This window comes from Pelotomaculum schinkii, from assembly GCF_004369205.1.
In the GTDB taxonomy this organism is placed as follows: Bacteria; Bacillota; Desulfotomaculia; order Desulfotomaculales; family Pelotomaculaceae; genus Pelotomaculum_C; species Pelotomaculum_C schinkii.
Window position 1 is genome coordinate 230687 of sequence record NZ_QFGA01000001.1, and the last position, 57671, is coordinate 288357.

Genomic DNA, 57671 nt, shown 5'->3' on the forward strand with positions numbered 1-57671 from the left:
GCCGGCCTGGGCCTGGGAAATATTATTCATATAGCGGGGGTTCCTCCGGCAAAAAAACCGGCAGCGTCTTTCGGCCGGATGGCCGAGTTGTCACCGGGCAAAGATACCACGACAGGCCACTGGGAACTATCCGGTTTAATCCTGGAGCGGCCATTTCCTGTTTACCCTGACGGTTTTCCCCCTGAGCTGATTAGAGCTTACGAGGAACGCATAGGACGCAAAGTCCTTGGCAACAAGGTTGCCTCCGGCACAGCGATCATCGAAGAACTTGGTGAACAGCACATGGCGACAGGTTTACCCATCGTCTATACCTCAGCCGACAGCGTATTCCAGATAGCCGCACACGAGGAGATCATACCGCTGGAAGAATTGTACCGGATTTGCCGTATTGCGCGGGAGCTGCTAACCGGGGAGCATGCCGTGGGCAGGGTGATCGCCAGGCCTTTCACCGGTGGACCGGGGAATTTTAAAAGGACGATGAACCGGCATGACTTTTCATTAAAACCACCGGGCCAAACAGTGCTGAACCTGCTTAAAAATAACGGCATCCCCGTCATTGCTATCGGTAAAATCCGTGACATTTTCGATGGAGAGGGGATTACCGATTCCATTCCGACCAAAGGAAACACGGATGGCATGGAGCAGATCATAAATATGCTTAAATCGGTTACTGGTGGGCTGATTTTTGCCAACCTGGTTGACTTTGATATGCTTTACGGCCATCGCAATAACCCGCGGGGCTACGCTGAGGCACTGGAAGAACTGGACCTGCGTTTACCGGAACTGCTCAAGCTGCTGCGGGAAGAGGATGTGCTGATTATTACAGCGGACCACGGTTGTGACCCAACCACCCCGTCCACGGATCATTCCAGGGAGTACGTACCCCTCCTCGTTTACGGCAAAACGCTGCGCGGCGGGATAGATCTCGGGGTAAGGGAAACCTTCGCGGATGTGGCGGCCACCATAGCCGACAGCTTTGGCCTGAAATATTCTGCCGGCACAAGCTTTTGGCCGCAAATAAGCGCGCCTTGAAAAAGCTGGCCGTCAAAGGAGAGCAGTAATATGGGGGTAATGCGATGAGGATGGTTGACCTGATCCAAAAAAAGAAGCAGGGTGGAAAATTAACCAGGGATGAAATTAACTTCATCATTTCCGGCTACACTTCCGGAGAAGTGCCTGACTATCAGATGTCAGCCTTACTCATGGCGATATACTTCAAGGGTATGGATAAAGAAGAAATCGCCAACCTGACCCTTGCTTATGTTGATTCGGGAGATAAGCTTGATTTGACGGCAATCAAAGGAATAAAAGTTGATAAACATTCGACCGGCGGCGTTGGCGACAAGGTCAGCCTGGTCATTATCCCCCTGGTCGCAGCCGCGGGAATACCGGTTGCAAAAATGTCCGGCAGGGGTTTGGGTCACACAGGGGGGACTATTGACAAGCTGGAGGCAATTGCCGGATTTAACACCAACCTGCCGGGCGACAAATTCATTTCAAATGTGAATGCCTACAAAATGGCTATTGCCGGTCAAAGCGCCAACTTGACTCCTGCTGACAAGAAGATATATGCCTTGCGGGACGTTACCGCGACAGTGGACAGTATTCCTTTGATCGCGAGTTCGGTAATGAGTAAGAAGATAGCATCCGGCGCCGACGCCATTGTCCTGGACGTTAAGGTCGGGTCCGGAGCTTTTATGAAGTCAATCGATGAAGCTAAGGAACTCGCCCTGACTATGGTTGAAATAGGCAAATCGCTTAACAGAAAAACAATAGCTGTTATTACGGATATGAGCCAGCCTTTAGGCAATGAGGTCGGTAACGCCAGTGAAGTTAAGGAAGCTATAGAAGCGCTGGCGGGTAAAGGCGCAAAGGATTTAACCGCTGTAGCGCTTACCATAGCCGCTCACATGACTGTGTTGGGTGGCGCTTTTCCTGATTTTGAACATGCTTATAATGAGCTGGAACGATATATTATGTCCGGTAAGGCTATTGAAAAGTTCAAACAGTTTGTTGAAATCCAAGGGGGCAATCCCGGATTTATAGATAACCCTGCTAGTCTTCCCAAAGCGAAGAAGCATATCGAAGTGAAAGCTTTAAAATCAGGTTATGTGGCGGCAATCAACGCTGAAGCCATAGGAGTTGCGGCGATGCTCCTTGGAGCAGGCCGGAAAAAAAAGGATGACCGCATTGATTACTCCGCCGGATTGACCATGGTTAAAAAAATAGGTGAGTATGTCAGAGCCGGTGATACAATCTGTATATTGCACTCTAACCTTGATGAGCATGAAGAAGCCGAAGCTATGGTAATGAACGCATATTCATTCAGTGATAGTCAGCCAAGCCCGATTCATTTTGTATATGATGTGGTGCAATAAAATTGCCTGTCTAGAACGAGTCGCCTCGCATATGCGCGGGGTGTTTTTTTATTTGTTGATGAGTTACCACGCATAACTTTAAAACAAGGAAACATAATACAAACAACCCCGGTACAAGCGAAGATGATAGCGTTTCCATAGAACCACCTGGAAGAATTTGGAGAAACTGAAATATCGATTGGGGGTAAGCTTTTATGTCCTGGCAAAAAACCAAGTTAATCCTGCTGTTTGCATTGCTTCTTGCCGTTTTTACTGGTTGTCAGTTTGCTTTTGCCGCCGAACTGGCAGCAAAAGCCAATGAACCCGCTAAAGGAACCCTGGAAACAACAGCCGAAGCGGCCGTGCTGCTTGAGCCCTATTCCAATAAAATTATCTATGAAAAGGAGCCGGACAAGCGGCTGCCCATGGCCAGCGTCACAAAGTTGATGACCCTGCTGCTGGCGACGGAAGCAGTGGAAGCGGGTGAGTTTAAGTTGACCGACCAGGTTGTGGCCAGTGAAAACGCCTGGGAAATGGGCGGGTCGCAGATTTATCTCGAACCTGGTGAGGAAATGAGCCTGTGGGACCTGCTCACAGCAGTAGGGCTGCAATCGGCTAACGACGCCAGCGTGGCTGTCGCTGAACACATTGCAGGGAGCGAAGACGCTTTCGTAGAGGCCATGAACGATAAGGCCAAGTCCCTCGGACTGGAAAACACCCATTTCGTCAACTGCCACGGCCTTACCGCGGATGACCACTATACCAGCGCTCATGACCTGGCCGTGATCTTAAAAGCAGGGCTGGAAAACCCGCTTTTTAAAAAAATAACCGCGATGAAGGAACATGAACTGCGCGGCGGCGCCTTTAAATTGTGGAACACCAACAAGATGCTCTGGTGGTACGATGGAGCCGACGCCGGCAAGACCGGTTGGACTGAGGCGGCAAAATACTGTCTGGCTTCCTCGGCGGAAAGAGACGGCCTCAGGCTGATCTGCGTTGTCCTAGGAACGGCTGAACCAAAAAGTCATTTCAATGAATCAACCAAAATTCTGGACTATGGATTTGCCCGTTATAAAGCGGTTAATATGGCCGAAAAGGGAACCAGCGTGGGCACTGTCAAGGTAAGTAAGGGGCAGTCCGCCAGTGTGGATGTCCTGACCTCGGAAAGGGCCGGCGTAGTAGTGCCAAAGGGTGAAGAAAAGGGGTTTGAGTCAAAGGTTGAACTGCCCGGATATATTAGCGCTCCGGTCTTGAAGGGCCAGGAAGTGGGGTCGTATGTCGTTACCAAGAAAGGCCAGGAAGTCTTGCGGGTTAAACTCATAGCCAAAGATGATGTCCCCAAAGCCTCAATATTCCTTCAAATGAAAAGAGTAATCGACAGCGTTTATTAAAAGCAGCGGATATAGAACATCATAATCCACAGGTGATGTGTTAAATGAGCGGGAAAAAGCCTGCTCATTTTTCTTATCATGAATCACAGCTTGCCTTTTGGTGATACATTTGGTAAGATTTAGCAGAAGGGTATATGCAATTAACTATTGAGAAAGGATTGGCGCCCGTGCTCTTGGATATTGAGTTTAAACAGGATACCCTGCTTGTCCGCCCGGGTGGGGAACTTGACCTTAGCGTAGCTGACTTTCTCCGAAATAACCTTGAAGAGTCTCTCGACCGGGAACCCGCCAGAAATATAGTTTTGAATCTATCGAAAGTATCATTTGTGGACAGTTCGGTACTGGGAGTATTTCTGGGCCGTTACAAGCGGGTTTCAAAAAACGGGGGTAGAGTTATCATTGTTTCACCTCAGCCTCAGGTTCGTAGAATCCTTGAATTGTCCGGTCTCTTCAGGATTATGGGCGAGTCTGACAGTGAAGCCGAGGCCCTGCGGAAACTAGGTTAGAGGAGGATTGAAACCATGCCGTTAAATAACCAGATGAAACTGGAATTTCTTAGCATACCGGCGAATATATCCTTTGCCAGGGCAACTGTTGCCGCTTTTGCCTCCCAGCTTGAATTTACCTTGAGCGACCTTGAGGAAGTTAAGGTTGCCGTATCAGAAGCGGTAAGCAATTCTATCATCCACGGCTACAGGAATGCCCCGGACCGTTTTATAAAGATCTATGCCGGACTGACGGAAAACACGCTTGAACTAAGCATAGAGGACGATGGCAGGGGAATAGAAGACATTGACAGGGCCCTGCAGCCGGCGTTTACCACAGACCCTGAACGACTGGGCCTCGGGTTTGTTTTTATGCAGTCTTTCATGGAGAACTTACAGGTCGATTCACTGCCAGGGCGTGGAACCATGGTCCGCATGAGTAGAAGAGTTGGCGCCGGGGCTGTCCAAAACAGCCGGGAACACTAAGCAGGAGTTGAACAAATAATGAGCAGCAGGTTGGTGGAAATGAACCTGCCACGCTTTCCTCTGTTGAAAGACAAGGAAATGAAAGAATTACTCCAGAAAGCCAAAAATGGTGACAGTTATGCCCGCGACAAGCTGGTCAACTGTAACCTCAAATTGGTATTTAACCTGGTCAAACGATTTCAGAACAGGGGCTATGAACTGGAAGACCTTTTTCAAATCGGTTGCATCGGGCTGATGAAGGCTATTGATAAATTTGACCTGGGGTATGACGTTAAATTCTCAACTTATGCGGTACCTATGATAGTTGGAGAAATCAGGCGATTCTTAAGAGATGACAACCCGGTCAAGGTTAGCCGCTCGGTCAAAGAAACAGCTTATAAAATACAGCAAACAAGGGAACTGCTTACGGCCAGGCTGGGCAGGGAACCAACAATTGGCGAGATCGCAGGTGAACTGAGTCTTTCCAGAGAAGAAATTGTCAATGCCCTGGAAGCTGCGCAGACACCCGCTTCCATTTATGAGACCCTGCATCAGGATGACGGTGACCCGATCTACCTGCTTGACCAGTTGAAGGACAGTGAAGACGGGGAAACACCCTGGCTTGAGAGCCTTTCGGTAAGCGAGCTTTTAGATAAACTGCCGGAAAGAGACAGGCAGATCATAACCTGGCGTTTTTTTGAGGATAAAACCCAGTCTGACATTGCCAGGCGGCTGAGTCTTTCACAGGTCCAGGTCTCAAGGCTGGAAAGACAGGCCTTGAAAAAAATTAAGGACCTGATGGATGACAGTGGTGAATAGTCTCTCACAAGCGCCAAGGACGGGAACAGTTCCAAGGAAAGGTTTGTAGATATTCTGAGGCTCCGTAAAGGGCCTTTTTATTTTGCTCCTAAAAATTGTATAGATATCCGGTTGCTACACATAATATTACCGCTATAGAAAAAACTTAAGGAGGAATAAACCATGCATGTTATAGTTTCAGAGTTGGTGGGGGAATCCCCCGATAGTTGGAAAGGCGCCGTCCAGTCTGCTATCAGCGAAGCGTCACGTACAGTGAAGAATATCGTAGCTGTTGAAATCGTGAACTTCACCGCCAATGTTGAGAACGGCCGTCTTGTTGAATACAAAGCCAATGTAAAAATAGCGCATACCGAATAGGTACATTATTGAAGAACTAATATGAAACACATCTTGACGCGGGTGTGGAATGCTGCCATTAACTTAAATTGTTACGCAATGCAAATTCGAATGAAATCGAACCAGATTAAAACAGCGCAAGGGTTTTACGTGTGAGTGAGATGTATTGACAAAGAAGGGTTCGGGTATATCCCCGAACTCTTCTTAAATTATCAATCAGGCCTCCCCAGTCTGTTCTCAATGACCAACTAAAGGAGGCTTATTATGGAGGGACAAGGTACCTGTCCCTGTGTCCCTGAGTTCTGTTGTCTGCATAAGGTTTAACCTGCAGGGAAGTATAACGAAAGGTCATATATTAGGAAAAATCACCAGCGACATTGGCCATGTTGTTGCCATTAAAAAGAGGTATTCGGCTATCCGGCGCTGACTTTTTAAGACCGAGAGGACATATGGACAATCTTTCTGAGTGCAAGAGAAAAGTCATCCTTGTTACCGATGGAGACCGCATCGCCAAGAGGGCGGTGGAAGTGGCGGCTAAAAACATCGGCGCCCGCTGCATTTCAGCCTCAGCCGGGAATCCGACCAGGCGGTCCGGAAAGGAACTGGTGGAAATGATTAAACAGGCCCCCAATGACCCGGTCGTGGTTATGCTTGATGACCGCGGGTTCAACGGCGCGGGGCGTGGCGAGGAGGCACTGGCTTTTATCACTGCTCATCCTGAGATACAGGTGCTTGGGGTGTTGGCGGTCGCCTCCAACACGGAAAACGTATCCGGCTGTACGGTAGACGCTTCTATAACCAACTCCGGAAAGGTTATTGAAGGCGCAGTCGATAAAAGTGGGAAACCTAAACATGATCCGCAGGAAGGTGATACTGTGGAAATAATCGATAAGCTTAACCTGCCCCTGGTGATCGGCATCGGCGATATAGGCAAAATGGACGGCGCTGATGAGGCAGGAAAGGGCGCGCCGCTAACAACAAGGGCTTTTCAAACTATAATCGAGAAAAGCGGTTTTGCACAAGACCTTGCTGTACTACAACCGGACGGCGCCTTGTAATAAAATCCCTGCAAATGGGGATACTTCACACCAGGCTGGTTATTTTTTTTGCCCAAAACACACTGGACGGAGGAATATACCGTGCCTTTAAAGGTTGGTATTCCAAGGGCTCTTCTTTATTATTACTACTACCCGATGTGGCGGGTCTTTTTTCAAGAACTGGGGGCCGAGGTAGTGCTCTCACAACCTTCCAACAAGGGGCTCCTGGCAAACGGGCTGAAAAACGCCGTTGATGAAGTATGCCTGCCGGTTAAACTGGCCTACGGTCATGTCCTGGACCTCGCAGGTAAGTCGGACCTCCTTTTTTTGCCCCGGATGGTCAGCATCGGGAGGCGTGAGTACATTTGCCCGAAATTCCTGGGGTTCCCGGATATGATCAGGCGGATCAAGGGACTTCCAAAATTGATTGACACCAATATCAATCTTTATAAAAGCAGTATGGAAATCTATCGGGCGGCACATGAGGTGGGGAAATTATTCAGCGGCAGCAGCTACAAAATATGGATGGCTTTCTTACGGTCGGTCAAGGTACATAATCAGTACTTTAAGCTGCTGCAAATGGGGTTAATGCCAACCGAGGCCATGGCTATTCTGGAAGACCGGGTTGAAAATTTACCCCTTCCTGAACCGGAGGATTCCTTTAAAGTAGCTTTAATCGGTCACCCCTACAATATCTATGACACCTACATCAACATGAACATTATCAAGAGACTGAAAGAAATGGGGGCAAGCATCGTAACAGCGGAGTTTCTGCCGGACCACGCCGTTAACTGCGCTTCCCGCTGTCTGCCCAAAAAACTGTTCTGGACGCTGGGCCAGCGCATGGCGGGAGCGGCCTTTAATTACATGAAACGTCCGGATGTGGCAGGGCTTGTGCATATAGCGGCGTTCGGTTGCGGCCCCGATTCTATGACGGGAGAATTAATTGAACGGAGCGCTCGCTCAAATGGTGTTCCTTTTTTAAATATTACTCTGGATGAACATACCGGAGAAGCCGGTCTCTTAACCAGGCTGGAAGCATTTATGGACATGTTGCGCTGGAGGAAAGCCGGAGCAATCTCTATGTAAAAGGAAAAAGATATTCGGGAGGGCGTAAGTTATGAAGGGTTTTTTGGGTATAGACGTCGGCTCGGTTAGTACCAATATTGTCTTTTTAGACGAGGGAGGCATGGTTGTCGAGGATATCTATCTAAGAACCCAGGGGCAGCCTATCGCCACCGTTCAGGCAGGTTTAAAAAAACTTGGCGCCCGGCTTCCCTCCGGTACAATTGTCAGGGGGGTTGGCACAACCGGCAGTGGAAGGCATCTGGCAGGCCTTATCGTAGGCGCCGACGCCGTAAAGAACGAAATCACCGCCCACGCTGTGGCAGCCTCCTCACTGACGCCTGGCGTTCAGACCATACTGGAAATCGGCGGACAGGACTCCAAAATTATTATCCTGCGCAATGGAGTCGTCAATGACTTTGCCATGAATACTGTATGTGCCGCCGGTACCGGTTCTTTTCTCGACCAGCAGGCGGCGCGTCTGAACATACCGATTGAGAAGTTTGGGGAGTACGCCTTGCTGGCCAGGGCTCCTGTGCGTATCGCCGGCAGGTGCGCGGTGTTTGCCGAGTCCGACATGATTCACAAACAGCAGATGGGCTGCAGCTTGCCGGATATTTTAGCCGGTCTCTGCGAGGCTCTGGTCAGAAACTACCTCAACAACCTGGGAAAAGGCAAAGAAATCCTGGCGCCGGTAGTATTCCAGGGAGGGGTAGCCGCCAATGTCGGGATGGTAAGGGCTTTTGAGAAAGCCCTGGACCTTTCAGTCCAGGTGCCGCCTTATTTTAACGTTATGGGCGCGGTTGGCGCCGCCATACTTGCCAGGGAAGCTGTAGCCAGGAAAGGTACCAGCCTTTTTAAAGGCTTTGGGGTGGCTGATACCAGTTTTCGCGCCGGTAGTTTTGAGTGCTCCGGTTGCGCCAACTTGTGCGAAGTGGTGGAGATATCGGAAAACAATAATATTTTAGCGCGCTGGGGCGACCGCTGTGGTAAGTGGAGCAGTACGGCCGGCCGGGAGGAAAAAATTAGCTAGAACAACCATGTTAATTATGCGCCGGCAGAAATGAAAATGTATTTTCATGGTAACATACCCTTGCGCCGGTACAGCCCAATACGATAAAATGGTTTTGGCTGTCGCCATAAATATTTCAAGAGATGAGAGGAGAGCAAGAAGAGATGAGTGAAACCAAAGTGCTGTTAACCGAGAAAGAGATGCCCAGAGCCTGGTACAATATTCTGGCGGATATGCCAAATAAGCCCAAACCGCCGTTGAACCCGGCCACAAAAGAGCCAATGGTTCCTCAGGATTTAACACCTATCTTTCCGCTTGAACTGATCAAGCAGGAAGCAAGCGAGGAGCGCTGGATTGAGATCCCCGATGAAGTGATGGAGATCTACAAGCTCTGGAGGCCTTCACCTCTCTGTCGCGCGCGTCGCCTGGAAAAAGCCCTGGATACCCCTGCCAAAATCTATTACAAATATGAGGGAGCAAGCCCGGCGGGAAGCCACAAACTCAACACGGCCGTTCCCCAGGCCTATTATAATAAAAAAGAGGGGATTAAGCGGCTGGCTACTGAAACCGGCGCCGGGCAGTGGGGAGTCGCTTTATCTCAGGCCTGCAACTTCTTTGGCATGGAATGCACCGTGTATATGGTAAAAGTCAGCTATCACCAGAAGCCCTACCGGCGTTCACTGATGCATGTCTTCGGCTCGGAGGTAATTGCCAGCCCCAGCGACCGCACCAATTCAGGCAGGGAAATTTTAAAAAAGGATCCCGAATCATTGGGCAGCCTGGGTATAGCCATCAGTGAAGCGGTTGAGGACGCGGCCGGGCGCGATGATACCAACTACGCGCTGGGCAGTGTTTTAAACCACGTTCTTTTACATCAAACCGTCATCGGCCTGGAGGCCAGAGAACAGTTGTCCAAGGTGGATAACTACCCGGACGTTGTCATTGCCTGTTGCGGTGGCGGCAGCAATTTCGGTGGGGCGACTTTCCCCTTTGCCTATGATAAAATTGTTAAAGGCGCCAAAGTAAAGTTGCTGGCAGTGGAACCAAGCGCCTGTCCGACTCTTACCAGGGGGCGCTTTGGCTATGATTACGGTGATGTGGCCGGTTTCACCCCGCTTCTGTCCATGTATACTTTAGGCACAGAGTTCATGCCGCCCGGTATTCACGCCGGAGGCCTGCGCTACCACGGCGAATCGCCACTGGTAAGCCAGCTGGTGCATGACGGTATTGCCGAGGCCGTGGCTTACGGGCAAACAGCGGTATTTGATTCGGGGGTCCTTTTTGCCAGGTGCGAGGGTATAGTGCCGGCTCCGGAATCATCACACGCCATCCATGCCGCGGTAGAAGAGGCATTAGCCGCCAGGGAGGCTGGAGAGTCCAGGACTATTCTATTCAACTTGAGCGGTCATGGCCTGCTGGACCTGCCCTCATATGACGCATATATGGAAGGGAACCTGGTAGATTACCCGCTTCCGGAGGAAAATCTTAAAAAGGCGCTGGAAAAGCTGCCAAAAATTTAAAACGAAAAAGAGGGTTGTCAGCTTTCCCGGCGCCAACCCTCTTTTTTTCGCATACGGAGCAATTCGCCATTAAATGTTGGCGAGAATTCATTCGCCCTTGCCACAGCAATGAGACAACCAGGTCAGCAGAACCTGAGCGCCCATAAGGGCGCTTTTAAATACATCCGGCAGTATGATATAATATAAAAACGTATTATTTTGGAAAAGGTTGTTTAGCGGAGGCCTCCCGGCAGTGGATATAATTACGACTCATACCAATGCCGATCTCGATGCCCTGGCTTCGATGGTGGCGGCACAAAAACTGTATCCCGGCTCCATTATGGTCTTTCCCGGGGCGCTCCTGAAAAACGTTGAGGAGTTTATGGCCCTGCATAAGGATACCATCTATGTCAGGACCATCCGGGATATCGCGCCTGAACTGGTGGAAAAGCTCATCCTTGTTGACACCAAAACACCCTCCCGCCTTGGCAAACTAGCTTACCTCCTGGATAGACCCGGTGTCGAGGTGCATATTTACGACCACCACCCCCGCAGTGAGGGGGACGCCACGGGCAGGTTTGAGGTCGTTGAGATGGTTGGGGCGACCACAACCCTGCTGGTAGAAAAAATCAGGGAAAAGCGCCTTCAGATAACACCGGTGGAGGCAACTGTCCTGGCCCTGGGCATTTATGAAGATACCGGGTCTCTTGTCTTTTCCAATACCACCCCCAGGGATGCGGAAGCGGTGGCTTATACCCTGGCCAACGGGGCCAATCTTGCCGTGGTCGCAAATTTCCTGTGGCGCCCTTTAACGGAGGAACAAAGGGAACTGTTGAAAGCTCTGCTGGTTTCGGCTGAGAGGTATAATATCAACGGTATCAAGTTCCTAATTGCAGAGGCAGACCTGGACCAATTTGTGGGAGGCCTGGACCTGCTGACTCACAAGCTGGTCGATTTTGCCAACCTTGAAGCTGTTTTCACGGTGGTCAAGATGGACGGCTGTGTCCACGTTGTCGCCCGCAGCAGCGTGCCCGAAGTAAGCGTTAAAGATATCCTTGGTATGCTGGGCGGCGGGGGACACCCCGCGGCGGCGTCGGCTGTCATCAAAAATTCGCAGGTGGCGGATGTGGTAAAACTTCTCCTGGCTGCGATCAGGCAGAAGGTAAAACCACCCGTTAGCGTGGCAGACATTATGTCCAGCCCGGTAAAGACAGTGGCGCCGGAAACCGTGATTGAAGAAGCGGGGCGAATTATGCTGCGCTACGGTCATACCGGGTTGCCTGTAATAAAAGATGAGCAAGTTGTGGGAGTTATTTCCCGGCGTGATGTGGAAAAAGCAGTCCACCACGGTCTTGGGCATGCTCCCGTTAAAGGATTCATGACCGGCAGCCTGGTGAGCGTCGGCCCGGAAGCTACGGTTGCCGCGGTTAGAGAGTTGATGATTGAGCACGACATCGGCCGGCTTCCGGTACTGCAAGAAGGAAAACTGGTCGGCATAGTATCGCGGACTGATGTGCTGCGGACGCTGCATGGTGATGTACAGTCAAAGCATTATAAGGTATATAGTGAAAAAAGCTTCAAATACCACTATAAAAACATACGCGAGCTGATCTATCGCAGTCTCCCGGAAGCATATATAACAATATTGGAACAAGTTGGAACAATAGCTAATGAATTGGGGTGCCGGGTCTTCGCCGCTGGAGGCATTGTCCGCGATCTGCTGCTGGGCGTAGAGAGCCTTGATCTCGACCTGGTGGTGGAAGGAGATGGGGTGGAAATGGCCCGCGCGCTTGGCCGGCGCTACGACGCCAGAGTACGTGTCCATCCCAAATTCCGCACCGCGACGGTCCTCTTTCCGGATGGCCGGCAGGTGGATGTGGCAACAGCCAGGGTGGAATTTTACCAACATCCCGCGGCCATGCCTCAAATTGAAACTTCGTCTCTGCACCAGGACCTTTACAGGCGCGACTTTACCATCAATGCCATGGCGGTTTCCTTAAACCAGAATGATTTTGGTGATATCATTGATTACTTCGGCGGCAGGGAGGACCTTGAACGCGGCCTGGTACGGGTACTGCACAACCTCAGCTTTGTAGAGGACCCAACCAGGCTGTTGCGGGGGGTAAGGTTTGAAAAGCGCTATGCCATGAACCTGGAACCTCAGACTTTTGCTTTGGCCAAGGAAGCTGTACGCAGCAAGATGCTGGAAAGGGTGGCTATGGAGCGGGTGTGGGAAGAATTAAAGCACATCCTTTCAGAGCCGCGGCCGGGGCTGGCCCTCTACCGGTTGCAAGAAATTGGGTTATGGGACTACCTCTTCCCGGGCGTCGACTATAAGCAAGTCCGGCAGGTACTGGATGAGCTGCCACGCTCATTAAGAGTAATACATACCTGGGATCTGGCAGAACAGCTGGAACCCTGGCTTGCGTACCTCCTGGCGCTGCTGAGCCGCTCGGATGCCGACACGGCAGGCGCTATATGCCGCCGCTATCATCTCGGCCAACGCTGGACCGACAGGGTGCATGCAGGTCTGTCCGGGTGGCAGGATGTCGCCGATTCTTTACAGCGCGCTCAGCAGATCCAGATGAGTGATCTGGCCAGGCGGTTGATGCCGCTGCCAGAGGAAGTTTGCCCGCTAATCTTGACCCGCCTTACCGGAAACGCCGCGAGGGCACAATTGCGTCAGGTCCTCAGCGCTATCAACTACGACCAGCCTTCCATCACCGGAAAGGACCTCAGCGGCATGGGCTTCACGCCGGGGCCGGCTTTCAAGCTGGCGCTGGATGCCGTGTGGCAAGCCCGATTGGACGGCCTGGTACGGACCAGGCAGGAAGAATTGAGCTATGCCAGAGAATACCTGGCGGCTTACGAAGGAGTAATTAATAGTGTTTAATTTTCCCAGCCTAAATACAATTGCCTTGACGTTGCCCGCCATAATTATAGGACTTACCTTCCACGAGTATGCCCATGGTTGGGTGGCTAAACAGCTTGGAGACAGGACAGCCGAGGCGCATGGCCGCCTTACAATTAACCCGGTGGCGCACCTTGACCCGGTTGGTTTCATTTTGCTCATACTGGCCGGATTCGGCTGGGCCAAACCGGTACCGGTCAACCCATACAATCTCAGGGGCGATATTAAACGGGGGATGCTGCTGGTATCTCTGGCCGGACCAGCCACGAACTTTCTCCTGGCCGTGGTTTCAGCTGTGCTTTTAGGATTGTTTGGGAGCATGCAGATCCCCTATTTTAATATCATCATGCAGTACATGATCGTGATTAACGTGGTCCTGGCGATATTCAACCTTATTCCCATCCCCCCCCTGGACGGCTCTAAAATCTTGGCCGGTCTCTTGCCGGGTCGCCAGGAATGGCTGGACCAGCTTGAATCTTACGGACCAATTTTGCTTATAGTCCTGGTTTTCTTCGGGTTTCGCTTTATATCCGTTTTAATAAACCCCGTCGTAAATATCCTTATTTTGCTGGCCAACATTGTTGCGCAGCTGGTAAGGTAGGCAATAACTATTTTCAAAAGGAGGCTTTTTTTTGCGAATTCTATCAGGAATCCAGCCCTCGGGTTCACTGCACCTGGGGAACTATTTCGGCATGATGAAAAGAATGGTGGATTACCAGGAGCATAGCGAGTTGTTTTGCTTCATTGTTAATTATCATGCTCTGACCTCAGTCTTTGACAGTGATTTTTTACGCCGGCAAACTTATGGAGCAGTTTGTGACTTCCTTGCTCTGGGGCTTGACCCGGAGAAGTCGGTGTTCTGGGTACAGGGCGACGTCCCGGAAGTAACCGAGTTGACCTGGTTATTGTCCAACGTAACGGGCATGGGGATTTTGGAGAGAAGTCACTCCTATAAAGATAAGACCGCTAAAGGGATTCCCGCCAGCCACGGTCTGTTCGCCTATCCTGTGCTCATGGCGGCCGATATTTTACTCTACGGCGCGGATAAAGTCCCGGTCGGCAAAGACCAGAAGCAGCACCTGGAGATTGCCAGAGATATCGCCATTCGTTTTAATAATACTTACGGAGATACTTTTGTGGTTCCGGAACCGGATATTGAAGAAGACTTTGCCACGGTACCGGGAGTTGACGGGCAGAAAATGTCTAAATCCTACGGAAACGCCATAGAAATATTTGCCGATGAAAAAAGCATCCGGGAAAAAATCATGCGCATTAAAACGGATTCGACCCCGGTCGACCAGCCCAAGCCGTTGAAGGACAATATACTTTATGATTTGTACAGCCTCTTTCTGGATGAGAGAGACAGGGCTGCTCTCAAAGAACGCTTTCTGAACCCCGGTTTGCGTTACGGTGATTTAAAGAAAGAGCTCGTAGGCGTCATCTGGGAATATTTCACGCCCTACCGCAACGAGCGCCAAAGACTGGAGCGGGACAGGCAGTATGTCATCGACATCATGCGCGAGGGCGCCCGCAAGGCCAGGCAGGCTGCAGCTGTCTACCTGGATCGGGCGCGGCACAACGTTGGCCTGGACTACTGGTATAAATAGAAGACGTCCATGCTATATGGCGCTAGTTAATTTGATATATAAACTACCCCACCCGGCCGCCCTCAATTAAGAGGCGGCTTTGGCTGCTAGATAAACAGTATTTGGTATATTACTGCTCTCATAAGGGAAAATAATGCAGGGGGTGGGAGTAAGTGGGCAGGACCCAGTTGGTAATGATCCTGGTTGGCACGTTTGCGCTGATCCTGTCCCTGACCAGTCTAAAAATGAGGCTGCACTACCGGAGGCAGGGGAGGGACGACCATTTTGCTTTAAAGCTATCTCTTTGGCGCGGGTTAATCTCCTACAAAATGGAGATACCTGTGGTGAAAACAGAACTGAAGCCTGGTTTCCGGCCATGGCGCCGTCCATTGTGGCCACGGACGTTAAGGCCGGCCTTCAAAATAGAGGCGAAGGTGACGGGGAAAAACGACCCGGATCCAGTGGGGAAAATAGAGGCGGAAGAAGTGCTCGGCCTGAAGCGCATCCTTTTCATGATGCAAAAGAGTAAAATTTTTTTTGAGAACTACATGCCGGCAATCCGGTACTTGCTTGGGAAAGTATACTTGCGGCGTTTTCAATGGAGTACGGAATTTGGCATGGAGGAACCCCACGTGACCGGGTTCCTGGCAGGGCTGGCCGGGGGGGTGAAAGGACTGCTCTTAGCCAAGCTTTACCGCGTTATACATTCCGGGGCCGCCAGACCTGCAGTGGTTATTACACCGAGATTTGAGAAGCCCTGCTTTACTACCAGGATTGACTGCGAACTTGATATCAAAGTCGGCCACATCTTTTTGACCGGCCTCAAGTTTGTCTTTATGAAGTTGAAGGGTTGAAAAATCTTGGATTAGGCATAGGAGTCTAAATGATAAGAAATGGCCGGTTAGAAGCCGGCCATCAAGTGTTTCTTGATATGTGGATTCTTGCGCATTAAGGTTGGTGTGAACTGGGGTATAGCAACGTCCCGGTTGGGTTTTCCTGGCAGGTTTTCCATGCCCGTCCTGGCGGCTTCCAGGGGGCAATACCATTCATCCAGGTACAAGAGGCCTTTACCGTCCTTAATTCTATTAATGTCGACCCGGCTTGTTACCACCAGGAACACCCCCTTTTTGTTAATTGTTAAATTTATATTAAGATTTTGTTAATATTATATTATGGGTATGTTAATTTGACAATAACAAACAAGCTTTGTGCGTATCAAAATACCTTGCCCGGGGGCCGTGCAAAAAGGCTCCATTCGTATATAAATACAGGTCCCGGGAAACTCTATCACAAAATGACTGTCTTAAGGAGTGACCAAAGATGCCCGAACATCCTATTGAGGGTTTGATGAAAACGGCAATGGAGAGCATCAAGGAAATGGTCGATGTCAACACCGTGGTCGGTGACCCGGTCGAAACCCCTGACGGCTCTGTTATTATACCCGTCTCAAGGGTTGCCTGCGGTTTTGCTGCCGGTGGAGGTGAATTTGAAGTCGGGGGTGAGAATAAGGACGGGGGAGGCGGTACCCCAACTCCCGGTTTTGGGGGAGGCAGCGGCGGCGGGGTTTCGGTGAAGCCGATTGGCTTCCTGGTCGTCGGCAACGGGCATGTGCGGATGCTGCCGGTAGACGGCAACACTGTGGCAGACAGGTTAATTGATATCGCTCCACAAGTTATTGACCAGATCCAAAACATTTTTAAGCGCGGAGAAATGCAGCCGCAAACTCAAGTCACTTACAAGACATCGACGCCTGCTTCTCCTATCTCTTAAGATTTTCCAAAAACATTATAATGATGAGCTGCCAAGGTCAGCAAAGGTCCAAGATCCTTCATGAAAGGGGCTTGGGCTTTTTTTACCCGGGCACTATACAACATCGTTTTCTACTTACATGGAATTGATAAAGGCTAGCCGGAGATAATAATCCAAAATAAGGCGAGGTGGCTAAACAATGCGGCCGTTATGGAAAGGAGCCGTGAGCTTCGGCCTGGTTTATGTGCCGGTCAAGCTCTATGCGGCAACAGAGCACAAGGACATCCGTTTCAATTACCTGCACCAAAAGTGCAAGACGCCCATACAGTACCGGCGCTACTGCCCTCACTGCCAGACGGAAGTGCCCATGGAGGAAATCGTGCGCGGGTATGAATATGAAAAAGGCAGCTATGTGATCATGGCGGATGAAGATTTTGAGGTTACCGGAGGTGACGGGGGCAGGAATATCAATATCATGGACTTTGTCAACCTTGCCGATATCGATCCCATCTACTTCGAAAAGGCTTACTATTTAGCTCCCGGGGAGGGCGGGGCGAAGGTATATGAACTGCTGAAAAGGGCGATGAGTGAAACCGGCAAGGTAGCGGTGGCCAGGGTTGTTATCCGCAACAGAGAGTCGCTGGCAGCCCTGCGGGTAAGCGGCAATACCCTGGTAATGAGTACGATGCATTATCCTGATGAGGTTAGGCAGGCTGCCGCCCTCCCCGAACTGAATTACCAGGTAAACCTGCACGAGAATGAAGTAAAAATGGCGGTCAGTCTCATTAACAGCCTCTCTGCCGAATTCCAGCCGGAAAAATACAATGACACTTACAGAGAGGGATTAATGGAGATCATACAGGCTAAAATTGCCGGGGAAGAAATTACGACTCCTGCCCGGCGTGAAACAGGAAAAGTAGTCGATCTGATGGAGGCGCTCAAAGCGAGTATTGACCTGGCTAAAGAAGAGCGGGTCGCGGACAGGCAGGCCAAAAAGTCAAAAAGTATGAAAGAATCAAAGGTAAAAAAGGAAACCTCCCGGCGTAAAACATCATGAGGGGAGCCATCAGGGATGGAAAAACACTGCCTCTCGTCCGTCCAATGCTGGCTGTAAGTTCCCCACCCTTTGACAGCGATAAGCACCTTTTTGAAATTAAGTGGGATGGTTATCGCAGCCTGGCTTACCTCGATGACCGAACCATAATACGCTCGCGAAACCTGGTCGATTTGACTGCGAAATTCCCGGAATTGAGCAGACTGCACCAGCGTGTAAAAAGACTGCCCGCGATCATTGACGGTGAAATAGTAATATTTGAAGCTGGAAGACCATCTTTTGCCGGTTTGCAGGCCAGGGGCAGGATGGACGGTAATAAAAAGGCGGGCCGGGCCACTCTATTAACCCCGGCTGTTTTTATAGCTTTCGACGTCCTGTACACAGGTGGCGGCAGTGTGATGGAAAAAAGCCTGGAAGAGAGAAAGGACATCCTCCAAGACATGGTAGAGCAGTCGGATGAACTGGTTTTATCACGCTTTATTCATGCCGAAGGTCTGGCTTATTATAATGCTTGTGTTGGAGAAGGTTTGGAGGGTGTTATCGCTAAAAGGTTGGATAGCGTATATCTGCCGGGTCGTCGCTCTAATAGTTGGCAGAAATTCAAGAATACCAGGGAAGCAGATCTGGTCATAAGCGGCTATCAGAAGGGCACTGGAGGCAGACTGCTGGGCTCGCTGCTCCTGGGAGGCTACCGGGATGGACGGCTGGTTTACCAGGGCAAAGTCGGTACGGGGTTTAGCGAACAGGAGGCTGTTCTTCTTCTGGAAAAGCTGGAGAAGCTGGAAGTTGATCAAAACATTTTGGTTGTCCCGCCCAAAGAAATTAAACAAGCCAGGTGGGTAAAGCCAGTCCTGGTGTGCGCCGTCGGGTATCTTACCTTGACTGCCGAAGGCTACCTTCGCCATCCTGTTTATAAAGGGCTCCGCTCAGATAAGACACCAAATGAATGTGGAGTTGCGACTGAATAGCCCCTTCCTGCATGCAGAGCATTAACCAATGAAAATGCGCACTGGGGATTGACAATGAGGAGACAAAAATATTGCTCGAAAAGGCTTGACTTGCGGGCAGGGGGTTGTCCGAAAGCGTTCAGGAGCACCTGGATGCGTTCCTTAGCGCGTGCGTTGCATGCAGAAAAGCTCAAATAGCGCGTAGCTAACGGGTGGCAGTCTGTAGATGCGGTGGATAGGATGCCCTAGTTGCACAAATGTAGAATTGCGAAGAGAGTGGAGGACAACCCCCTGACCACTACGCATGCGGCTTTTCGAGAACCAGTTAACAATGACCTACTATTCCGATACAATCAAATTTATATTGGCTGCAACACTATTTTCAGTGATTCGCACCCATACTTTTTGGAGAAGCGCTCTACGTATTTTCAGGTCAAAAAATAATAATGAGGTGTGTCTTGTGCAAGAATCCTATGCGACAGTTGACGGTTACCAGGTCAAACTCACCAACCTTAATAAGCTGATCTGGCCGGAAGGGTTGACCAAGGCCCATCTGGTCAAATATTACCGGGAAATCGCCCCATATATCCTGCCACATCTTTACAACCGGCCGCTAGTCATGAAACGGTACCCGCATGGTCTGGGGGATGAGCCTTTTTATCAAAAGGAGTGTCCCAGCTATGCGCCTGACTGGATCATAAGACACCCGGTCGAACATTCCGAAAAGGTTGTGAACTACATAATCTGCAACAATATGGCGACTTTGGTCTGGTTAGCCAATCAAGGCGCTATAGAAATGCATCCCTGGCTTTCCCGCATAGAAAATGTTGAATGTCCGGATATTGCTGTTATAGATCTTGACCCGGCGGCAGGAAGCACCTTTAGGGATGTTTTAACAATTGCCCTATTGGTTAAAGAAGCCCTGGCTCAGTTTAACTTGCAATCTTACCCCAAAACCTCCGGGGCTACCGGCCTGCATATTTTTGTTCCTATAAAACCGGTATACTCGTATAAAACTGTCACTAAAGCTATGCAGTACGTGGCTGAGCTTATTGTCAAAATTAATCCCGGAATGGCGACTGTGGAACGAAAAGTTGCTCAAAGGCAGGGAAAAGTCTACCTGGATTATTTACAAAACGGCCGCGGCAAAACTATGGCTTTCCAGTATAGCCTGCGGCCATTACCCGGCGCCCCGGTTTCTACCCCCCTATATTGGGATGAAATTGGAGCATTGAACATTGAGCCGGGCGCTTTTTCAATACATAATATTTTTTCAAGAATCAAAGAGATAGGGGATATTTACCACGGGGTACTAACAAATAAGCAAACCCTTGATGCATTACTGAAGTTAATATAAACCATGATCGTCTAAAAACGGTTAAACATAGCAGCTGGTAACGAAAAAAAGAATTTTGTTGCAGAGCTTTTAGAAAAAGTGTATCCTGACAGGGTACTCACAAAGATAAATGCAGGCTAGCAGGCAGAAAATTTTCCCAGAGGCAGGAACATATCACTCTAACCCCGAAAAGAATTGGATTAAGAGAACAGTCTTAAGGGGAGACACTTTTTTGGATGATAGATTATACTGGTTAGGGTGGCAGTATTTGATGCCCGGCGCCGGGAAAAGATTGTGGTCGCTGGTCGAGCGCTTTGGTTCACCCCGGGCGGCTTGGGAGGCAGGCATTAAAGAACTATCCGCCATTCCGGGTTTGGGAGAAGATCGGGCAAACGGACTGGCCGAACGCAGGTCAAAGCTTAACCCTCAAGAAGAGGCAGAAAAACTAGACTCCATGGGTATAAGCTATGTATGCCACAGCGACCCTGATTATCCAGAAAATCTGTCGGCAATATATGACCCTCCTCCAGTACTATTCTACAAAGGCCGGCTTCAAGCCGCGGATACACTCTCTGTAGCAATCGTTGGCACTAGAAAGCCCTCACCTTACGGTCTGGTGGTGGCAGAGAAGCTGGCCAAAGACCTGACTGCCTTGGGGCTTACGATCATAAGCGGGATGGCCAGGGGCATTGACTCTGCAGCGCACCGCGGGGCTCTGGCAAGTTGCGGCAGGACCATAGCTGTACTGGGTTGCGGCCCGGATGTGGTCTATCCCAGGGAAAACAAAGAGCTTATGGACGAGATTATGAATAATGGAGCTGTTGTCAGTGAGTTTCCACCCGGGACCCAACCCGAAGCCTGGCGCTTTCCGGTGCGCAATCGCATTATCAGCGGCCTGTCACAGGCAACCCTGGTGGTCGAAGCGGCAGAGAGGAGCGGCGCATTGATTACTGCAGACTTTGCCCTCGAACAGGGACGCGATGTTATGGCTGTACCCGGCAATGTAGTAAACCCGTTAAGCAGGGGTCCGCACCGGCTGATTAAACAAGGCGCCAGACTTATAGAAGGAGCCGGTGATGTGCTGGATGAACTGGGTATGGAAAAACTTTTCCCCGCTCAAGCAAGTGGCGCAGATCGTAAAATGAAAATGAGCTATGAGGAAGAAACACTGTACGGCCTGCTGTCTTTGGATCCGGTCTCTCTGGATGAACTTATTATAAGGGCCGGGCTTCTGCCGCAAAAGGTGATGGCCGCGTTAATGTACCTGGAAATCAAGGGTTTGACCCGGCAGCTTCCAGGTAAGTTTTATATCCGGACAGGCCGTGATTTGTTCTAAACTGTTTTTTGAGGGGATAAATTATAAAAAATATCGAAATAATTAATGGCAATAATAACCGTGCAATAAACGAGGTGTGCACTTTTGTCTAAAATACTCGTGATTGTGGAATCTCCGGCCAAAGCGAAAACCATTAGCAAGTTTCTGGGCAAAAAATATTTTGTCAAAGCTTCTATGGGCCATGTCCGAGACTTGCCGAAGAGCCAGTTCGGAGTTGATGTTAAAAACGGGTTCAGCCCAAAATATATCACTATCAGAGGCAAAGGCGAAACAATTAAAGATTTGAAAACAGCTGTAAAAAAAGCCGACCAGGTGCTGATTGCTTCAGACCCTGACCGGGAAGGCGAGGCTATCGCCTGGCATATACAAAAACTTTTGGAAATGGGCGAAGGGGAGCCGTGCCGGATTGAGTTTAACGAGATAACCAAGCCGGCCGTACAAAAAGCTGTGAACCAGCCCCGGCTGATTGATTATAACCGGGTTAACGCCCAGCAGGCACGGCGTATTCTTGACCGCCTGGTCGGTTATAACCTGAGTCCGTTACTGTGGCGTAAGGTAAAGAAAGGCTTGAGCGCCGGCCGCGTTCAATCGGTGGCGGTACGCCTGATTTGCGACCGTGAAGAGGAAATCGCTGCTTTCGAGCCTGAAGAATACTGGACGCTCACAGGTCTTTTTGCCAAAACCGGCTACAGCCCCTTTGAGGGAAAGCTCTTTAAATACCAGGACAAAAAAATAGAGATCAAATCCAGCGCCGAAATGCAGGAGGTCTTGGACAGGCTAAAAGGCGCTCACTACATTGTGAGCAAAATTACCCGCAAAGAAAAATTACGCAGGCCGGCCCCGCCTTTTATTACCAGTACCCTGCAGCAAGAGGCCTACCGGAAGTTAAATTACACCGCACGTAAAACCATGATTATAGCCCAACAGCTTTATGAAGGGCTTGACCTCGGCAAAGAGGGGACGACCGGCCTGATTACCTATATCCGGACTGATTCGGTGCGTGTATCTGAGGTAGCCAGGGAGGAAGCCCACGGCTATATCAAGGAGCGTTTTGGGGTCCAGTATATTGGCAAAGAAACCCTCAAGTCAGCGGCCAAAGGCAAAATCCAGGATGCGCACGAAGCTATCCGGCCTACCTCGATTCACCATGAACCGGAACAAATAAAAGCATACCTGACCACTGACCAGTATAAGCTTTACAAGTTAATCTGGTCACGTTATCTGGCGAGCCTTATGAGCCCTGCCGTCTTTGACACCACCGGTGTGGATATTGCAGCCGGGGAATATGTTTTCCGTGCTTCCGGTTCAATCATCAAATTCGCCGGGTTTATGAAGGTCTATATTGAGAGCAGGGATGACGGGGAAAGTGACGAAGAAAAACTTCTCCCGGAACTGGCGGAAGGCGAAGAAGTTGAAGCCAGGTCGCTACAACAAAAACAGCATTTTACCCAACCACCGCCACGTTACACCGACGCCACCCTGGTAAAAACCCTGGAAGAAAAAGGGATAGGCAGGCCCAGCACCTATGCTCCCATAGTAGAAACAATAATTAAAAGGGGTTACATAGTAAGAGAAAACAAACAATTATACCCGACTGAACTGGGTTCAATCGTTATCGACCTTTTAAAAAAGCACTTCCGGGATATTATTGATGTTGAATTCACTGCCGGCATGGAAAAAAACCTGGACAGTATTGAAGAAGGGGACCTGGAATGGGTTAAAGTTTTAGCAGCTTTTTACGAGCCTTTTATGGATACCATGGAAAAGGCCGAAAAAGAAATAGGCCATGTACAGGTAACCGATGAAGTAACGGAAGAGATATGCGAGCTGTGCGGGCGGAACATGGTTAAGAAATTCGGGCGTTTTGGCAAATTTTTGGCCTGCCCCGGTTTTCCCGAATGCCGCAATACCAAGCCTTTGTTGGAACCCACCGGCGTGGAATGTCCCCGCTGTGGAGGAGAATTGGTAATCCGTCGTTCCAAAAAAGGCAGGAAGTTTTTCGGTTGCGACCAGTATCCGAAATGTGATTTTGTCACCTGGGATCAGCCTTCAAAGACTAAGTGTCCCTATTGCGGTGACCTGATGGTGGAGAAAAGAGCCGCCGGCAAGAATATAACACTGAAGTGTATAAATGAAAACTGCAGTCAAGGACTGGAGCAAAAAGAAGTCAAGGCTACCAAGGAGGTCAAAGTTTCGAAGGAGAGCAAGGCTTCGAAAGAAACCAGGACTTCGAAGGATGTGAAGGCGCCAAAAGTGCGCAAGACTTCAAAAGAAACAAAGGCCCGGAAAAAAACAACAGCTGGGCCGGAACAGCTGGGCGCCACAAATGTCGTTACCGAACAGTGATATTAACAATATGATCACAGTAAATTTTAACTATCAATCTACTATAGTCAGGAGCACGTATGCAAGATAGAACTGTCACCATCATCGGGGCCGGCTTGGCAGGTTCGGAGGCGGCCTGGCAGGTAGCCCGGAAGGGGATTAAAGTCAAACTCTACGAAATGCGGCCGGACAAACAGACACCGGCCCACCGGGGCAGTTTATTTGCGGAATTGGTCTGCAGCAATTCGCTAAGGGCATCCAGCCTGGAGAATGCTGTCGGCCTCTTAAAAGAAGAGATGAGACGAATGGGTTCCCTGATTATGCGTTGCGCCGACAAATTCAGGGTGCCGGCGGGGGGCGCCCTCGCCGTTGACAGGGAGCTGTTTTCCAGCTGTGTCACCGAGACCCTTTACCAACACCCCCTGATCGAAATTTGCCGTACCGAGGTAACCGCCATACCTGAGGACGATACGGTAATCCTGGCCACAGGGCCGCTGACCTCGGAAGCCATGGCTGAGAACATCAGGCAGTTCAGCGGAGAGGAATACCTTTATTTCTATGACGCAGTCGCCCCAATTGTAAGCGGTGATTCAATAAATATGGATCAAGTATTTCGTTCCTCCAGGTACGGGAAAGGTGAGGCCGCCTATTTAAACTGTCCGATGGACGAGGAGCAATACCAAACTTTTTGGGATGCGCTGGTCAAGGCGGAAAAGGCTCCCCGCAAAGAGTTTGAGCAATCAACGCACTTTGAAGGATGTCTGCCTGTTGAGGTACTCGCCGCCCGTGGAAAAGATACTCTTCTTTACGGACCCTTAAAGCCGGTGGGCCTCATTGACCCCAAAACGGGCAAGCGGCCTTTTGCCGTGGTCCAGTTGCGGCAGGAGAACGCGGACGCTACCATGTACAACCTGGTTGGATTTCAGACCGGTTTAAAATGGAGCGAGCAAACGCGGGTATTCCGCCTCATACCAGGACTGGAAAAGGCTGAGTTTCTGCGGCTTGGAGTGATGCACAGAAATACCTATATCAATTCACCGGCGCTTTTAAATCCTACTTATGAGAGTAAAAAAAGGCCCGGGCTCTTCTTTGCCGGGCAGCTTACCGGAGTTGAGGGGTACGTGGAATCATCGGCCGCCGGGTTGGTCGCCGGGATTAATGCTGCGCGGAGGGCCGCAGGTAAAGAGACGCTGGCCTTTCCGGGAGATACCGGTCACGGTTCTCTTGCCCATTACATAACTTCCGCCGATCCGGCTCATTTTCAGCCGATGAATATTTCTTTTGGCCTTTTTCCACCCCTGGATCATAAAATCCGGGATAAAAAGGAGCGATACAGGTTAATCGCCCAAAGATCACTTGAATCACTTTCAGCATTTATTAATAACATTTACATATCATTGTAACAACAGGGTTGTCCCCCGCTATCGTGGCGCCAGGAAAGAACGAGACGAAACGGTTTCGGTGCGATTTCAATCGCATACGGCGCGGCAGCGCCGGACTTGTGTGGCCAATGCAGCATTGTGCGAATGAATCCACACCTGCATTTTCAGGATAGCGAACGCGTCAATCCTGCCGGGAGTAGGTTTTCGAGTATGTACAGTCATTTTGATAACTTTTTAGTTTATCTGAAAGTGGAAAAGAACGCGTCCCCAAGGACTATAGAAAGCTACCAGAAGGACTTCTTCCAGGGGTTGGATTTTTTTGCTTCTTACTTGAAGAAAAAAGACCATGCTGTTGAACCAAAGGACCTCGACCACAGTATTTTCAGACTCTACCTGGGCCAGATGCAGGAACAAGGGCTGGCCAGGACCACCATGGCCAGGCGCCTTGCGGCATGGCGTTCCCTGTACCGTTATCTGAAGCGGGAGAATATCGTTGACGACAATCCCGCAGCCAGGGTCGCCAGCCCCAGACTTAAGAAAGGGTTGCCTTCTTTCTTATACGAGAATGAGATTGCCCAACTGATCGAGGCGCCTGATTTAACCCACCCGCTTGGTGTCAGGGACCGGGCGCTGCTGGAAACGCTTTATGCCGCCGGTCTAAGGATTCATGAACTGGTATCCCTTGACTTGGCCGACCTTGATCTTGGCTCCGGCTATGTGCGGGTAATGGGAAAAAGAGCAAAAGAGAGGCTGTCGCCCATCGGCATAGAGGCCGTTACAGCTTTGCGCAGGTACCTGGCCGGTTCACGCCAGAGGCTTTTGGCAAACGCTAAACCCGCCAAAAATAAGAGCCAAGCCAACCCTGCGTCAGCCAGCGCGGTAATGCCCGGGCCGCAAAAAATCAGCGGCGCGGTATTTCTTAACCGGTGGGGGGAGAGGCTCACGGAGCGGGGCGTGCGGAAAATCCTGAACAAATATGTGGAAGAGGTCAGCCTGGAAAGAAAGGTCAGCCCGCACACACTGAGACACTCTTTTGCCACACACCTGCTTAACGCGGGGGCTGACCTTCGCGCTGTACAGGAACTGCTCGGACATACATGCCTTTCCAGCACCCAGGTCTATACCCATGTTACGGGCGAAAGATTGAAAAAAGTATACCAGAGCGCCCACCCCAGGGCAAAAGAGTAAGTATAGAGCATACATGCTGCTAATAAAGCTGAAAGATGAAAAGGAGAAACCATATGTTTCATGCCACCACTATAGTCGCAGTTAAAAAAGATGGTAAAACTGCTGTCGCCGGCGACGGTCAGGTTACCTTTGGAGAAAACACAATTATCAAAAAAGGAGCCAAAAAAATCAGGCGACTCTATAAGGATAAGGTTATAGCCGGATTTGCCGGCTCAGTGGCTGACGCATTTACTCTTTTCGAAAAATTCGAAGGGAAACTTGAAGAGTTCCATGGCAACCTGCCGCGGGCTGCGGTTGAATTGGCCAAGGAGTGGCGGACGGATAAAGTGCTGCGCAAGCTTGAAGCTCTTCTGATTGTGGCCTCCAGTGAAGACCTCCTGATGATATCCGGAGGCGGTGAAGTCATCGAACCTGATGACGGGGTGGCGGCTATCGGCTCCGGCGGCCCTTACGCCCTGGCGGCGGCCCGTGCCTTGAACAGGCACACTGCTATGCCGGCCGGTGAGGTGGCCAGGCAAGCCCTGTCGATTGCTGCTGAAATCTGTGTTTACACCAATGACAATATAATTGTGGAAGAGGCCTAAAAAGATGTCCTAAATTTTTCATCTTGGAGGATTAGTACATGGAAGAATTAACACCACGGCGTATTGTTGAAGAACTTGATAAGTATATCGTTGGCCAGAAAAACGCCAAGAAGGCGGTAGCCATTGCTCTGCGCAACCGGTTTCGCCGCAAAAAACTGGCAGCTGATTTCAGGGATGAAGTGATCCCGAAAAATATCCTGATGATTGGACCAACTGGTGTAGGCAAGACAGAGATAGCCCGGCGCCTGGCCAAACTTGTCAAAGCTCCATTTGTTAAGGTTGAGGCTACCAAATTTACAGAAGTGGGGTATGTAGGCAGGGACGTCGAGAGTATGGTCCGTGATCTGGTTGAGACCTCCATTCGCATGGTCAAACAGGAGAAATTATCAACCGTCGAGGAGAGGGCTAAAAAACAGGCGGATGAAAAGATTATTGAACTGCTGGCTCCTTACCCGGTCCGGGAAACAACGTCACGCAATCCACTGGAAATGATTTTTGGAGCCCCCAAACCGGTTGAGCAAATAGATAAAGCACAGGAGTCCCGAATAAAGAGGATCGAATTCGAACGGGAAATATTAAAAGAGAAGCTGGAAAAAGGGGAACTGGAAAACGAAACTCTTGAGATCGAGGTTGAGGACAATAAACCTCCCATGCTGGAGGTATTTACAGGGTCCGGCATGGAAGAGATGGGCGTTAACCTGCAGGATATGCTGGGCGGGTTGATTCCCAAGAAAAAACGCACTCGCAAAGTAACTGTACGGGAAGCCCGCGTTATTTTGACTCAATTGGAGGCCCAGAAACTAATTGATATGGACGAAGTTACTACAAAGGCAATCAAACGCGCAGAAGAAGACGGCATCATCTTCCTTGATGAGATCGATAAAATTGCCGGCCGTGAAGGTTATGGACCTGATGTTTCCAGAGGCGGGGTGCAGCGTGATATCCTTCCTATTGTCGAAGGTTGCACTGTTGTCACAAAATACGGCCCGGTCAAAACTGACCATATTCTATTTATCGCGGCAGGCGCCTTCCACACCACCAAGCCCTCCGACCTGATTCCGGAACTGCAGGGGCGTTTCCCGATACGTGTCGAATTAGAGAGCCTTACTCGTCCCGATTTTCAACAAATTTTGACAGAGCCAAGAAATGCAATAATCAAGCAATACACGGAGTTATTAGCCACTGAGGGGGTTATGGTTAAATTTTCGCAAGATTCTCTTGTAGAAATAGCTGATATAGCTTATACTGTTAATGAACAAACAGAAAACATAGGAGCAAGGCGGCTTTACACCATAATGGAGAAGCTTTTAGAAGATATTTCGTTTGAGGCCCCGGAGCTTTCCGGGAAGGATATTAACCTTGAACCTAAAGATATTGTCGAAAAACTGGGTGATCTGGTAAAAAATCAGGATTTAAGTCGTTATATTTTGTGACGTAGAAAGAGGGACAGAATGAGAGCGCTACTTGAAAGAACAAGGGCAATCAATAAGCTTCTACAAAAATCAGCTGGAAATACTGATTTTAACGAAGTGGCAAGTGTTTTGAGCGACAACATTGAATCCAGCATCTACATTTTGGATCGAAACGGTAAAGTCGTTGGTTATGCCTATCTTAAGGGCTTGACCTGCGATATTATGAAAGACATCGTTGAAGGCAAGGGTGGTTTTCCGGAAGACTATAACGAATACTTGATGAGAATCAATGAAACTTACGCCAACTATTGCCAGACCGCAAACGCCTGTGTCTTTGCAGAAAAACGTTGTCTCTTCAATAATAAAATTACTACCACGGTGCCCATCATAGGCGCCGGATCCAGGCTGGGTACATTAATACTGGCAAAGTTTGACAAGCATTTTACGGATGAGGACATTATTTTGGCTGAATACGGCGCTACTGTTGTCGGAATGGAGATGTTGCGGGCCAGAACCGAAAGAATGGAAGAAGAGGCTCGCAAAAGAGCAGCAGTCCAAATTGCCCTTGGCACTCTATCGTATTCCGAAATGGATGCCGTACAGCATATTTTTGAGCAGTTGGAAGGGGAGGAGGGCCTCCTCGTTGCCAGTAAGATTGCTGACAGGGTGGGCATCACTCGCTCGGTGATTGTCAATGCGTTGCGCAAATTTGAAAGCGCCGGGGTCATTGAATCAAAATCACTGGGTATGAAGGGCACCTATATACGCGTCCTGAACGAAAGGCTCCTGGAGGAGTTGAGTAAAATCAGACAGCATTAGGTAGCGTCGATCCAATAGCATGATTTTGGATCTTACAACAAAAACATTCTTAAAGAGTAGATCCACAAAGGGATCTACTCTTTTTTCAAAAGAAAGAAGCTTGCGCCAGAAATACAACTATGGTAAAATACAACCTGGTGTAAATTACGCACGTTGTTGGATTTTTGCAGAGGTGCCCTTTGCGGATCTGCTTAAAGATGAAGACAGCGGAGGATGCAACCATGGGAAGGAGGTGTGATTAATGGCTGTAATATCTATGAAGCAACTATTGGAAGCAGGGGTTCATTTCGGCCATCAGACCCGTCGCTGGAATCCCAAAATGGCCTCCTATATATTTACAGACCGCAACGGCATCTATATTATTGACTTGCAGAAGACAGTCAGAAAGGTTGAGGAAGCTTATAACTTTGTAAAGCAGCTTTCCGCCGAGGGTGACAACATCCTGTTCGTCGGTACCAAGAAGCAGGCGCAGGAAGCGGTACGTGAAGAAGCGGAGCGCTGCGGCATGTTTTATGTGAACCAGCGTTGGCTGGGCGGCATGTTAACCAATTTCCAGACCATCCGGAAGCGCATTGACAGGTTGCACGAGCTGGAAAAAATGGAGGCTAACGGCACTCTTGAGGTTTTGCCTAAAAAAGAGGTCGCCGAGTTGATGCATGAAAAGGAAAAACTGCAGAAATTCTTAGGCGGCATCAAAGACATGAGGCGCCTGCCCGCAGCGCTTTTTATTATTGACCCGCGTAAAGAGCGCATTGCTGTAGCCGAGGCGCGCAAGTTGGGTATTCCTATTGTAGCGATTGTGGATACCAACTGCGATCCGGACGAAGTAGACTACGTCATACCCGGCAATGACGACGCCATCAGAGCAGTCCGGCTGCTTACCGGTAAAATGGCGGAGGCTGTTCTGGAAGGAAAACAGGGCGAACAGCTTGCAGAATAAAAGTGTGTAGCGAGGTGGGGGTTAGTCTTAAGAGGTTACCCCTGCCTTTTTTTCTGTCCTGGGGTTTTAGTAATATATGGATAAACAAGGTTAATCATGGACATACTTAAAATTACAATAATTTACACTCAATTAGACTAATTTAAGGAGGGGTTATTATGTCTGTACCAGCAAGTTTTGTGAAAGAACTTCGTGAGCGCACCGGAGCGGGTATGATGGATTGTAAAAAAGCCCTTGCCGAAAGCGGTGGCGATATTGATAAAGCCGCCGACTATTTAAGGGAAAAAGGGCTAGCGGCTGCAGCTAAAAAAGCCGGCAGGATAGCCGCCGAAGGCCTCGTTGAATCTTACATACACGGCGGGGGCCGTATTGGGGTTCTGGTAGAGGTAAATTGTGAAACTGATTTTGTAGCCAAAACTGATGAGTTTAAGGCTTTGGTTAAAGATATAGCTATGCAGATCGCGGCTGCCAAACCTGAGTTTGTGAAAAGGGAAGAAGTCCCTGCGGAAGCTCTGGAACATGAGAAGGCCATACTGCGGGCACAGGCCCTGAACGAGGGCAAGCCTGCCAATATCGTTGAAAAAATGGTTGAAGGACGTGTGGAAAAGTACTTCAAAGAAGTCTGCCTGCTGGAACAGCCCTTCATCAAGGAACCGGATATGTCCATTAAACAGCTCCTAACGGAAAAGATTTCTAAAATTGGCGAAAATATCAGCATCAGGCGTTTCACACGCTATGAACTGGGTGAGGGTATCGAGAAGAAGCAGTCAGACCTGGCGGCAGAGGTGGCAGAGGCCACACGAAATGTCTGCAAGTAAAATTTTATAAAAGGATTTTAAGCTGATATTGTAGAATAACTCTGGTAAGAGTGGAGGGCTCGTATCTAATATGGTTGCTCCGAAATACTGGCGTGTTGTTCTGAAATTAAGCGGTGAGGCATTAGCCGGCTCTTTTGGCTATGGCATTGATCCGGATGTGGTTAACGCTATTGCCAGGCAGATTAAAGAAGTAGTGGAGCACGGTGTTCAGTTGGCTGTTGTGGTCGGGGGAGGCAATATCTGGCGTGGCGTGGCAGGCAGCGCCAAGGGTATGGATCGTGCCACGGCGGACTATATGGGTATGCTGGCCACTGTCATGAATGCGTTAGCCCTGCAGGATGCATTGCAAACCCACGGTGTTGATACCCGCACGCAAACGGCCATAGAAATGAAAGAGATAGCCGAACCATACATCATGCGGCGGGCAATCCGGCATATGGAAAAGGGCCGGGTGGTAATCTTTGCAGCCGGTACCGGCAACCCTTACTTTTCTACTGATACCACTGCGGCTCTCAGGGCTGCTGAAATCGAGGCTCAAGTAATTTTAATGGCCAAACGGGTCGACGGGGTGTATGACTGCGACCCCTTAATACATCCCGGGGCCATAAAGTTCGAAGAGCTTTCCTTTATTGAGATGATTAACCGGGGATTGGGTGTTATGGACGCAACTGCCGCATCCCTGTGCATGGATAATAAAATCCCGGTTATCGTTTTTGATTTAAACCAGCATGGCAACATCAAGAAGGTTGTTTTTGGCGAAAAAATCGGAACTTACATCGGGGGTGAGTTTGATGGTCAAGGAGATAGTTAAAGAAGCAGAAGGCAATATGAAAAAAACCATTGAGGTGGTTAAGAAAGAATTTGCTTCGCTTCGTGCCGGGCGGGCGACTCCGGCTTTGCTGGACAAAATTATGGTAAACTATTATGGAACTCCGACACCTGTTAACCAACTTGCCAATATCTCTGTTCCCGAAGCCAGGTTATTAGTCATCCAGCCTTGGGATAAAAGTTCTCTACATGAAATTGAGCGGGCTATCATGAAATCCGACCTGGGCATCACTCCAGCCAGCGACGGTGTGGTGATCAGGTTGGCCATACCGCAGCTGACCCAGGAAAGACGGGTAGATTTAATGAAGGTAGTAAAGAAAAAGGCTGAAGAGGGCCGGGTGGCGATCAGAAATATCCGCCGGGACGTCAATGAACACTTGAAAGCCTACCAAAAAGAAGGAAAAATTTCCGAAGACGAGTTGAAGCGCAGCCAGGACGATGTACAGAAAATGACGGACCGTTTGATTAAGGAAATTGACGGGCTGTTGACCATTAAAGAGCAGGAAATTATGCAGGTATAATGGATAGCATTCCTGATATAACAGGTTTTTATCTGGATGAAGCGCTCCAGATATGCAAGGATAACGGGTATCAGGTAAGTGTTGTGTTCACCCGGCCTGATAAGCTGTCGCCGGAGGGAAAACCAAGGGTGGTACGCTTTCAAAAGGTCTCGATATATACAGGGGTGATTACTGTCGTTCTAGAGGAAGGGATGAAAGGAGGTGGATAAAGAAGTGGCATACAAAATTACAGATGAATGCCTTGCTTGCGGCGCCTGCATGGATTCCTGCCCGGTTGAAGCTATTAGCGAAGGTGATATCTATAAGATTGACCCAGATAAATGTGAAAGCTGTGGAGCTTGTGCTGATGCCTGTCCGACAGGCGCGATTGTTGAAGAGTAGAGGACGGACCCCCTCACAAGCGAGGGGGTCGTTTATATATGATGTTTTGTAAGGGTGGTCCCGAAGTTGGACAATATTTTAATGTTCAAGCAGTATTTCGATTTCTGGCGCAAAAAAAACACCGGTAAAATTAAAGAGGCCGAGGTCGAGAGACTGATAAACGAGGTTGACAGAAAAAAACTGCCCAGGCATATTGCCATTATTATGGACGGCAACGGCCGGTGGGCTTTACGGCGTGGTATGTCTCGATCCTACGGCCACCGTGCTGGCGTAGAGTCACTCAGGGACATAGTTAAAGTCTGCTCCGAATTAAAAGTGAAAATATTAACGGTTTACGCATTTTCAACAGAGAACTGGAAGAGACCCCGTGAAGAAGTTGACATTTTAATGGACCTCCTGGTGGAGTATTTTAACCGGGAAATTGAGGAGCTTAATAAAAACAGGGTAAGGGTAAACCCCATCGGCAGGTTGCATGAACTACCGCCCGCAACACTTGAGGCGCTTAAAATGGGAGCTGAGCGGACGCGTGGCAATGACGGATTGATTTTGAACGTGGCCTTTAACTACGGGGGACGGCAGGAGATAGTAGATACAGTCAGAGCGGTAGTCGCTGATGTCTTAAGCGGCAAATTAAGCGCGGCCGATATTGAAGAGCGGGCTATTTCCGAACGGCTTTATACGGCCGGGCAGCCAGATCCGGATTTGCTGATTCGCCCGGCCGGGGATTTTAGGATTAGCAACTTTTTACTATGGCAGCTTGCCTACACAGAGTTTTGGATTTCTCCTGTTATGTGGCCTGATTTTCGCAGGATTGACCTGATTAACGCGATTTTAGAATTTCAGCGGCGGGAACGCCGTTTTGGAGGCTTAAAGTAACAATGGGGATAACCCCGACGGGTCGGTGAAAATGTGCTCTGGCAAAGAATAATGAGTGCCCTGTTGGGCATCCCGCTGGTTGTACTTGCGGTTTGGCATGGTGGAATCCCGCTATTATTTTTAATTGGCGTCCTGAGCATGCTTGGAATAAAGGAAATGATGCAAATTCTGGCCAAGCTTGGCTTGAACCCGTTGTTATGGCTGGCAGTAGCAGGCGGTCTAATCCTGATCAGCGGAGTTTACCTGTACAGTGACGGCTATCCGGGGCCTACCATTACCATCATTCTATTCCTGCACCTGATTGCGACGGTCACCTTTTACCCTCGTTACTCGCTGCTTGACGGCGCCGGTACCCTGATGAGTACATTGTACGTGGGTCTTTTAACTTACCTGTACCTGCTGCGGTCTCTGCCGGATGGTTGGATATGGCTGATATTTATGCTCGCCTGCACCTGGGCCTGCGATACCGCAGCATATTTTGTGGGTACGGCCTTTGGCAAGAGGAAAATCGCTCCGGTTTTAAGCCCCAAGAAGTCACTGGAAGGCGCCATCGGCGGGCTGGCCGGAAGTGTACTAACAAGCTGCTTGTTTGCATACATATATCCATTCTTATCTGTTCCTAAGATGCTGCTGCTGGGTCTCCTGGTGGGACTGGCTTCTGAAGTCGGCGACCTGCTTGAATCAGCGTTTAAAAGGCAGGCGGGGATAAAAGATTCTAGCATGCTGATACCCGGCCATGGGGGAATATTGGACCGCATCGACAGTTGGTTGTTTACAGCTCCGCTGGTATATTATTTCGTACTGTTGTTTATTATAAATTGAATGGGGGTGGTAAAAGTTGCCAAAGCCAATCTTGCTGATTGTTTATGCCGCCATTGTGATATTGGTGTTTATGGCGGCCTATGTTTACGTGCTTCCAATTTTTGTGCCTTTTATCATCGCCCTTTTTTTTACCGCGCTGATGGAGCCGTTGATACGGTTAATCCAGCGCAGGTCGCGTATGCCCCGCGGTTTTGCGGTACTGCTTACTATGTTTGTTGTATTTGGCGGCATCGGCGTAGTTTTTTCAGCAATAATTCTCAAGCTGGTCGCTGAATTAATTCAGCTCTCTGTTTCTCTGCCTGGCGTGGCGGCGGAAATAAGTCTCTATTACCAGTTTTTTATTGATAGAGTAACTGCCTTTTACATCACACTTCCACCGGGGGTTACTTCGTCCCTGGAACAGAATATTTCCATTCTGACTGCCAACTTACAGAGTCTGATTACCAAGTCGGCAAACTCAATTATTGACTTTCTCTCAATTGTACCCGGCACCTTCACCATCATGCTCGTCAGCTTATTGGCCACCTATTTCCTGGCCCGCGACCGGCAATTGATTATTGGGCTCTTGCTCCGGTATATTCCTGCGCCCTGGGGCGAAAAAACGGTTGCCATTCTGCAGGAGATAACCGCAGCCTTCATTGGATACCTGAGGGCGCAGGCGGTGCTGGTACTGATTACGATCGTGCTCAGCGTTACCGGACTCTACCTTATTGGAGCAGACTATGCTCTCACCATGGGGCTTTTGATCGGCGTTTTTGATATGATACCGGTCCTGGGGCCGGCCACGATTTATGTTCCCTGGATAATCTGGTCGTTTGTCACAGGCGCTACCGCCTTTGGCGTCAAATTGACCATATTGTACGGGTTAGTGCTGGTGGTAAGGCAGGTTTTGGAAGCTAAAATTGTCTCAGCCAACCTCGGCCTGCACCCCCTGGAAACACTGCTCGCCATGTATGCGGGACTTAAAACGATTGGCCTGGCCGGCCTTATATTGGGTCCTATTATCTTGATTGGCGGTAAGGCAGTTATGAAGGCGGTAAGATCACCCCAAAGATAATTTTCGTACTTATAACTATAATAGGAGCAAAGTATATTGAAAAGAGTCGTCGTCCTCGGCAGTACCGGTTCAATAGGCACACAGACCCTGGATGTAATCAGGAATCTGCCGGGTGAATTTGAAGTGGTTGGGCTCGGAGCAGGAAGAAACTCACGCCTTTTAGCTGAACAAATAAACGAATTCCAGCCCCGCGCCGCTGCTTTAGCGGAGCAAGAAGATTTGTCGCGTTTAAAAAGAGAACTGTCGCCACAAGATAAACTTGATCTGGACTGGGGCATAGAAGGGATGAAAAACCTTGCCGCGATGCCTGAAGCAGATCTGGTTGTTATTGCCGTTACCGGGGTGGCAGGAATTCATCCTACCTTCACCGCGCTGAGCGCCGGCAAGAATGTAGCCCTGGCCAACAAGGAGACACTGGTGGCTGCGGGGCAGCTGGTGATGGATTTGGCGACCAGGAAAAGTAAGGCTCTTCTTCCGGTTGACAGCGAGCATTCCGCCGTGTGGCAGTGCCTCTACGGATATTCTTTTGATCAACTTGAAAAGATAATTCTCACAGCTTCAGGGGGTCCCTTCCGTAGCGCAAACAGTGTAGACCTTGAAAAAGTAACGGTTGAGATGGCTTTGAAACATCCCAACTGGAACATGGGAAGTAAAATCACCATAGATTCAGCTACTTTGATGAATAAGGGCCTTGAGGTAATTGAAGCGAAGTGGTTATTTGGGGTGGATTACGCCCAAATTGATGTAGTTGTTCACCCGCAGAGCATTATCCACTCAGCGGTTGAATTCAAGGACGGTTCAGTGATCGCCCAGATGGGGCTGCCGGATATGCGTCTGCCAATCCAGTACGCCCTGACCTTTCCGCAACGCGTACCAGGACCGGCGCCCAGGCTTGACTGGACAAAGTTACCTAAACTTACCTTTGAAGCTCCGGACACATCAAAATTCCCCTCCCTGCTCCTGGCGTATGAAGCAGGGAAGACAGGGGGCACCATGCCTGCCGTATTAAACGCAGCGAATGAAACGGCAGTTTATGCCTTTCTGCAAAAAAGGATAACCTTTTTGGGTATCCCCACGGTGGTGGAAAAGGTAATGGAAAAACACGCCAGTATAAACAATCCTGATCTGGGTGAAATAATGGAAGCAGACCTTTGGGCGAGAGCAACGGCTGGGGAATTCCTTAGATTCTGATTTAAGAGAAATCCGGGGTGGTTAAAATGTTGACATTTGTAGCTTCAGTTTTTGTTTTTGGGCTATTGGTTTTTTTTCATGAGCTTGGACATTTTTTTGTCGCTAAAATGGTTGGCATCAAGGTGATTGAATTCAGCCTGGGGTTTGGTCCCAAAATAGCCGGGGCAACCTGGGGAGAAACCCAGTATAACGTGCGGTTGCTGCCCCTGGGTGGCTTTGTCCGCATGGCCGGCATGGAACCTAACGAGGAAATCGAAGAAGGCGATGAGCTGAGGGGGTTTAATAAGAAAACCATAGGTCAGCGAATTGCCGTTATATTTGCCGGACCCTTTATGAATTTTCTCTTGGCAGCGATGCTGTTAGCAATGATTTTTGCTTTTCAGGGCATTCCTGACGGGGTTGTAACTGTAGAAACCTTGCCCGATTCCCCTGCCATGCAAGGCGGGATAATGCCGGGTGATAAGATTTTGGCGATAAATGGTGAGCATATTGAGAACCAGGATGAACTGATTGGGCTGATTAGCGCCCGACCCAACCAGAATATCGAAATTACGGTACTGAGAAACAATGTGGAACAGCAATTGAATATCCGTACGACTGCTGATGAAAACGGCGCCGGCAAGATTGGTTTCATTGTGGGACCGGGGACACGTAAGCTTGGCCTAATCCAGTCGATTGGCCAGGGATTGGCGTGGACTGGCCGTGGTACCTTTATGATCCTTGATTTTGTTTCTAAAATGATTTTTGGTCAGGCTCCTGCCGATTTTGGGGGACCGGTGAGGGTTGTCTCTGAAATAGGTAAGGCCGCCGAGGTTGGGTTCTTTTTCCTGCTGCAGCTGGCTGCTTTTCTAAGTATCAACCTGGGCCTTTTTAACCTGTTTCCCATCCCGGCCCTTGACGGCAGCCGGATCCTGTTTTTGTTCTGGGAAAAACTAAGAGGGCGGCCGGTCGACCCGATGAAAGAAAATTTTATTCACCTGGTTGGATTTGGCCTGTTGCTCTTATTGATGGTGGTAATCACCTATAATGATATCCTTAGTATTTTTGTGGTTAATAACGTTCCAGGGCAAAATTAGCTCGTCACGGACGAACATGCTCATACAAATGCGTATCACACCCAGATTTTAAAGGCAAACGTGGTGTTGTTTTAGGATGGGTAAGGTGGGTAAGCGATGAACAGAAGAAAAAGCCGGCCGCTTATGGTTGGCGGAGTAATGGTTGGCGGTGGCGCTCCGGTGTCCGTTCAATCCATGACCAATACCGACACCAGGGATGCCGCCGCCACCACCGCCCAAATTAACAGGCTCGCCCTGGAGGGCTGCGAAATCATTCGCGTGGCGGTTCCCGACCACTGGGCGGCCGCTGCTCTACCCTTAATTATCCGCGGCATTGACATCCCTCTTATAGCCGACATCCATTTTGACTACCGGCTGGCTTTGATGGCTCTTGAAGCCGGAGCGCAGGGCTTAAGGATTAACCCGGGCAACATCGGGGGCCGGTCCAAAGTCGCAGAAGTCGCGGCAGCCGCGAGGGAGCGGGGAGTCCCGATCAGGATTGGAGTAAATGCAGGCTCTTTGGAAAAAAGTCTGTTAACCAAATATGGCGGAGTCACACCTGCCGCCATGGTTGAAAGCGCCATGGGGCACATACATATCCTGGAGGAATTGAACTATACGGATATCAAGGTATCCTTAAAGGCCTCCAGCATCCCGCTGATGGTTGAAGCCTACCGCAGCCTGGCCGGGAAAGTCGACTACCCTTTTCATATCGGGGTGACTGAGGCGGGTACGCTGGCCACCGGGACTGTTAAATCAGCGGTAGGAATTGGCATCCTATTAAGCGAAGGAATTGGTGACACCGTAAGGGTCTCGCTTACCGGACACCCGCTGCATGAAGTCAGAGTGGCCTATGATATTCTGAAAGCCCTGGGGCTGCGCCGCCGGGGTGTGGATTTGATCTCTTGTCCCACCTGCGGGCGCACCCAGGTTGACCTTATTAAACTGGCAGAGGAGACTGAAGCAAGGCTCAAAGTACTGGACAAGCCCATCAGGGTTGCCGTTATGGGCTGTGTGGTCAACGGTCCCGGTGAAGCAAGAGAAGCAGATGTGGGTATAGCCTGCGGCAAAGGGGAAGGACTCATCTTTAAAAAAGGCGTGGTTGTCAGGAAGGTCCCGGAAGAGAAGCTGCTGGAAGAACTCATGAAAGAAATCGAAACCCTATGAAGTTGTAAAGGACCCAAAGAAATACTTTCACAATATACGCCTTATGCCCTACGCCTTACGACCTATCGTAACCGCTTCTTGTTGATAAGTTATAGCAATAATTTATATTCATACCGGAGGTTTTTATCATGCGAGCTACAGAGTTATATGCGCCTACTTTACGGGAAGTCCCGGCCGAAGCCGAGGTGGTAAGCCACCAGCTCCTCCTGCGAGCAGGTTATATCAGGCGGACGGCAACGGGTGTATACACCTACCTGCCGCTGGGTATGCGCGTCCTTAAAAAAATCGAACAAATTGTTCGGGAAGAGATGGACCGCCAGGGTGGTCAGGAGATTATGATGCCCATAATCCAGCCTGCCGAACTTTGGCAGGAATCCGGCCGGTGGGACGTCTATGGCCCTGAGCTTTTCCGGCTTAAGGACAGGCATGAACGCGATTTTGCCCTTGGGCCAACGCATGAAGAAATCATTACCGCGCTGGTGCGTGGAGAAGTGAATTCATACAAGCAGATGCCGATCTTGTTATACCAGATTCAAAATAAGTACCGTGATGAACGGCGACCACGCTTTGGCCTGCTGCGAGGCCGGGAGTTTATCATGAAAGATCTTTATTCCTTCGACCGGGACGCGGACGGACTGGAGGTCAGCTACAGAAAAATGCACGTGGCGTATACCCGTGTTTTTAAACGCTGCGGTTTACGTTTCAGGCCGGTGGAGGCAGACTCGGGGGCTATTGGAGGCAGTGATACCCATGAGTTTATGGTCCTGGCCGATTCAGGAGAAGCAATTATACTTTACTGTGAAAATCCAGTTTGCGGTTACGCCGCCAACAATGAAAAGGCTTCCGTGCCGGTTGGTGAGATAACACCTGATGAGACACTCTACCCGCTAAACAGGGCTGAAACTCCCGGCTGCCGTACCGTCGAAGAAGTTGCACAGTTTTTACGTATTTCTCCTCAACAAATAATCAAGACGATTCTTTACGAGACTGAAAGAGAAGTCGCGGCCGCGCTTGTGCGGGGTGACCGCGAAATTAATGAAATAAAACTTTCGAATGCTCTGGGCTGCCTGCGGTTGGAACTGGCGGGACCAAAAACTGTCCAGCAGGTGACCGGCGCGGCGGTAGGCTTTGCCGGTCCGGTGGGGTTGAAGGGCTGTACCATTGTGGCCGACCCCGAGGTGATGGCTATGGTCAACGCTGTAACAGGTAGCAATACAAATGACATACACTGCCTTAACGTTAATCCAGGACGCGATTTTGAAGTTAATATGATAAAAGATATCCGTATGGTCCAGGCCGGTGAGCCATGTCCCCATTGCGGTTCTAAACTACTGGAAGCAAAGGGCATTGAAGTAGGGCAGATTTTCAAGCTGGGGGACAAGTACAGCAAGGTTTTAGGCGCAACCTACCTGGATGAAGGCGGCAAGAGCCTGCCGATTATCATGGGATGCTACGGGATAGGAGTTTCCCGTACCATGGCTGCTGCAATTGAACAGAACCACGATCAGAACGGCATTATTTGGCCGGTAGCCATCGCGCCTTTCCAGGTGGTCGTCATTCCAGTCAGCGCCAAGGACGAAACCCAGGTCGCGTTAGCCGAGGAACTGTATCACCGGTTATTAGAAGCCGGTGTTGAAACTGTAATAGATGACCGGCCCGAGCGTGCGGGTGTCAAGTTCAAGGATGCGGACCTGATTGGTTACCCGTTGCGCATAACCATAGGGGCCAAAGCTGTTTCTGAAAACCGTGTTGAAATACGGCCACGCAAAACGGGCGAGGTCACCCTGACGGCAACCCGGGACCTGGAAAAAACCGTACTGAAAATGCTCGCAGAACTATAATATAGTATAAAGATTCTTTGAAAATGGGTGGGCACTATCGGCAAGCTCAGGAAAGTACTTATTTTATCGGTATCGGTTGGCGCCGGTCACATGCGAACAGCCGAGGCCATTAAAAAAGCATGCGGCTCTCTTGCTCCGGAAGCTGAAGTTGTTATTTTGGATACGTTCCGCTATGCCAATCCCTTGCTCGAAAAGGTTGTCCTCGGCACTTATATGGAAATGCTTAAGATGACACCCGTATTATATGGTTATCTCTACCGCCGGTCGGAGCGGGGACAGCCTTTATCAGGCCGTGGGAAAGAGGAATTCAACAGGATCTTAAGCCTCCTGAGCGCGCCCAGGCTGATGGCATATATCAGGGATTTCGAACCGCAAATTATTGTTTGCACCCATCCTTTTCCACTTGGTATTATCTCGTATATGAAGAAAAGGGGAAAGTTCAACGGGCTGGCGGTTGCCACTATTACCGATTTTACCATTCACTCATTCTGGATTTTTCCGCATGTTGATACCTATATCGTAGGTTCAGAAGCTCTAATACCCCAGTGCGAGCAGTACGGCATAGAAAAAAAACGGATTAGGGCAACGGGCATACCAATTGACCCTGCCTTCAGCAAGCCTTACGATAAATATCGCTTGAGATTAGAACTCAATCTTGACCCCGACCTTACAACCATCCTGCTTGTGGGTGGCGGTTTAGGTATGGGACCACTCTTGTCTGCCGTAAAATCACTCGGCAGCGGCAATAACCGGCTTCAGCTGATCGTGGTCAGCGGCGCCAACAAGGTCCTTTATGAACGTTTAGCAAGAACTATCCCCAGTTTGTCGTGTGCAATTCGTCTTTACGGCTTTGTAGATAATATTCACCAATTGATGGCCGCATCGGATTTAATGGTTGGGAAGGCAGGCGGCTTAACATGCGCTGAAGCCCTGGCGCTGGGATTGCCAATGTTCATTGTTGATCCCCTGCCGGGACAAGAGGAAAGGAATACCGAATTTATTTGTTCAATGCAGGCAGGCGTTAAGGTTGAAGAAAAAGACCTGGCTGCAGTCATTACCAACTATTTGCACAAACAAAGCGATATCGCCAGTATGGCCAGCGCGGCTCTTGGCTTGGGGAAACCTGGAGCAGCCTACGACCTGGTTGATTATATGTCGCATGTAGTTCGTGATCTAAAAGTTATTTAGCTTTCTTAAAATTTGTAGTCAAGTTGTTTGGAGAAAGTTATTTTCCGCAGCTCTTTCCTTCCTTGTCGGTAGTTATGTCTATCATGCTCTTGTCAACAATTGTCTTTTGTGTTATAATAACTCTGGTTTGGGGCAAGGGGAGATTTGTGATTTTTCAAGGAGTGGGTAATACCCACTCTTTCGTCTTACATGGATATTGAATATAAGTTTAAATAAGTAACCAGAATTGCTTGCAGTAAAATATAATAGGAGGGCTCCTTTTGGCTAAGCAGAAAACAGCAGCTACAGTCGCGGCATTGATCCAGCCGGTATTTGAGGATGTTGAGTTGGAACTGGTAGATGTGACCTTTACAAAAGAACGCAACGGCTGGTACCTGCGTATTTTTATAGATAAACCCGGCGGAGTAGATATCGAGGACTGCCAGAACGTCTCCAGGGAAATAGAACTAATACTGGACGAAACGGATCCGATACCCCAGTCCTATATACTGGAAGTATCCTCGCCGGGGATCGAAAGACCTTTAAAAAAGCCTGCTGACTACGACCGTTTCAGTGGTAGTCTGGCTAATATCACTACATATGCGCCGCTTGAAGGCAAAAAGAATTTTCGTGGACGCCTTATAGGTCTTCGCGGCAGTGACGTGGTGCTGGCTGTTAACGGTTCGGAAATAATAATTCCGTTTGAACAGGTTGCAGGAGCGCACCTTGAAGTGGAATTTTAAACAGTTCAGGGAGGAAGAATTATGAACACCGAATTTTTAGAAGCCCTTAAAGAACTTGAGAAAGAAAAGGGCATTTCGGTTGATATTTTGCTGGAGGCCATTGAGGCAGCGTTGCTTTCAGCTTACAAGCGTAATTTTGGTTCCCTGCAAAATGCCCGTGTGCACATTGACCGCGAAACAGGCGACTTTAAAGTGTATACCCAACGTATGGTCACCGAGCACGTTGAAGACCCGCGGCAGGAAATAACGCTCGAAGAGGCTCAACAAATAAACCCCAATTACGACCAGGGAGATATTGTTGAAACAGAGGTTACCCCCAGAAACTTCGGACGGATTGCCGCCCAAACAGCCAAACAAGTGGTTGTACAGAGAATCCGGGAAGCCGAACGCAATATTATCTTCGAAGAATTTGCCAACCGCGAGGGTGACATTGTAACAGGGATCGTCCAAAGGATGGAACAAAAGAATGTATTTATCGAACTGGGGAAAACCGAGGCAATCCTGGCGCCTTCAGAACAGATGCCTGGAGAGGAGTATCGGCATGGGGAAAGGCTGAAGACCTATATTATTGAAGTCAGAAAGACCACCAAGGGTCCCCAAATTCTTGTTTCCCGGACTCACCCCGGTCTTTTAAAAAGGCTTTTTGAACTGGAGGTTCCTGAACTGCATGAGGGTGTCGTGGAACTTAAAGGCATCGCCCGTGAAGCAGGCGCCCGTTCAAAAATAGCGGTTTACTCCAAAGATGAAAATATCGATCCGGTTGGTTCCTGCGTCGGACCAAAAGGAATGAGGGTCCAAAACATTGTCAACGAACTTAACGGAGAAAAAATTGATATCATCAAATGGAATCCCGACCCGTCCAAATTTGTAGCGAGTTCACTAAGCCCGGCCAAGGTTGTTGCTGTAGAGATATGGGAGGAAGAGAAAATTGCGAGAGTGATTGTGCCCGACTACCAGCTTTCCCTGGCCATTGGTAAAGAGGGACAAAACGCACGTCTGGCAGCTAAGCTTACCGGTTGGAAAATAGATATCAAGAGTGAGACGCAGATGCGGGAAATTTACCCTGATGAATATGGAGAACTGTTTGAAGAGGAAGATGAATAGGGGGTTGGCCAGGTGCCCAGGGTGAAAAAGATTCCCCAGCGCATGTGTGTCGGGTGCCATGAGATGAGGGCCAAAAAAGAACTAATCCGTGTAGTGCGGACGCCCGACGATAAAATTGAGATCGACCCGACCGGAAAACTTTCCGGCCGCGGCGCCTATATCTGCCCGCAAATTGAATGTCTGCAAAAAGCTATCAAGGGTAAACGTCTGGATAAAGCCCTGCAGCGCACAATAACACAGGATATTTTGGAAGTACTGAAGCAGGGGTTGGTAAAATAATGACGGTAGAAAGGTTAATCAGTTTGGGGCAGCGGGCTGGAAAACTTGCTTCGGGAGCTTTTGCGGTAAAAAGCAATCTTAACAGAGGAAAGGCAAGGCTGTTATTGATAGCGAATGATACGGCGACACAGTCGTTTCAAGAGTTGAGCGGGTTGGCGGCTGCAAGAGGTGTTCCTGTACTATATTATGGCTCGAAGGATGATCTTGGCAGACTAATCGGTAAGTCGCCGCGTACAGCGCTGGCTATTACAGATGAGCATATGGCCAAAGGGATTCTTGAAGCTTTCGAAAGGGGAGAGGCCAACCGAACAGAGCAAAAAACCTGGAGGTGATTATATGGTAAAAAAACGCGTACACGAACTTGCCAAGGAACTTAACATAGAAAGTAAAGAGATTATTAAGAAACTTAGCCAAATGGGTATTGAAGTCAAGTCCCATATGAGTACCATTGAGGACAAGGATGTTGGTGAAATCCTGCGACAATACCGCAAGGCTGGCCAGGCCGATGAAAAGAAGGTTTCCGAAAGGACTTCAAAAGTCTCTGAAACCAGAGGCGCGCCAAACGCGGCAGCGCCAACCGCCAGGGAATCCAAGGGTGATCTCAGAAGAGATAAAGAAAAGAATGCTTTGGATGCTAAAAAAACCGATAAGAACCGGGGTACACAGTCCGGCTCCAGACACAGGACTGATTATAATAGAGGACCCGGGCTGGTAGACCGCGTCCCTTCACGCCCACCGGACCGGCGCTTTCAGGAAAAACCGCCTGAAAAACAAGCACGACCCTGGGGGGCCCCTAAAGTTGAGCAGCAGACTAAACCTAAAATGGTTGAAAGCCCGCCGGAGCGCCCGAAATTTGATAAACCTCAACAGGATCGCCCCTTGCAGGAAAAAAGGCAGTTAGAGCGGCCACTTGCGGAACAACCGGCCATGCCCAAACCAACGCAGGGACGTACCGGCCAAACCAGGCCGCAAGGTGAACATGCTAGACCGGATCGTCCTTTCCATGAAAGAGGCCAGGGACAGACCAAGCCTCAACCCCAAGGAAGAACACCGGGCACGGCGCCACAACAGGGGCCAACTCCGCGCTACCCGCGGCAGGGAGGTCCAGGTAGACCCCAGGATCAGAGATCGGCCGGAGGATTCAGACCGGGAGGTGGTCCGGCAGTAACCGGTGCGAGAGTTGGCGAACGTGGAGCAGCCCCGATGGGGCCATCTGATAGAAGGGTGTTTGATCGCGGGCCAGGTACAGCTGCGAAACCAAGGACGGACCAGCAGGCAATCAGGCCGATGGCTAGACCGGACGATAAAGGCAGGCCGGCCTTGCTGCAAACAAAAACTCCCGATAAACAGAAGCCGGTATCCAAACCCGGCGCCCAGAAGACAGCAAAGGGCCGCTATGAAAAACGCAGCGCCATCGCGGAACATGCTGAAGGAAAACTACGTCACAGAACGGGCCCGCGTAAGAAAGGACCGGCCAAATCACACGAAATAAAGCCGCTTCAGCCGGTGGAGAAAAAGCCGGTTATACTTGGCGAATCTACCACGGTACAGGAACTGTCCTTGAAAATGCATAAAGGGCCGGCTGAATTGATTAAGAAGTTGCTCAGTATGGGTGTAATGGTTACCATTAACCAGGAAATCGACACCGATACTGCTTTGATTTTGGCTGAGGAATATGGTTATGAGGTAGAGATAAAACTACCGGTTGACCTTGAAGCGCAGCTGATGCAAGAACCTGAAGAAGACAGCGCTCTTCTACAGACCAGGCCTTGTGTGGTAACGGTGATGGGCCATGTGGACCATGGCAAAACCTCTTTACTGGACGCGATCCGGGAGACGAATGTGACCGCCACCGAGGCAGGTGGAATTACCCAGCACATCGGGGCTTACCAGGTAGAACACAATGGTAAAAAGATTACTTTTGTGGACACCCCGGGTCACGAAGCCTTTACCGCAATGCGCGCGCGGGGAGCGCAGGTCACCGACATTGCCATACTTGTTGTGGCAGCGGATGACGGCGTCATGCCGCAAACCATTGAGGCAATCAACCATTCTAAAGATGCCAAAGTCCCTATTATTGTTGCTATCAATAAAATTGACAAACCCGGCGCCAACCCTGATCGGGTCAAGCAGGAACTAACCGAGCACGGCCTGGTGGCAGAGGAATGGGGCGGGGATACCATCTGCGTCAATGTTTCGGCAATTAAAAGGGAAGGCTTAACAGATCTTCTCGAAATGATCCTGCTGGTGGCTGAAGTCAGCGAACTCAAGGCCAACCAGAACCGACCTGCCAGAGGTACGGTTATTGAGGCGGAACTGGACAAGGCGCGCGGACCAGTTGCCAACGTACTGGTCCAAAACGGTTCCTTGAACATTGGTGATACGATTATTGCCGGAGCTGCTTTGGGCCGGGTCCGGGCGATGATGGACGATAAAGGCCGCCGCATTAAAAAAGCCGGGCCGTCTACTCCGGTAGAAGTCATTGGCTTTTCAGATGTTCCGCTGGCAGGAGACATATTCATGGCGGTTGAGGATGAAAAGCTGGCCAGGACTATTGTCGCTCGCAGGCAAACTAAGAAGCGGGAGGAAGAACTCAAAACAACCACCCGTGTATCTCTGGAAGACCTGTTCAAGCATATCCAGGAAGGACAGATCAAAGAACTGGGGATTATTGTCAAAGCCGATGTGCAGGGATCGGTTGAGGCGCTGCGCCAGGCCTTGGAACGCCTCAACACCGGAGAGGTAAAGGTAAATATCATTCATGGCGGCGTGGGAGCTATTAGTGAGACTGACATCATGTTTGCCTCAGCCTCTAATGCCATCATAATAGGTTTTAACGTCCGTCCCGATGTCAACGCCAGAAAGGCTGCCGAAAGCGAAAAGGTAGATGTGCGTCTCTACCGGGTTATTTATGACGCTATTGAAGACGTAAAGGCGGCAATGAGCGGATTGCTTGATCCGGAATACAAGGAGGTAATGCTTGGAAGGGCCGAGATACGCAAGATTTTCAGGGCCTCCAAAATAGGTACTATTGCCGGGTGCTATGTCCTTGAAGGCAAACTTGAAAGAGACGCCGGGGTAAGGGTAGTTCGTGACGGGATCGTAGTGCATGAAGGAAAGCTTGATTCTCTGAAACGTTTTAAGGACGACGTTAAGGAAGTCGTCCAGGGCTATGAGTGTGGCCTGGCTTTGGAGAAATTCAATGAAATTAAAGAAGGGGACATTATCGAGGCATTTTCCATTGAAGCAATTAAGCGTGAGCTTTCCTAGCCCATGCTGGAAATTGGAAAGAAATAATGCTTTTTTAAATTAGTCTTGGGGAAATATATATTTAGCAACGGGATTTCTTGAGGTTCATATATTCCACTTCCGCATCAAACTGAAGGTGGTGTTTGCGGTTATGTCCTTTCGTCCTGAGCGGTTGGCAGAGGCTATAAAAAAAGAAGTATCTGAACTGTTAACAGAAGAGTTAAAAGATCCAAGGATTGGCTTTGTTTCCATCACCTCAGTCGAAGTATCCAAAGACCTTCGTTATGCAAATATTTACATCAGTGTTTTTGGCGAGACGGCTAAGCGGAAAGCTTCTCTTGAAGCGCTTCAAAAAGCCCATGGTTTTATACGGGGGGAATTGGCTAAAAGAATCCGCCTGCGCTATATGCCGGAGATTACCTTTAAACTTGATGAATCTATAGAGAGAGGCTCAAGGCTGATAGCGCTGATGAATGAAGTCAAGGACAAGGACGCTGGGCAATATGACTAATCTGTACGATATAGCTGCTGCCATTAGGCGTTCCGAGAGTATATTGATTTGCGGCCATATTATGCCGGATGGGGACTGCCTGGGTTCAGTTTTAGCGCTCGGCTTGAGCCTGGAGGCTATGGGCAAGAAAGTGGTCATGGCCGGACCAGACCCCATCCCGGCTATATATGAATTTTTGCCAGGTGTTGAACGTTTTAAGACAGGCGCGACGCCGGATGGCGTTTATGATACATTCATCATTCTGGACTGCTCGGTACCCGAGCGGCTTGGCAGGGACTACCAGGATCTTTTAACAAGCAAAAAGGTCATTATAAATATTGACCACCATGCCGGTCCTGGTATCTTGGGGACGTATTGCTACATTGACACGGCGGCTGCAGCCGTCGGGGAAATAATTTTTGACCTGCTAAAGCTTATGCAGGTAAGTATTCCTGTTGAAACAGCCATAAACCTTTATACTGCAATTGTAACGGATACAGGTTCCTTTCAATACGATAACGTTACTCCCGGTACCCACCGCCGCATAGCGGAACTGCTCGAATTCGGCGCTCCAGGAGCCCAAATTAATATACTATTACATGAAGAAAAGCCAAAGGCTGCCCTGGTTTTATTGAGGGAAGCATTACATACACTGACAATGTCCCCCTGCGGAAAAGTATGCTGGATGACGGTTACATTGGAAATGCTAAAAAATACCGGCGCCCTGGATGAACATACGGAAGGACTGGTTAACTACTGCAGGTCGATCAGAGGGGTTGAGGTTGGACTTCTTTTCCGAGAAATTTTGGAGGGTACGTATAAAGTTAGCTTGCGCTCCAAAAATATTGTGGATGTAAACATGCTGGCTGTTCAATTCGGAGGTGGCGGTCACGCAAAAGCGGCCGGATGTATTTTACAGGGCGCCCTTAGGGAGGTTCAGGATAAGGTAACGAGGGAAGCTGTATTAGCAACCGGGGGAACAGCCTAATGAACGGTATTATAAACTTTCTCAAACCACCTGGCATGACTTCCCACGATGTGATTAATTTTGTGCGACGTACAACTGGTATAAAAAAAGTGGGGCATACTGGAACGCTGGACCCTGGCGCGGCTGGAGTCCTGGTTGTTTGTATGGGGCAGGCCACCCGCCTGTCACAGTTTCTGATAGATGATACTAAGGAATACCGTGCTGAAATAACCTTTGGGCTTGCTACGTCAACCGGCGATTCTTTTGGCCAGGTAACCGCGCAAGGTAACGCGGCAGGACTTACCGAGAAGACCGTCCGCGACTCTTTAACTGTTTTTACCGGAGAGATCAGCCAGATCCCGCCAATGACTTCCGCCATTAAGCAACAGGGGAAAAAGCTTTACCAATTAGCCAGGGATGGAATTGTGGTAGACCGCCCGGCCCGCAAGGTTACTATTTATTCACTGGAGTATATATGGGGAACCGGGTGGGGCAGCACGCGCCCAAGAGCTTTGCTGCACCTGCGCTGCTCAAAGGGGACCTATGTCCGGACTTTATGTGAGGACCTGGGCAGCTACTTGGGTTGTGGAGCTCACATGTCATTTCTGGTGCGTACCAGGGCCGGAATTTTTAATATATCCGATTCAGCGACACTGGAAGAAATTAAGGCTGCGGCAATTGAGTGCAAACTTATGGACAAAGTCATACCTATGGAAAAGGCGCTTTTTGGCTTACCCGTAGTAACAGTAAAAAACGGAGCCGCTACTGCGGTCGCATCAGGTTCAAAGTTATATCAGCCGGGAGTTTACCAAATGCCGGAAAATTTGTCTGAAGGGGATTTGGTACAGCTGGTAGGACCGGAGGGACTTTTGGCGGTGGCTGAAACCATCTTGGACCCTGAATATCAGGACAGGCTGGTTTTTAAACCAGTCTGCGTCTTGCAAGCCCAAGCAGGGGGGAATTAAATTGCAACTATATCATCACTGGCAAGGAATTAAGGAAAAGCATAACAAAATCGTAGTCGGCCTGGGTAACTTTGACGGTTTACATATTGGCCACCAGAAATTGATTGCCGATCTGGTGGCTTTGGCCAGGAAGGTTGGAGGAACACCTGCCGTATTCACTTTTCATCCTCATCCTCTGGCCATACTAAAGCCTGAAAAAAGTCCACTCCTCCTGTTATCCCAGAAAGCCAAGCAAAATTTCTTTGCCAAACTTGGAGTCGAAGTACTTCTTCAGATACCTTTTGATCGGGATTTTGCAAGTATGTCGCCGGAAGACTTTGTGAAAAATGTCCTTCATGAAGAAATGGGCGCCTGTGGCGTTGTAATCGGATATAATTACACCTTTGGCCGTTACGGTCGAGGAACGCCGGCATTACTGGAAGAATTGTCGGCTGTCTACGGGTTTGAGCTCAGAGTGATACCTCCCATTGCGATTGAAGGGCAACCTGTCAGCAGCACCCTGATCAGAGGTCTGCTGGTCAGAGGTGAAGTGACCGAAGCTGCAAAATACCTGGGATACTATCCTTTTGTAGAAGGAGAAGTAGTAACCGGTGAGCAGCGTGGCCGGAACATCCTTGGCTTTCCTACGGCAAATCTGAATATAGATCAGACCTTGTTGGTTCCAGCAAATGGTGTCTATTTAACAAAGGTACATATTGACGGAGAATCTTATTTCGGAGTTGCAAATATTGGTGTTAAACCTACTTTTAATACTAATAACAGGAATATCGAGGTACACTTACTGGATTTTTATAAAGATCTTTATGGCATTCACATAAAAGTAAGTTTTACCAGGAGATTAAGAAAAGAAAAAAAATTTGCATCACCCTCAGAACTGGTAAAACAAATTGAAATAGACATATTAGAAGCCAGAGCGGAAAGCTTGAAAATCAAAGAATAAAAGGTGTGTGGTCTAAATATAATTTTGAGAGGGCGGCGTTTACATGCACACCAGATTGTGCTACAATTAACGCGTTAAACGTCCCGGATCATAACAAAAGGAGACGTTAACCGTGGGGATTCCTAAGTTCGACCCTCCAGAAGAAGAAATAAAAAAATTGCTCAGTCATATCGCCATGATTTGTTTGAGCGAAGAGTTTCAATCTCTCAAACTGGAATTGGAAACTATCTACAACCAGTCGAATGTAGAGAATGTTCGGTTAACGGCCTTTCAGGATGCTCTTTATGCCTTCCTGGCCCAGGAAGAAGATGAACAGTCTTATCAGTCTCATGTCTATTGATCCAGATGAAGGTAATCATTACCGAACACGCCCGGAAGCGATTAAGAGACATCAGACAGGACAAGATTACGGTTGCCGATATCGTGAACGCGGCCGGTGGATTACCTGGACGCATACCGACAGCCACCCGCTTTCGGGGTTTCTTTGCCAAGTCGGGCCGTGTTTTCGATATAGTTGCCAAGGACATTCCGGGAGGACGACTTGTAATAACAATTATTGGGAAATAAAACCCATTAAAATTGAACTGTTGGCTAGGGAACTCGTTCTCCGGCGGTTAACTTGGCCAACAGCGATTGAAGAGAAAAAGGAGGTGAACGGCATGGCCTTGACTAGCGACCATAAGCAAAGTGTGATCACCAAATACAAGTTACACGAGAATGATACAGGTTCCCCAGAGGTGCAGGTGGCGGTTTTGACTGAGAAGATCAACGTCCTTACAGAACACCTTAAAATCCACAAGGGCGACCACCACTCCAGGCGGGGACTATTGAAAATGGTTGGTCAAAGAAGGGCTCTGCTCAATTATTTGAAAGACCGTCACTTTGACCGGTATCGTTCATTAATTGAGAAGCTCGGTTTAAGGAAATAGATGTTGTTAAGGAAGCGGGTCCACCCGCTTCTTCTGATTTCAGGACCAGGTGTTATTTTTATCCTAAGAGAAGGAAATAATATTAAAAATGTCGAATAGCATTATTTTGTAAATATTTTCTTATTGCACAGGAGGTATATCCCATTAATGTCAGATTACCCGGTTTTAACAATGGAATTAAACATAGGTGGACGACCTATGACCCTGGAGACAGGAAAGCTGGCGAAGCAAGCAGGCGGGGCTGTTTTTGTCCGGTATGGTGAAACTGCCGTCCTTGTTACAGCGACGATGGCGCGTAATATCAGGACCGGTATAGACTTTTTCCCCTTGACGGTCGACTATGAGGAAAGATTTTACGCTGTAGGCAAAATCCCCGGAGGCTTTATTAAGAGGGAAGCCCGCCCCAGCGAGAAGGCCATACTTTCAGGCAGGTTGATTGACAGGCCGATTCGGCCGCTTTTCCCAAAACAACTCAGAAACGAGGTGCAGGTGATTGCCACGGTCATGTCGGTCGATCAGGACCACGCTCCGGAGATAGCAGCCATGATCGGCGCTTCAGCGGCCCTGCATATTTCTGAAATACCCTTGAAATACCCAATCGGTGGTGTTATTGTCGGCCGGGTCAACGGGGAGCTGGTAATTAATCCTGTCCTTGCGCAAGCCGAGCAGAGCGACCTGCACCTCGTCGTAGCGGGAACAAAAGACGCGGTCATGATGGTGGAAGCCGGAGCTAAAGAAATACCCGAAAAGATTATGCTCGATGCTATCGCTTACGGCCATAGCGCTGTCAGGGATATCGTTGATTTTATTGAAAGTTACCGCGAGGCAGCATTAGCAAAAGGACTGGCCAAAGCAAAAATATTACCGGAAATCACCGAGCCGGCGCCAGAATTGGTGGATATTGTTACCCGGTCGGCCACTCCCAAAATTGAGGGAGCGCTCATTCGCTGCAGCAGCGAAAAACTCTCCAAGCTTACCAGGGATAATTTCCTGGACGAAATTAAAGCTGAATTGGTGGAGCAGTTTCTGGAACAATTTCCGGAGCAGGAAAACGATATAAAAGAATTGCTGGAATCAATAGAAAAACAATTGGTGCGCAGGATGATCGTAACCAAGGGAATAAGGATCGACGGGCGGGCCCTCAACGAGGTACGGCCCATAACGGTTGAGGTAGGCATACTTCCGCGGGCGCATGGATCAGGCCTTTTTACGAGGGGACAAACCCAGATCCTTTCATCGGCGACCCTGGGGACAATATCGGAGGAACAGATTCTTGACGGCCTGGGTGTTGAAGAGTCAAAAAGGTTTATCCACCACTACAACTTCCCACCTTTTAGCGTAGGTGAAACCAGGCCGATGCGGTCACCGGGACGCCGGGAGATAGGACACGGGGCTTTGGCGGAACGGGCGTTGTCGGCAGTGATCCCTGATGAGGGCGCTTTCCCCTATACGATCAGGCTTGTTTCTGAAGCGCTTGAATCAAATGGCTCAACTTCCATGGGGAGTGTGTGCGGCAGCTGTCTGGCCCTGATGGACGCCGGTGTTCCGATTAGCGCCCCGGTTTCAGGTGTCGCCATGGGTTTAATTAAGGAAGACGACCAGCTTACAGTCCTGACTGATATTCAGGGCTTTGAAGATCACCTGGGTGATATGGATTTTAAAGTAGCCGGAACAGTAAAAGGAATTACCGCGCTGCAGATGGATATTAAAATTGCCGGGATCAGCCAGGAGGTATTTGAACAAGCGCTGGCCCAGGCTCATGAGGGCCGCATGCATATATTGCAGAAAATGCTGGATGTACTCCCCGCCTCCAGACCTGAGTTGTCTCCCCACGCTCCACGTATTATCCACACTACTATTGACCCGGAAAAAATAAGGGATGTGATTGGTCCAGGCGGTAAGATAATCAAGAAGATCATCGAGGAAACCGGAGCTGATATAGATATAGAGGATGACGGCAGAGTATTTATTGCCGCTGTGGATCAGGAAAAAGGCAAGAGGGCGCTGGAGATTATTGAAAGCCTGACCAAGGAAGTGCAGGCCGGGGAAATATACAACGGCAGGGTAGTCAAAATAATGGACTTCGGCTGCTTTGTAGAAGTCATACCCGGTGTATTGGGACTGACCGGCAAAGAAGGCCTCGTTCATATTTCTCAACTTGCTCACCATAGGGTTAACAAAGTGGAGGACGTTGTTAAAGAAGGAGATATGATCCTGGTCAAGGTTATCGGCTACGACAACCAGGGCCGCCTGAAGCTCTCCAAAAAAGATGCCATGCCGGCGCCCGAGGGGGGCGAGGAGAAAAACGATCGGCAGAACCGGTCGTCCAGACGCAGAGAATAACATCCCAATGCCGTCTCAAAAACCCTTATGATATTAGAAAACCTCACTTAAGAGGTTTTTTCATTTTTGAAAAATAATCTTACCTGTTTCAGCATAGGTTTTTTCAAGAATGGAATGGGGGTTTGAAAAAATTGAGGTTATTAATACTGTCTTCCGGTAGCAAAAAGACAAGGTCGAGCTTTTTTGCTCTGCTGGTCCTCATAGGTATGGCAGGGTATTTAATCAGTGCCTGGAAACAACCGGCCACCACAACCGGAGCGCCGGTTTACCAGGGCAGCGGCAAAGAAAAAAATGTCGCCCTGACCTTTAATGTAGTTTGGGGGGAGGAATATGTTCCCCAGATCCTTGAGGCGCTAAAGAAAAATAATGTGCCGGCTACCTTTTTTATCGGTGGACAATGGGCGGAAGATTTTCCCGCCTTAACCAGGCAAATTGTCCAGGACGGGCACGAAGTCGGCAACCACGGCTACTCACACCCTCATCCGGATGGAATTTCCCGCTCCGCGAACTTAGATGAAATTAAAAAAACTGAAACTGCGATCGATAATTCTTGCGGCATCAAGACTAAATTGTTCGCGCCGCCATACGGCGAGCGGGGTGACGCAGTATTAAAGGCAGCTGAAGATGCGGGATATCAAACTATACTTTGGAGTGTCGACACCATTGACTGGCAGCGACCTGAGCCCTCTGTAATTGTAAAACGGGTTGTTGAAAAAGCACACAACGGCGCCATCGTCCTGATGCATCCCACTGCCCCGACTGTCCATGCCCTTCCTGAAATAATCGGGGAACTAAAGAAAGAAGGGTACGAAATGGTCAAGGTTTCAATACTCCTTGAAGGCTTGAAGACAGAATGAAAGCGAATCGACCAACTTAAAACTAATAATCCGCCACAAAAATGGGAAACCTGATCGCGTGAAAAAGGTGGTCAAAAAAATGCGCCTGAGAAACCGGGCATTTCCATTACTGTATCCGGTCTTAATTATAACCATAATTATTTCTTGCTGCCGGCCGGCCTACCCGTCTGAACCCATACCATCAATTACTGCTGACGCCGCTATCCTGATGGATGCCGGAACAGGCCAGGTCCTCTTTGAGAAAAATGCCGGCCTAAAAAAACCCCCTGCCAGCACCACCAAGATTATGACAGCCCTGCTGGCTCTGGAGGGCGGGGATTTACAGGAAACTGTAACAGTAAGCCCCCATGCCGCCTCAGTAGGTGAAGCCAGCCTGGAGCTTACAGCCGGTGAAATGCTTACCCTGCAAGCCCTTTTATATGGCGCCCTGCTTGAGTCCGGCAATGACGCTTGTGTCGCCTTGGCCGAACACATTGGCGGCACAGAAGGAAATTTTGTGCTATTAATGAATCAAAAAGCAAAACTAATTGGAGCGGACTCTACCAGTTTCAAAAATACCAACGGCCTTCCAGCGGCAGATCATTACACCACGGCAAATGATTTAGCAACGATCACACGCTATGCTTTTCACAATCAGGTTTTCAAACAAATTATCGGTACCCGCAATATAATAATTGAGAGCAGTATGGGTACTCGTCATTTAAGTAATACCAACCGCCTGCTGTGGAGTTACTATGGGGCAGACGGCGTTAAAACCGGCACCACAGTGGAGGCTGGTTGCTGCCTGGTGGCGTCGGCTGCCAGGGATGGAAGAAAATTAATCAGCGTGGTGCTTAACAGTGATGATCGCTGGACAGATTCCATAAAATTGCTTGATTACGGTTTCGAACGGTTTGAAAGCTTGCGGGTAATTGACCAGGGCGCTGTGGTTGGAAGCGCCATGGTCGAGGAGGGTATAACTGACGAGGTTATGGCAGTGGCCTCTGACGAGCTTGACGTGGTCGTTCCCAGAGACGAGGAAGTCGCTTTGGAAAAAGTGGTTTCAATTGAAAGGCAAATAACTGCTCCGGTAGTTAAGGGTCAGCCAATCGGCAGAATTACAGCCAAGATTAACGGGGAAGTCGTTGGAAGCGTTGAGCTGGTTTCCGACCGTGATGTCGACAGAATGCCGAATTACCGTTTGTTTTGGGTAAAGAGGAATTTTTTGCCGATATAAAAAGGAATTATAATAAATTTAACGAATAGTTGTAGGATTGTACTTTGAGGAGGTTTCCACCATATGTTCCAGAAGGTAACATTAGATAACAACGTGCATATTCTAACTGAGGATATCCCCCACGTCCGGTCTGTAGCCGTGGGTTTCTTTGTAGATGTCGGCTCTCGCGACGAAGACAACGAAGTCAGCGGTGTTTCCCATTTTATCGAGCACCTTATGTTTAAAGGCACCAAACGGCGTACAGCCAAAGATATAGCCGAAACCCTGGATGCGGTTGGAGGCCAGTTAAATGCGTTCACGACTAAAGAATTCACCTGTTACTACGCGCGGGTTCTTGACGAATATTTTGACCTGGCTGTAGACCTTTTAAGCGATATGTTCTTTGACTCAAAATTTGAGCTCCGGGATATAGACAAGGAACGGAATGTTATCCTGGAGGAAATTAAAATGTACGAGGATGCTCCTGATGAACTTGTCCACGATATTTTTGCCGGTTCAATGTGGAAGAGCCATGCTCTGGGCCGGCCGATTATCGGAACAGCCGATGTAATAGCCGGCATATCCAGAGACAAGATTATGGATTACTACCATAAGTATTATAATCCTGCCAAACTTACCGTGGCAGTAGCAGGGAATATTGATCATGAGCGTGTTATCAGCAAGCTCCGCCCAATCCTTGAGCCAAAACAAGGCAACCCCACCGTGAGGAGGATGATCACACCTGCCCCGCACCGCGAGGTAATATGCCGCAGCAAGGAAACTGAACAGGTCCACCTGTGCATCGGTACTCCGGGCTTGAAACTGAACGACGACAATATTTATGTCTTCCAGGTTACCAACACAATTTTGGGCGGCGGCTTAAGTTCAAGGCTCTTTCAGGAAATCAGGGAACAGCGGGGATTGGTGTACACGGTTTATTCCTACCATACCTCCTACCACGATGCCGGCTTGTTCTGCGTTTACGCCGGATTAAGTAAAGAAAACATTGATGAGGTCATGGAACTGACCTTAAAACAGGTTAGGGACATTCAAGTCAACGGAGTAAATCAACAGGAACTACAGAGAGCTAAAGACCAGCTAAAAGGGAACCTGCTGTTAAGCCTCGAAAACGTCAATACCAGAATGAGCCGTTTGGGTAAATCACAATTATATCTGGGCAAGGTTATTCCACCTGAAGAAATTGTGGCCCTGGTAAACAAGGTGACAGCCGATGAAATACAGGAGCTTTCCAGACAAATGTTGAAGCCTGAAAATTTCTCACTGGCTGCTATTGGGCCATGGGAAGATTGTGGCAACCTGAAAAAAATCCTCACCGGATTGTGGGTCTGATGACATGAAAATCCTCTCCAAAAAGAGGATTTTTTTACGAACAAACCTTTAATTCAAACTAGTCGGATGGGGGACAAGAGCAATGGAACTTATCGCAAATATTCAGGTTAAAAAGCTTTCGGAGAAAGTTGGCAGGGATATTCCTTTTCCCCGTTACGCCACTGACGGCGCCGCCGGTCTGGACCTGCCGGCCTGCCTGGACTCCCCGGTGGTTATAGAGCCCGGTTCCAGAGTAGTGATACCTACGGGACTGGCGATCCAGATACCTTCCAGGTATATTGTCGGACTGGTATTCCCCAGAAGCGGTCTTGCCGCCAGGCACGGCATCTCCCTTGCCAATGCTGTTGGTGTTATTGACAGCGACTATAAAGGTGAAATACTTATCGCACTGATTAACCAGGGAGACAAGGAATACTTAATCAACCCGGGTGAGAGGGTAGCGCAGATTGTTTTTATGCCCGTTTTCAAGGTAAAGCTTGAGGAAACTGATACTTTGGACGA

58 protein-coding genes (2 of these 58 running past the window's edge) are annotated in these 57671 nt (G+C 49.3%); 57 read left to right on the top strand and 1 reads right to left on the bottom strand.

All coding sequences use genetic code 11. The features are described 5' to 3' along the window. The 15 genes from Psch_RS01175 to Psch_RS01245 all read left to right on the top strand — a co-directional run. Nucleotides 1–1032 carry the 3' portion of a phosphopentomutase gene (locus Psch_RS01175; RefSeq protein WP_427910066.1) on the top strand. The gene continues 138 nt to the left of window position 1, outside the view, so only the last 1032 of its 1170 coding nucleotides appear in the window; its start codon lies off the left edge, out of view; the stop codon is at nt 1030–1032. A gap of 44 nt (nt 1033–1076) precedes the next feature. After that, on the top strand, nt 1077–2378 hold the full coding sequence (locus tag Psch_RS01180; protein ID WP_190238873.1) for a pyrimidine-nucleoside phosphorylase: 1302 nt from the start codon (nt 1077–1079) through the stop codon (nt 2376–2378). 194 nt (nt 2379–2572) lie between these two features. Beyond that, nucleotides 2573–3748, top strand: coding sequence for a D-alanyl-D-alanine carboxypeptidase family protein (locus tag Psch_RS01185; RefSeq protein WP_190238874.1), 1176 nt, complete (start codon nt 2573–2575; stop codon nt 3746–3748). Nucleotides 3749–3882: 134 nt separating this feature from the next. Then, nucleotides 3883–4254, top strand: a complete 372-nt coding sequence (gene spoIIAA, locus Psch_RS01190; RefSeq protein WP_243120424.1) for an anti-sigma F factor antagonist — start codon at nt 3883–3885, stop codon at nt 4252–4254. Nucleotides 4255–4269: 15 nt separating this feature from the next. Further along, entirely contained in the window at nt 4270–4719 is a 450-nt protein-coding gene (gene spoIIAB / locus Psch_RS01195) for an anti-sigma F factor (protein ID WP_134216843.1), read from the top strand. A gap of 18 nt (nt 4720–4737) precedes the next feature. After that, complete coding sequence (gene sigF, locus Psch_RS01200) at nt 4738–5517, top strand: RNA polymerase sporulation sigma factor SigF (RefSeq protein ID WP_190238875.1); 780 nt, start codon at nt 4738–4740, stop codon at nt 5515–5517. A gap of 162 nt (nt 5518–5679) precedes the next feature. Beyond that, nucleotides 5680–5874, top strand: coding sequence for a dodecin family protein (locus Psch_RS01205; protein WP_134216841.1), 195 nt, complete (start codon nt 5680–5682; stop codon nt 5872–5874). A 428-nt stretch (nt 5875–6302) separates the two neighbouring features. After that, nucleotides 6303–6911: a stage V sporulation protein SpoVABEA gene (gene spoVAEA / locus Psch_RS01210; RefSeq protein ID WP_190238876.1), complete on the top strand. Its 609-nt coding sequence runs from the start codon at nt 6303–6305 to the stop codon at nt 6909–6911. Nucleotides 6912–6992: 81 nt separating this feature from the next. Further along, on the top strand, nt 6993–7979 hold the full coding sequence (locus Psch_RS01215; protein WP_190238877.1) for an acyl-CoA dehydratase activase-related protein: 987 nt from the start codon (nt 6993–6995) through the stop codon (nt 7977–7979). A 31-nt stretch (nt 7980–8010) separates the two neighbouring features. Then, nucleotides 8011–8988 (top strand): acyl-CoA dehydratase activase, encoded by a 978-nt coding sequence (locus Psch_RS01220; protein ID WP_190238878.1) that lies wholly within the window; start codon nt 8011–8013, stop codon nt 8986–8988. Nucleotides 8989–9131: 143 nt separating this feature from the next. After that, complete coding sequence (locus tag Psch_RS01225; RefSeq protein WP_190238879.1) at nt 9132–10487, top strand: TrpB-like pyridoxal phosphate-dependent enzyme; 1356 nt, start codon at nt 9132–9134, stop codon at nt 10485–10487. Between the two features lie 232 nt (nt 10488–10719). Then, nucleotides 10720–13359 carry a CBS domain-containing protein gene (locus tag Psch_RS01230; RefSeq protein WP_190238880.1) on the top strand — a complete coding sequence of 880 codons (2640 nt, stop codon included), beginning with the start codon at nt 10720–10722 and terminating at the stop codon, nt 13357–13359. After that, the gene (locus Psch_RS01235; protein WP_190238881.1) at nt 13352–13978 is read left to right on the top strand and encodes a site-2 protease family protein; all 627 of its coding nucleotides are present in this window, start codon (nt 13352–13354) and stop codon (nt 13976–13978) included. The genes Psch_RS01230 and Psch_RS01235 overlap by 8 nt, the downstream gene beginning before the upstream one ends. A 31-nt stretch (nt 13979–14009) precedes the next feature. Then, nucleotides 14010–14984 (top strand): tryptophan--tRNA ligase, encoded by a 975-nt coding sequence (gene trpS, locus Psch_RS01240; protein WP_190238882.1) that lies wholly within the window; start codon nt 14010–14012, stop codon nt 14982–14984. A gap of 152 nt (nt 14985–15136) precedes the next feature. Beyond that, nucleotides 15137–15817: a DUF2953 domain-containing protein gene (locus Psch_RS01245; protein ID WP_190238883.1), complete on the top strand. Its 681-nt coding sequence runs from the start codon at nt 15137–15139 to the stop codon at nt 15815–15817. Between the two features lie 47 nt (nt 15818–15864). On the opposite strand, the gene Psch_RS01250 is transcribed toward Psch_RS01245, so the two are convergent. Beyond that, nucleotides 15865–16074, bottom strand: coding sequence for a hypothetical protein (locus Psch_RS01250; RefSeq protein WP_190238884.1), 210 nt, complete (start codon nt 16072–16074; stop codon nt 15865–15867). A 209-nt stretch (nt 16075–16283) separates the two neighbouring features. On the opposite strand from Psch_RS01250, the gene ytfJ reads away from it, so the two are divergent. From ytfJ to dut, 42 genes are all read left to right on the top strand, one after another. Continuing rightward, nucleotides 16284–16733, top strand: a complete 450-nt coding sequence (gene ytfJ / locus Psch_RS01255) for a GerW family sporulation protein (protein ID WP_190238885.1) — start codon at nt 16284–16286, stop codon at nt 16731–16733. A gap of 178 nt (nt 16734–16911) precedes the next feature. After that, complete coding sequence (ku, locus tag Psch_RS01260; RefSeq protein ID WP_190238886.1) at nt 16912–17769, top strand: non-homologous end joining protein Ku; 858 nt, start codon at nt 16912–16914, stop codon at nt 17767–17769. Further along, complete coding sequence (ligD, locus tag Psch_RS01265; protein ID WP_243123918.1) at nt 17766–18734, top strand: non-homologous end-joining DNA ligase; 969 nt, start codon at nt 17766–17768, stop codon at nt 18732–18734. The genes ku and ligD (Psch_RS01265) overlap by 4 nt, the downstream gene beginning before the upstream one ends. Before the next feature lie 439 nt (nt 18735–19173). Continuing rightward, on the top strand, nt 19174–20070 hold the full coding sequence (ligD, locus tag Psch_RS01270) for a non-homologous end-joining DNA ligase (protein ID WP_243123919.1): 897 nt from the start codon (nt 19174–19176) through the stop codon (nt 20068–20070). A 211-nt stretch (nt 20071–20281) separates the two neighbouring features. Further along, nucleotides 20282–21385 (top strand): DNA-processing protein DprA, encoded by a 1104-nt coding sequence (dprA, locus tag Psch_RS01275; protein ID WP_190238888.1) that lies wholly within the window; start codon nt 20282–20284, stop codon nt 21383–21385. Nucleotides 21386–21469: 84 nt separating this feature from the next. Further along, the gene (topA, locus tag Psch_RS01280; protein ID WP_190238889.1) at nt 21470–23731 is read left to right on the top strand and encodes a type I DNA topoisomerase; all 2262 of its coding nucleotides are present in this window, start codon (nt 21470–21472) and stop codon (nt 23729–23731) included. A 59-nt stretch (nt 23732–23790) separates the two neighbouring features. Next, the gene (trmFO, locus tag Psch_RS01285; RefSeq protein WP_190238890.1) at nt 23791–25113 is read left to right on the top strand and encodes a methylenetetrahydrofolate--tRNA-(uracil(54)-C(5))-methyltransferase (FADH(2)-oxidizing) TrmFO; all 1323 of its coding nucleotides are present in this window, start codon (nt 23791–23793) and stop codon (nt 25111–25113) included. Nucleotides 25114–25302: 189 nt separating this feature from the next. Further along, nucleotides 25303–26280, top strand: coding sequence for a tyrosine recombinase XerC (locus Psch_RS01290; RefSeq protein ID WP_190238891.1), 978 nt, complete (start codon nt 25303–25305; stop codon nt 26278–26280). Between the two features lie 53 nt (nt 26281–26333). Continuing rightward, nucleotides 26334–26864, top strand: coding sequence for an ATP-dependent protease subunit HslV (hslV, locus tag Psch_RS01295; protein WP_134217596.1), 531 nt, complete (start codon nt 26334–26336; stop codon nt 26862–26864). 38 nt (nt 26865–26902) lie between these two features. Next, the gene (gene hslU / locus Psch_RS01300; protein WP_190238892.1) at nt 26903–28297 is read left to right on the top strand and encodes an ATP-dependent protease ATPase subunit HslU; all 1395 of its coding nucleotides are present in this window, start codon (nt 26903–26905) and stop codon (nt 28295–28297) included. Nucleotides 28298–28315: 18 nt separating this feature from the next. After that, nucleotides 28316–29095 (top strand): GTP-sensing pleiotropic transcriptional regulator CodY, encoded by a 780-nt coding sequence (gene codY / locus Psch_RS01305; protein ID WP_134217598.1) that lies wholly within the window; start codon nt 28316–28318, stop codon nt 29093–29095. 241 nt (nt 29096–29336) lie between these two features. After that, entirely contained in the window at nt 29337–30035 is a 699-nt protein-coding gene (rpsB, locus tag Psch_RS01310) for a 30S ribosomal protein S2 (RefSeq protein WP_134217599.1), read from the top strand. Nucleotides 30036–30193: 158 nt separating this feature from the next. Next, nucleotides 30194–30853 (top strand): translation elongation factor Ts, encoded by a 660-nt coding sequence (tsf, locus tag Psch_RS01315; RefSeq protein WP_190238893.1) that lies wholly within the window; start codon nt 30194–30196, stop codon nt 30851–30853. Nucleotides 30854–30923: 70 nt separating this feature from the next. Beyond that, on the top strand, nt 30924–31664 hold the full coding sequence (gene pyrH / locus Psch_RS01320; RefSeq protein WP_190238894.1) for a UMP kinase: 741 nt from the start codon (nt 30924–30926) through the stop codon (nt 31662–31664). Beyond that, entirely contained in the window at nt 31645–32202 is a 558-nt protein-coding gene (gene frr / locus Psch_RS01325; protein WP_134217602.1) for a ribosome recycling factor, read from the top strand. Before pyrH ends, frr begins: the two co-directional genes overlap by 20 nt. Then, nucleotides 32202–32411, top strand: coding sequence for a hypothetical protein (locus Psch_RS01330; RefSeq protein WP_190238895.1), 210 nt, complete (start codon nt 32202–32204; stop codon nt 32409–32411). Before frr ends, Psch_RS01330 begins: the two co-directional genes overlap by 1 nt. Before the next feature lie 4 nt (nt 32412–32415). Then, nucleotides 32416–32583, top strand: coding sequence for a DUF362 domain-containing protein (locus Psch_RS01335; protein WP_134217604.1), 168 nt, complete (start codon nt 32416–32418; stop codon nt 32581–32583). Between the two features lie 81 nt (nt 32584–32664). Then, nucleotides 32665–33459, top strand: a complete 795-nt coding sequence (gene uppS / locus Psch_RS01340; RefSeq protein ID WP_190240184.1) for an undecaprenyl pyrophosphate synthase — start codon at nt 32665–32667, stop codon at nt 33457–33459. Nucleotides 33460–33510: 51 nt separating this feature from the next. After that, entirely contained in the window at nt 33511–34281 is a 771-nt protein-coding gene (locus tag Psch_RS01345; protein ID WP_345789068.1) for a phosphatidate cytidylyltransferase, read from the top strand. Nucleotides 34282–34297: 16 nt separating this feature from the next. Further along, on the top strand, nt 34298–35338 hold the full coding sequence (gene ytvI / locus Psch_RS01350; RefSeq protein WP_190238897.1) for a sporulation integral membrane protein YtvI: 1041 nt from the start codon (nt 34298–34300) through the stop codon (nt 35336–35338). A 36-nt stretch (nt 35339–35374) separates the two neighbouring features. Further along, nucleotides 35375–36529 (top strand): 1-deoxy-D-xylulose-5-phosphate reductoisomerase, encoded by a 1155-nt coding sequence (locus tag Psch_RS01355; RefSeq protein WP_190238898.1) that lies wholly within the window; start codon nt 35375–35377, stop codon nt 36527–36529. Between the two features lie 26 nt (nt 36530–36555). Further along, nucleotides 36556–37605 (top strand): RIP metalloprotease RseP, encoded by a 1050-nt coding sequence (gene rseP, locus Psch_RS01360; RefSeq protein WP_190238899.1) that lies wholly within the window; start codon nt 36556–36558, stop codon nt 37603–37605. Between the two features lie 96 nt (nt 37606–37701). Beyond that, a complete protein-coding gene (ispG, locus tag Psch_RS01365; protein WP_190238900.1) occupies nt 37702–38751 on the top strand; it encodes a flavodoxin-dependent (E)-4-hydroxy-3-methylbut-2-enyl-diphosphate synthase in 1050 nt (349 codons plus the stop codon). Between the two features lie 128 nt (nt 38752–38879). After that, complete coding sequence (locus Psch_RS01370; RefSeq protein WP_190238901.1) at nt 38880–40592, top strand: proline--tRNA ligase; 1713 nt, start codon at nt 38880–38882, stop codon at nt 40590–40592. Nucleotides 40593–40682: 90 nt separating this feature from the next. Continuing rightward, the gene (locus Psch_RS01375; RefSeq protein WP_190238902.1) at nt 40683–41780 is read left to right on the top strand and encodes an MGDG synthase family glycosyltransferase; all 1098 of its coding nucleotides are present in this window, start codon (nt 40683–40685) and stop codon (nt 41778–41780) included. Between the two features lie 260 nt (nt 41781–42040). Continuing rightward, nucleotides 42041–42502 (top strand): ribosome maturation factor RimP, encoded by a 462-nt coding sequence (locus tag Psch_RS01380; RefSeq protein ID WP_190238903.1) that lies wholly within the window; start codon nt 42041–42043, stop codon nt 42500–42502. A 21-nt stretch (nt 42503–42523) separates the two neighbouring features. Next, complete coding sequence (gene nusA, locus Psch_RS01385; RefSeq protein WP_134217613.1) at nt 42524–43606, top strand: transcription termination factor NusA; 1083 nt, start codon at nt 42524–42526, stop codon at nt 43604–43606. A gap of 12 nt (nt 43607–43618) precedes the next feature. After that, nucleotides 43619–43885, top strand: a complete 267-nt coding sequence (gene rnpM, locus Psch_RS01390) for an RNase P modulator RnpM (protein WP_134217614.1) — start codon at nt 43619–43621, stop codon at nt 43883–43885. After that, nucleotides 43885–44217 carry a L7Ae/L30e/S12e/Gadd45 family ribosomal protein gene (locus Psch_RS01395; protein WP_134217615.1) on the top strand — a complete coding sequence of 111 codons (333 nt, stop codon included), beginning with the start codon at nt 43885–43887 and terminating at the stop codon, nt 44215–44217. Before rnpM ends, Psch_RS01395 begins: the two co-directional genes overlap by 1 nt. Before the next feature lie 4 nt (nt 44218–44221). Then, nucleotides 44222–47155 carry a translation initiation factor IF-2 gene (gene infB / locus Psch_RS01400; protein ID WP_134217616.1) on the top strand — a complete coding sequence of 978 codons (2934 nt, stop codon included), beginning with the start codon at nt 44222–44224 and terminating at the stop codon, nt 47153–47155. Nucleotides 47156–47285: 130 nt separating this feature from the next. Then, complete coding sequence (gene rbfA / locus Psch_RS01405; RefSeq protein ID WP_134217617.1) at nt 47286–47645, top strand: 30S ribosome-binding factor RbfA; 360 nt, start codon at nt 47286–47288, stop codon at nt 47643–47645. Continuing rightward, nucleotides 47638–48612, top strand: a complete 975-nt coding sequence (locus Psch_RS01410; protein WP_190238904.1) for a DHH family phosphoesterase — start codon at nt 47638–47640, stop codon at nt 48610–48612. Before rbfA ends, Psch_RS01410 begins: the two co-directional genes overlap by 8 nt. After that, nucleotides 48612–49556 carry a tRNA pseudouridine(55) synthase TruB gene (gene truB / locus Psch_RS01415; protein ID WP_190238905.1) on the top strand — a complete coding sequence of 315 codons (945 nt, stop codon included), beginning with the start codon at nt 48612–48614 and terminating at the stop codon, nt 49554–49556. Before Psch_RS01410 ends, truB begins: the two co-directional genes overlap by 1 nt. A gap of 1 nt (nt 49557) precedes the next feature. Continuing rightward, nucleotides 49558–50496, top strand: a complete 939-nt coding sequence (locus Psch_RS01420; RefSeq protein WP_190238906.1) for a bifunctional riboflavin kinase/FAD synthetase — start codon at nt 49558–49560, stop codon at nt 50494–50496. Between the two features lie 112 nt (nt 50497–50608). Continuing rightward, nucleotides 50609–50836 (top strand): hypothetical protein, encoded by a 228-nt coding sequence (locus Psch_RS01425; protein WP_190238907.1) that lies wholly within the window; start codon nt 50609–50611, stop codon nt 50834–50836. 5 nt (nt 50837–50841) lie between these two features. Beyond that, on the top strand, nt 50842–51063 hold the full coding sequence (locus Psch_RS01430; protein ID WP_134217672.1) for a hypothetical protein: 222 nt from the start codon (nt 50842–50844) through the stop codon (nt 51061–51063). A gap of 92 nt (nt 51064–51155) precedes the next feature. Then, entirely contained in the window at nt 51156–51425 is a 270-nt protein-coding gene (gene rpsO / locus Psch_RS01435; protein WP_134217622.1) for a 30S ribosomal protein S15, read from the top strand. Nucleotides 51426–51572: 147 nt separating this feature from the next. Next, on the top strand, nt 51573–53768 hold the full coding sequence (locus Psch_RS01440; RefSeq protein WP_134217623.1) for a polyribonucleotide nucleotidyltransferase: 2196 nt from the start codon (nt 51573–51575) through the stop codon (nt 53766–53768). Between the two features lie 131 nt (nt 53769–53899). Further along, nucleotides 53900–54625 (top strand): polysaccharide deacetylase family protein, encoded by a 726-nt coding sequence (locus Psch_RS01445; RefSeq protein ID WP_243123920.1) that lies wholly within the window; start codon nt 53900–53902, stop codon nt 54623–54625. A gap of 79 nt (nt 54626–54704) precedes the next feature. Beyond that, a complete protein-coding gene (locus Psch_RS01450; protein WP_190238908.1) occupies nt 54705–55841 on the top strand; it encodes a D-alanyl-D-alanine carboxypeptidase family protein in 1137 nt (378 codons plus the stop codon). 63 nt (nt 55842–55904) lie between these two features. Next, entirely contained in the window at nt 55905–57170 is a 1266-nt protein-coding gene (locus tag Psch_RS01455; RefSeq protein WP_190238909.1) for a M16 family metallopeptidase, read from the top strand. 82 nt (nt 57171–57252) lie between these two features. Then, nucleotides 57253–57671: the 5' portion of a dUTP diphosphatase gene (dut, locus tag Psch_RS01460; protein ID WP_134217626.1), read on the top strand. It continues 46 nt past the right edge of the window; 419 of the gene's 465 nt are visible here — the first part of the coding sequence; the start codon lies at nt 57253–57255; its stop codon lies off the right edge, out of view.

Excerpts from the sequence above, each read along its gene's own strand:
- frr (WP_134217602.1), top strand. The coding sequence starts at position 31,645 with ATGGTCAAGGAGATAGTTAAAGAAGCAGAAGGCAATATGAAAAAAACC.
- Psch_RS01375 (WP_190238902.1), top strand. The coding sequence starts at position 40,683 with ATGCGAACAGCCGAGGCCATTAAAAAAGCATGCGGCTCTCTTGCTCCG.
- nusA (WP_134217613.1), top strand. The coding sequence starts at position 42,524 with ATGAACACCGAATTTTTAGAAGCCCTTAAAGAACTTGAGAAAGAAAAG.
- spoIIAA (WP_243120424.1), top strand. The coding sequence starts at position 3,883 with ATGCAATTAACTATTGAGAAAGGATTGGCGCCCGTGCTCTTGGATATT.
- ligD (WP_243123918.1), top strand. The coding sequence starts at position 17,766 with ATGAGGGGAGCCATCAGGGATGGAAAAACACTGCCTCTCGTCCGTCCA.
- spoVAEA (WP_190238876.1), top strand. The coding sequence starts at position 6,303 with ATGGACAATCTTTCTGAGTGCAAGAGAAAAGTCATCCTTGTTACCGAT.
- Psch_RS01455 (WP_190238909.1), top strand. The coding sequence starts at position 55,905 with ATGTTCCAGAAGGTAACATTAGATAACAACGTGCATATTCTAACTGAG.
- hslV (WP_134217596.1), top strand. The coding sequence starts at position 26,334 with ATGTTTCATGCCACCACTATAGTCGCAGTTAAAAAAGATGGTAAAACT.
- ku (WP_190238886.1), top strand. The coding sequence starts at position 16,912 with ATGCGGCCGTTATGGAAAGGAGCCGTGAGCTTCGGCCTGGTTTATGTG.
- infB (WP_134217616.1), top strand. The coding sequence starts at position 44,222 with ATGGTAAAAAAACGCGTACACGAACTTGCCAAGGAACTTAACATAGAA.
- Psch_RS01450 (WP_190238908.1), top strand. The coding sequence starts at position 54,705 with ATGCGCCTGAGAAACCGGGCATTTCCATTACTGTATCCGGTCTTAATT.
- ytfJ (WP_190238885.1), top strand. The coding sequence starts at position 16,284 with ATGCCCGAACATCCTATTGAGGGTTTGATGAAAACGGCAATGGAGAGC.
- hslU (WP_190238892.1), top strand. The coding sequence starts at position 26,903 with ATGGAAGAATTAACACCACGGCGTATTGTTGAAGAACTTGATAAGTAT.
- Psch_RS01330 (WP_190238895.1), top strand. The coding sequence starts at position 32,202 with ATGGATAGCATTCCTGATATAACAGGTTTTTATCTGGATGAAGCGCTC.
- truB (WP_190238905.1), top strand. The coding sequence starts at position 48,612 with ATGAACGGTATTATAAACTTTCTCAAACCACCTGGCATGACTTCCCAC.
- rpsO (WP_134217622.1), top strand. The coding sequence starts at position 51,156 with ATGGCCTTGACTAGCGACCATAAGCAAAGTGTGATCACCAAATACAAG.
- pyrH (WP_190238894.1), top strand. The coding sequence starts at position 30,924 with ATGGTTGCTCCGAAATACTGGCGTGTTGTTCTGAAATTAAGCGGTGAG.
- tsf (WP_190238893.1), top strand. The coding sequence starts at position 30,194 with ATGTCTGTACCAGCAAGTTTTGTGAAAGAACTTCGTGAGCGCACCGGA.
- Psch_RS01290 (WP_190238891.1), top strand. The coding sequence starts at position 25,303 with ATGTACAGTCATTTTGATAACTTTTTAGTTTATCTGAAAGTGGAAAAG.
- Psch_RS01395 (WP_134217615.1), top strand. The coding sequence starts at position 43,885 with ATGACGGTAGAAAGGTTAATCAGTTTGGGGCAGCGGGCTGGAAAACTT.
- rseP (WP_190238899.1), top strand. The coding sequence starts at position 36,556 with ATGTTGACATTTGTAGCTTCAGTTTTTGTTTTTGGGCTATTGGTTTTT.
- rpsB (WP_134217599.1), top strand. The coding sequence starts at position 29,337 with ATGGCTGTAATATCTATGAAGCAACTATTGGAAGCAGGGGTTCATTTC.
- Psch_RS01225 (WP_190238879.1), top strand. The coding sequence starts at position 9,132 with ATGAGTGAAACCAAAGTGCTGTTAACCGAGAAAGAGATGCCCAGAGCC.
- Psch_RS01220 (WP_190238878.1), top strand. The coding sequence starts at position 8,011 with ATGAAGGGTTTTTTGGGTATAGACGTCGGCTCGGTTAGTACCAATATT.
- trmFO (WP_190238890.1), top strand. The coding sequence starts at position 23,791 with ATGCAAGATAGAACTGTCACCATCATCGGGGCCGGCTTGGCAGGTTCG.
- codY (WP_134217598.1), top strand. The coding sequence starts at position 28,316 with ATGAGAGCGCTACTTGAAAGAACAAGGGCAATCAATAAGCTTCTACAA.
- spoIIAB (WP_134216843.1), top strand. The coding sequence starts at position 4,270 with ATGCCGTTAAATAACCAGATGAAACTGGAATTTCTTAGCATACCGGCG.
- rbfA (WP_134217617.1), top strand. The coding sequence starts at position 47,286 with ATGTCCTTTCGTCCTGAGCGGTTGGCAGAGGCTATAAAAAAAGAAGTA.
- Psch_RS01370 (WP_190238901.1), top strand. The coding sequence starts at position 38,880 with ATGCGAGCTACAGAGTTATATGCGCCTACTTTACGGGAAGTCCCGGCC.
- Psch_RS01185 (WP_190238874.1), top strand. The coding sequence starts at position 2,573 with ATGTCCTGGCAAAAAACCAAGTTAATCCTGCTGTTTGCATTGCTTCTT.
- Psch_RS01430 (WP_134217672.1), top strand. The coding sequence starts at position 50,842 with ATGAAGGTAATCATTACCGAACACGCCCGGAAGCGATTAAGAGACATC.
- Psch_RS01205 (WP_134216841.1), top strand. The coding sequence starts at position 5,680 with ATGCATGTTATAGTTTCAGAGTTGGTGGGGGAATCCCCCGATAGTTGG.
- ispG (WP_190238900.1), top strand. The coding sequence starts at position 37,702 with ATGAACAGAAGAAAAAGCCGGCCGCTTATGGTTGGCGGAGTAATGGTT.
- Psch_RS01345 (WP_345789068.1), top strand. The coding sequence starts at position 33,511 with ATGAGTGCCCTGTTGGGCATCCCGCTGGTTGTACTTGCGGTTTGGCAT.
- sigF (WP_190238875.1), top strand. The coding sequence starts at position 4,738 with ATGAGCAGCAGGTTGGTGGAAATGAACCTGCCACGCTTTCCTCTGTTG.
- Psch_RS01410 (WP_190238904.1), top strand. The coding sequence starts at position 47,638 with ATGACTAATCTGTACGATATAGCTGCTGCCATTAGGCGTTCCGAGAGT.
- Psch_RS01440 (WP_134217623.1), top strand. The coding sequence starts at position 51,573 with ATGTCAGATTACCCGGTTTTAACAATGGAATTAAACATAGGTGGACGA.
- uppS (WP_190240184.1), top strand. The coding sequence starts at position 32,665 with ATGTTCAAGCAGTATTTCGATTTCTGGCGCAAAAAAAACACCGGTAAA.
- Psch_RS01180 (WP_190238873.1), top strand. The coding sequence starts at position 1,077 with ATGAGGATGGTTGACCTGATCCAAAAAAAGAAGCAGGGTGGAAAATTA.